The organism is Methanobrevibacter boviskoreani JH1 (assembly GCF_000320505.1).
Classification (GTDB): domain Archaea; phylum Methanobacteriota; class Methanobacteria; order Methanobacteriales; family Methanobacteriaceae; genus Methanarmilla; species Methanarmilla boviskoreani.
Map to the genome: position 1 here is coordinate 1 of NZ_BAGX02000001.1, position 57,671 is coordinate 57,671.

Below are 57,671 nucleotides of genomic sequence, written 5' to 3' on the forward strand. Positions count from 1 at the left end.
TTTCTTCGAATTTAGGTCATTATTTCTATAATTAAAAGTAAATCCATTAATTATATATACAATTTTTTAGAGACCTTATTATGTCGTATCATTTTAATGATTGTGAAAATTTATATTTTCAAATGCTGTATTGATTGTTAAAATGACTGGTGCCTTAGGTCCTTCTATGAGGAAAGTTTTAACTGTCGATGATTAGAAGCAACCCAGCATTAGATAGGCTGCCTGTTTCGAGGGTTACTCGTGGAGGGAAGGGTAAACTACCTGTGAAGCATGAGAGTTAGTATACGGGCAAAATCTTTTTTGATAATAATTTTTTCATTTCTTATTTTCATTAATTATTAGAATTAGTGGTTTAACTTTGAATAATATGATTATTCAAATTGTTATCTTTTTTTTTAAAATGTATATTGATATTTAATATTTGAAAATACTGTTAAAAAAATAGTTTAGGGAATTTAGTCATTTCCCATATATCTTAATATTGTAAATATTCCCATTATAAGACTTATCAGGAATCCAATAAATCCTAAAATCGGCATGTCCAAAATTTTTGGACCAACATTACTTAACATTACTAAAGAGGATCCTATAAGTAATGCGGAAATAATCAGTGATAGGGATAATTTATTTGTGATTCTATCTAATTCATTAAGTTCTAGATTTATTTTTATTTCTCCCTCTTCTATCTTATATAATATTTTATTAACACGATTAGGAAGAATCTTTACCATATGTTCTAGTCCAAAGATATTTGATTTAAATATATCCAATACCTTTGTCGGACTAAATTTTTTACTTATAATTCTTCTTGCTATTGGTTGAAGTACTGGAACCACATCAAACTCTGGATCCAACTTCTGTCCTGTTTCTTCAATCATTGCAATTCCACGTGCCATTAATACAAATTCATTTGGAAGTTTAACATTATACTTCCTCATTAAATTGATTAAATCCTCCATAGCACCCTTAATCTTACCAAGTTCTGCTCCGTAGTATACACTGAATAGATCATTTAGGTCCCTTTTCAGTGATTTCAAATCTGTTTTTTCAGTAAGAATATCCATATAAAGCAACTGATTAATTAAACCTTCAATGTTCTGTTCTGTGAAGAAAATCATTAGCTCAGCAAGGTTTTCCTTAAATTCCTTATCAAGTAAACCCATCATTCCCTCATCAATAAAGCACACTACATTTCCATCCATGATAAATATGTTTCCAGGATGGGGGTCTGCATGGAAAAATCCATTAATGAATATTTGTTGGAAATAAGATTTTACTCCTCTATTTGCAATCAACTTTTTATTATATTTTGGATCATCACTATCAAAGACATTAGATAGTTTTTCACCTTTAATAAATTCCATTGTCAATATTTTTTTAGAACTATATTCGGGATATGATTTAGGAATATGTATTGTTTTATCATTTCTGAAATCATATTCTATTCTTTTCATGTTCATTAGTTCCTGGTTGTAATTGATTTCTTTTTTAATGGATCTTTCAAACTCATCAATTATTCCAGGTAGATTATAAATCTTAAGTATGGATACCTTATCTACTTGCTTTGCAATAAATTTCATGATATTTAAATCGGTTTGAATTAAATCTTCAAGTCCCTCTTTTTGAATCTTTATTGCTACCTCCTCACCGGTAGGTAAAGTTCCTTTATGTACCTGACCAATTGAAGCAGTCGCTATTGGTTTTTTGGAGAAACTTTTGAACAAATTAGGAATAGAATCATGTAACTCATTTTCAATCATATTCTGAATTTCGTCATAACTGACAGAGGGATTATCATCTTGTAGTTTACTTAATTCATTGGCAATATCTTTTCCAACAATATCTGGTCTTGTACTTAATAGTTGACCTAATTTTATATAGGTAGTACCTAAATCTTGAAACATCAATCTTAAACGAGCAGGTACACTATCATCTAAAGCTTGTTCCGGATCTTCTGAGCCTGTTTTTTTAAATGGATTGTATTTACTAAATCTGGATTGGCCTAAAAGATAATCGAAACCATAATGTCTGAAGATAGTAACAATTTCATTAAATCTTGATAATGTTTTTCTATTTGTTCTAGTCCTAATTTTCATTAGATTAACCTTTGTTTTTGATATTATAAATATTAAATGTTTAATTTTTTTTAAAAAATTTATTTTGATTTTTAAACATATTTAAGAATTTCTTCAATTTAGTTTTCTATTAGTAATAATAAAGATTATTTTTTAATTTCATTCATCTAGTTTATTGTTGACTTTAAAAAAAGAGTATTTATCTAGATTTGAACTATCCAGATTTTTAAATCATTTTCATCATCTTAAATTATTCAAAAACTAGATTTTTTAGATTAAATAACATTTAAAATTAAAATATCACATATTTTAACTTGTTATGGGTTTTAAAAAATTTTTATAATCAATTTTAATCAATTAATTGATATTAATTAGTAGTAGGCATTTGATTATTTTTTTTTTATTTTTTTTTTATTTCTATTTTTATATTGAAAATATAAAGTAAATATCGAACTAAAACGTATAACACAATACATATTGCAATTGTAATTTCAATATTATCTAAAATATCCAGCATATAAATCTTTGTTCCTAAATTAATAAAATACTGATTTACTAATGTTGTTGCAGTTGCACTTATAACAAATGGGAAGGTGAAACCTGCATAACTGGGATAAAATGGTAATTTAAGACATCTAATTAGATTTATAAACGCAAATAAATATAAAATACATGCAATTATATATGCAAAAATTATTAGATTAACTGATTTTGGAATATTTAATCTGAAGTATTCTACCAAGATTATACTTGCAGGTGCAGTATAAATACATAGGAGAGGTTTGGTTGAATCCGGTATTGGTAACTTAATATACTGTAGCTGACAATGAAAAACAATATAATAAAGCTTAATAAACCAAATATGAAAGTTCCATAATTTATAAAGTTAAATTGATCAAATTTAAAGCCTGTCATTGCAGCGATGCCTATTCCTATATAAACGATAAAGGAGCTGGTGGTTAAATCTTCTAATTTTCCGTGAATGATATATCTTTTTGTAAATATTATAATTATTAATATGTGTATTATCAATCCAATTAACCAGATAATTAATGCCATATTCTTATTATAATTCAGAAAATATGTACTAAATGCCATAAGCCCCATGGATAATGTTCCAAAGGTACCTAATAATATGGGGCTATCTAAATCATTCTTAAAATCTTCCATATCATTTAATGTTTGAATAAATAAGCTTAAAACTAAAATTACTCCAGTTGTTCCAAGTAAATATTTAACAGTGATATTTGTCTCCCCAAGAAGATTTCCAAGACTAACTAAAGCTAGAAAAACACCGCATATTGGTATTGGTATTTTATTGAATTTATTCATCTCAAACCCCATTTCATCATTTATTTACTATAAAATAAGTTTTAAATCATATTTAATTTTTATAGCCAGCTTTTTAAGATAAGTATAAAAAATAGTTTTTTTAATTTTAATCTATTTTAATAAATCGTCTTTTTTTTTAAGATTTTAATTCATTTTATTAATGTTTATATTTGAACTTGTTAATTGTTCTTTGGTATGTTTTTATTTTATTAAAGTGGTTGGAAAATAGCATAAATCTTTAAAGTTATTTTCTATTAAAAATAGAATCATTTGTAAGTTTATATTAAAAAATAATAAAAATAGATATTTTTTAAAAAAAATAATAATAGATAATTTAAATTAGGTTATTATTCAAATGTTTCAATAGCATTTATTAATCTTTCGGCGTAATCTTTTTTAGTTGATTGATTATATCCTTGGTTTACCTCAAAGATCATTGATTCATAACCTAAATTGCTGATAGGTTCTGTAACATATTGGGGACTTGTACCTGCAGTATATGTGGCATGTTTCTCAACACCTATCAGATTTGCTAATTTTGTTCCATCCTCTTCACCTTTACTATCTTCGGTGATAGGTAATAGGAATGTAGTGCTGTCATAATAAACTTCCATCTCATGAACATCCATTACAAGTTTAGGATTGTACTGTTTTGTATCATTGACAATATAATCATTTGCAAGTAATTCTCCCATACGCCTATTTGTATTATAATCACTTACATTATACTTGGTTTGGTTGTGGTTGATTTTAACGAAATAAACTACATAATTTTTACTAAGGTTATTACTATCATTTCTTTCCTTTAATGTTTCATTAGTCGCATTATGTATTCCACTTTCCAGATCATGAACGCCTAATATAATTATAATTGTTTCATTTGATGATTTATTACCATAATAGTATTTGCTAACTGTACCATTTTCATTTTCCCCAATTATTGATGGATCTTTAGAAGGCTTATTTATAAATAAACTAGAAACGGACTCTGTGAAATTATTAACTCCCACAGTTTCCTTGCTTGTATCATTTGAACTTTCTATGCTACCTGCCACCACTGCAATAACTGCAAATATTAAACAGATAAGTATTATTATAATTATTAGATTATGGCTTTTCTTCATATTATCTCCGTTGGTTAGAAAAGTTTTATAATGATTCTTAATTAAATTCAAATCATTTTTTTTTAAAATAGGATTAATTAATTTTTATTAAATCAAGTTGGTTGGATATATTTAATAAAATTTTTTTTAATTAATCTTTTCAATATCTAATTTTTTAATCTGTTTTTCCTGGATATTGTATAAATTTATTTTATAAAATCCTTTTAAAATTAAATATCTTTCATATAATTAAATTTTTTAATCAAATTGTTTAAATACTTTTTTATGACCTAAAAATATACTATGTACATTTTTGTACAATAAAGATTTAAATAGTACTTTGTAGCAATATTATATATGGAAAGATTACTATTAAATAATTTATTAAGATCTTTCTAAGTCTATATTATGATTCAATGTTTTTTAAAATAGAATATTGTTTCTTAATAGTTAATTTATTGTTTTAATTTGTAAATATTATGTTTTTATTTAAAAATCTTAAAAATTTTAACTAATAATCTTGAAAAATAAGGTGGTACTATTTCAAAAAAAGAAATATATGATAAGATCAAATCTTTTATAGGAGAACCTCAATCATTTGATGTAAATATTGAATCCCCTTTTGTTCTTTTTAAAAATTTATATTATAACTATAATGATGCATTTTTACTTGAATCAATGGAAACTGATAGCGGACTTGCAAGATTTTCAATAGTGGGTTTCAATCCAATTGCAAAAATTAAGGCTCATGATAATTTGGTCACTGTTACAACGGATGATGAGGTTGTTGAATATGAATGTGAAAATCCATTCTTGGATTTAAAACAATTAACCAATTATGATTTTCCTGCTAAAGGATTTTATGGTGGTCTTTTAGGTTATGTCTCCTATGAATCCATAAAATATATTGAAGATGTTCCTACAAACAAAAGTTCCTATCCTGACTTTGAATTTGGTCTATTTTTAGACTGTGTAATCTATGATAGGATTAATAATAAATGTGAATATGTGACTTATAATAAAAACAGGCTTGATTTGATTGACAGAATTTATAATGAAGTTCATACCAATGGAATTCTAGAATATAAAAAATTAAGGGATGATTTTACTAAAGAAGAATATGAAAATATTGTCTCTCAAGCTAAAAAGCAGATTACCGATGGTGAAATCTTTCAGGTTGTACTGTCCAATTCAGAAAATTTCATCCTAAAGGGTAGTAAATTGCCATTATATGAACATCTAAGAAAAATCAATCCCTCCCCTTATATGTATCACATTAAACTAGGGGATAGGGAGATAATAGGTTCCTCTCCTGAAATGTTGATGAGACTTGAAGGAGGCGTTCTTGAATCATATCCTATTGCAGGAACTCGTCCAAGAGGAAAGGATGAGAATGAGGATTTGGAACTTGAAAAATCTTTATTATCTGATGAGAAGGAACTTGCAGAACATTTAATGTTGGTGGATCTTTCACGTAACGATGTGGGAAAGGTTTCTAAAATTGGTACCGTGGATGTTCCAGAATTTGTTGAGATTAGAAAATTTTCACATGTACAACACATTGTATCACATGTTGTAGGTGAAATTCAGGATGATAAGGATGCTATTGAGGCTTTTATGAGTCTTTTCCCTGCAGGCACATTAAGTGGCGCTCCTAAAATAAGGGCAATGAATATTATAAATGAAAAGGAAAACTATGGAAGAGGTCCTTATGGTGGAGCAGTAGGATATTTTGGACTTAATGGTAATGCTGATTTTGCAATAACAATTAGAACATTAACAACTAATAAGGAAAGAGCAGAAATCCAGGCAGGTGCAGGAATTGTATATGATTCAATACCTGAAAATGAATATTTGGAATGTGCCCGTAAAAGACAGGCAATTGTACAGGCTCTAAAAGAAGCTGGAGAAAAAATGGAGGAATAGATATGATATTGATAATTGATAACTATGATTCTTTCACTTACAACCTTTATCAATTAATTGGTAAATTTAATAGTGATATTAAAGTTGTAAGGAATGATAAGATAACTTTAGAAGAGATTGAAGAGTTAAATCCTTCCCATATTATTATATCTCCAGGTCCTGGAAATCCTGCCAATCCCGATGATTTTGGTATCTGTGGGGAGGTAATATTAAAAATGGAGGATACTCCGATTCTTGGAATCTGTCTTGGTCATCAAGGTATCTTTTATACATATGGAGGCAGTATAATTAAATCTAAACCGGTTCATGGTAAAAAGGATACAATTAAACATTCACAGTCAAAACTATTTGAAGGAGTACCTGAGGAATTTGACATTATAAGATATCACTCATTGATATGTGACGATTCAACTGTTCCTTCTAATATTAAAGTCACGGCAAGAAATGGGGATAATATTATTATGGCAATAGAGGATGACGATAAAAAAGTTTATGGTCTTCAATTTCATCCGGAATCTATCGGGGCTCACTATTCTGATTTAATTATCCAAAATTTCTTGAAACTATAAGTTGTGGTATTATGGGTGTAGTTGATGAGATTATCCTAAATAAAAAAGAGATTATTAAGAAAGAAAAGGATAAAAAATCTTTATTTGAAATTAAAAAAGAAGCGGAGGATAAAGTATCCACTATTGATAATAGTTTTAGGTTCCTAGAGGAGTTCAAAAAGAATGATTATACCAAAATCATCGCTGAATTCAAACCTGCTTCTCCATCTAAAGGACATATCAGTTCTGTAAAAGTTGAAGATGTAATGAATGTTTATAATCAGGTTAATGTGGATATGATTTCCTGTTTAACCGAGGAATCATACTTTAAGAGTAATCTTTCAAATCTTAAAAAGGCAGTAGACTCTACCGATAAACCAGTTTTGAGAAAGGATTTTGTAATAGATGAATACATGGTTTATGAGGCGGCTATTGCAGGTGCAAGTTGTATATTGCTTATCAGTGATGTTTGTCCAGATATGGAAAAATATATGGGGATTGCAAATGATCTTGGATTGGATACTTTGGTGGAATGTCATAGCAAGGAAGAAATTGAAGCTGCCAATGATTTAAATGCTCCAATTATTGGTATTAATAATCGTGATCTATCTAATTTTACCATTGATTTCAATAAAACTAAGGATTTAGGGCAATATGTAAAATCCTATCTGGTATCAGAAAGTGGAGTTAATACCGTTGAAGACGGTAGACTTCTACAATCTTATGGTGCCGATGGATTACTTATTGGAACAGCTTTGCTTAGGAATAAATCTATTGATGAAACTAAAGAATTTGTTTATAGTTTAAATAAAGGTTTAAACAGGTGTTAAAATGTCTTTAAAGATTAAAATCTGTGGCATTACTAATAAGGATATTATCGATAAGATTTCCACATTAAATGTTGATCATATTGGTTTTATTAATATCGAAAGATCTAAAAGATATCTTGATTTAGATGAGGTTATTGAACTGTCAAAAGACATGGATGATAAACATTATCCAACCTTGATTTTAGATGATTCGAATCCTTCGGATATCTTGAAAAAAGTTAATAAATCACATATTAAAAGACTTCAATTCCACTCAAATATAAGTATTGATTCAATAGATGAGCTTCACAGTAAATTGGAAGATTTATTTATAGTTAAAGTAATTGGAATAAAAGATGAAATTACAGATGAAACAATAAAAGATTTAAAGTTGTTTTCAAATCATGCAGATGGAATATTATTGGATTATATTAAAGACGGTTTAACTGGTGGAACAAATACTCATATTCCAATTGAAACAGCTTTAAAAGCAAGGGATATGGTAAAAGGAGAAAATCCGAACTGTGAAATTATACTTGCAGGTGGATTAAATTATGGTTATTTAAAATCGATTTATGAAAACTTGGATAGTTTTGATATGATTGATGTAAATAGTGGAGTTGAAGATAAACCTGGAGTTAAGAACGTTGATAAAATTGAAGACATTGTTAATTTAATTAAAACTAATTAATTTTCATTTAATATATTTGATTATAGATGTGATTTAAACATTAGAATTTTATTTTTCAAAAATTGATTTTTATTCGAGTATTATAAAAAAAATTTTTATAGGTGTTATTTATGAAATATGATGGACGATTTGGTAAATATGGTGGAGTATATGCTCCCGAGTTATTAATGCCGGCTATTGAAGAGTTGGAAGAGGGATTTTATAAATTTATGGAAGATGAAAAATTCCAAAAAGAATATCATAAATATTTAAAGGAATTTGCAGGAAGACCTACCGGATTATATTATGCCGAGAATTTATCAAAAAAATTAGGATGTAAAATATATCTTAAAAGGGAGGATATGTTACATACCGGCGCTCATAAGATTAACAATACAATTGGCCAAGGTTTACTTGCTAAATACATGGGCAAGACAAGACTTATTGCAGAAACAGGTGCTGGTCAACATGGTATTGCAACTGCGGTAATTGGTGCAAAATTAGGTATGGATGTAACAGTTTATATGGGATCTAAAGATGTTGAAAGACAAAAAATGAATGTATTTAGAATGGAATTATCTGGTGCTGAGGTTGTTCCTGTAGATGCAGGTTCAAGAACATTAAAAGATGCTATTAATGAAGCATTTAGGGATTGGATTTCCAATGTGGAGAATACTCATTATTTAATTGGTACTACAATGGGTCCCCATCCATATCCTACTATTGTAAAATATTTCCAAAGTGTTATTGGAACTGAAGCCCGTAAACAAATATTGAAATTGGAAGGTAAACTTCCAGATACTGTTATTGCCTGTGTTGGTGGTGGAAGTAATGCAATGGGTATTTTCTCAGGATTTGTGGATGATGAATCCGTTGATTTAATTGGTGTAGAAGGTGGTGGAAAAGGTGCAGATACCGATGAAAACGCTTCCACCATTACCAATGGTACTGATGGTATTTTACATGGTTCATTGTCTAAAGTATTACAAACTGATGATGGTCAAATAATAGAAGCTAGTTGTGTGTCTGCAGGTCTTGATTATCCTGGAGTAGGTCCTGAACATGCATATTTGGATAGTATTGGACGTGCACAATATGTATCAATTAATAATCAAGAGGCATTAGATGGATTTAGGACATTATGTGAAGTTGAAGGTATTATTCCTGCTCTTGAAAGTTCACATGCTGTTGCTTATGCAATTAAATATGCAAAACAGCCTGAAAATAAAGGTAAAACCATCATTGTTAATCTTTCAGGAAGAGGGGATAAAGATATGAATATTGTTGCTAAAGAATTAGGAGTTAAAGTAGATTAGTTTTAGGTGAGACTATGGAAATGAAAAGATTTGATGAGATTTTTAAAGAGGCAAAAGCTAAAAATGAAGGTATATTTATTCCATTTATTGTAGTTGGTGATCCTGATTATGAAACTTCATTGGAAATTGGAAAGACTTTAATTGATAGTGGGGCAGATGCTTTGGAGATAGGTTTTCCATTTACTGATCCTATTGCAGATGGAAAAACGGTTCAAGATGCTGATAACAGATCTTTTAAAGCAGGAACTACAGTGGAAGACTGCTTCAAATTTCTTGAGGAATTAAGGGATTATACTGATAAACCATTTGGACTTTTACTTTACTATAATCTAATTTATAAATATGGTATTGATGAGTTTTATAAAAGGTTGGCGGATATAGGTGTTAATGCAGTTTTATGTGCTGATTTGCCTCCTGAAGAATCATCAGATGCAAGGGAAGCTGCAGATAAATATGGTGTTGAAGAAGTATTTATTGCAGCTCAAACTACAAGTAATGAAAGACTTCAAAAGATCGCAGAATATGCAGGTGGATATATTTATGTAGTTTCTGTAATGGGTACAACCGGTGTAAGGGAAAATGTTGATATGGATACAACTGATATGATTGAGAGGATGAGGCAACATACTGATATGCCATTATGTGTTGGTTTCGGAATTTCAAAACCTGAGCATGTAAAACAGGTAATTGCATCTGGTGCTGATGGAGCTATTGTTGGAAGTGCAATAATTAATAGGATTGCAGATAACCTTGATGATAAAAATAAAATGCTTAAGGAAATAAGTGAATTTGTTAAATCTATGAAAAAAGCAACTAAAAAAGAATAGTGTGATGTTAATATGATTGAAGAGATTTTTGATAGTTTACTTGATGAACAAAGGGATTTAACCGAAGAAGAGGCCTCTAAATGTATGGAGGATATGATTTTAGGTAACTGTAATGATAACATTATAGCGGGATTTTTAATTGCCCTTAGAATTAAAGGGGAATCTATTCCTGAAATTACAGGATTTGCAAAGACCATGGCGTCTTATGGTCGCCATGTTGATTATGTTCCAAAGGGGTATCTCCTAGATGTGTGTGGTACAGGTGGGGACAATTTTAAAACATTTAACGTAAGTACAGCAGCATCAATTATTGCAGCTGCAGGTGGTGCTGAGATATCCAAACATGGTAATAGATCTGTAAGCAGTAAATGTGGTGGTGCTGATGTTTTAGAGGCGTTAGGTGTAAATATAATGCCTGATCCAGAGGTAAATTCTTATTCACTTGAACATTGTAATTATGGATTTCTGTTTGCTCCAAAATACCATCCTGCAACTAAAAATGTAATGGGTATTAGAAAGAGTTTAGGTACCCGTACTGTCTTTAATCTTTTAGGTCCTTTAACCTGTCCATCTAATCTTAATGCACAGTTTACTGGAATATATGATCCGGATTTAATTGAGAATATAGCAGAGGTACTTGTAAATCTTGGAAGAAAAAGGGCAATGGTATTACATGGTTTTGATAATGAGGGTAATCCTGCAATGGATGAAATTTCAATTATAGGCAAGACAAAAGTGGCATTCATAAACCATGGAAAAATTAGGGTTGATTATATTAGCCCTGAAACGTTTGGATGTAATAGTGTAAATCCTGATTATATCAGAGCTCCAGAATCAAAAGATGATCACGTTAAAATAATTAAAAATATTCTTGTAAATAAACAGGATACTGATAAAGATAAAGCAAGATTAGATTTGGCATGTATGAATTCTGCAGGGATTTTATATGTTGCAGATAAGGTTAAATCTTTAGATGAAGGTTTTAATTATTCTAAAGAATTAATTAAAGATAATTCTGCATATGATGAATTAGATAAAATAAAATATTATAGTAATCTTAGTTTAGATGATTTAAACTAATTTTTTATAATAATTTATCCATTTCTATCTTTTTTTTATTTAAAAAAACTTTTTATTAATTGTTGTTTGTATATTTTACATCGGATATCTTGAATAATGGACATATTCTATTTTTTTGTTTTATTGTCTGTAATTTCACCAGAAACTCCTTTTTCTTAATTATTATCATTGGATTTTAATTTAATGGAAATTATTTTTTTGAACTATTTTCATTAAAATATTGTTATTATGGCTATTTTTTTCAATTTGTTTAATTTTTAAATTGTTTTTTAGACAATGCAAAGGTTTATATTTGTGTATGTGATATTCATTATTGTATCACATATCTTGATGATCTGTGATAATATCTTTTATCTTTATAGATAAGTTTGTAGATTTAAAATTTAATAGAAGTGATTATAATGTTAACAACCGAACTTTACATGGAAAATGAAGAATCTCCTATAAAACTTAATAAAGATTTTATTGAAAACAATTCTAAAGATATTTTTAAATTATATGATTATATTCCAGCAGCAATTTTTGATATAATGGTTAAATATGATTCTACATTTGTCTATTATCGTGATAGATTACTTGAAGATCCTAAATGTAGTGTTCTATTCCATATTTACTTAAATCATCAAGATAAATTAGATTATTATAAACATAGTAAATTCATCACCGCCTTAAAGAATCAGGAAGTTAGGGAATTTATTACCAAATATCCTGAATTTAGAAAAGTTATTAAAGAAGATCCGAATTATGAATAAAATGATTTAATTTCTTTTCTAAATTCTTTACTTTTATTATGGTTAAACAAGATTATCTTAATCTTTTTAGCCATATCTCTGTTTTTGGTTATTGTTTTGAGTATTTTAATTATTTTAGGTATCATTCTATCTTGTTTTATCTGTTTTTAGCTACTATTGGTGGTTGTTTTAATTATTTAGTTATTAATCTATTGTTTTAACTGTTTTAATTTAGTGAATACTTCCTGATTTAAATTTTAGGTTATCTAAAAATCTCATTGTTTTTAATTGAATCTCAACTTTCATTATCTTAAAAGAGTTTTAAATATTAAGTTTTTAAATTATCTCAATTTAATTGATAGAACAAAAAGATTTAAGTTAATATTTAATAAAAACTTAAATATGAGTAAATATTCTTTATTTTTATGTGATAATTGCGATTTTCAATATGAACATGTAGATAGAGTTTTCTATTTTAATGAGGATTTAACCGAGATTAATGAGGAAGCTTTAATGATAATGACTTCTAGAGCCAAGACTGCATCTCTAATCTCAGGTTTTATTTTAGTATGGTACTGTCCCCATTGTAAAGAATTTGTAACTGAATATGATTTGACAGATAATAAATCCGATTTAAGTATTAATGAAGTGGAACAATTAATTAGAAAAGTATCTAAACATGAAAACATCATATTCTTCTCGGAAATTGTAGGTGAAGATGGTATACATCAGGGTCCTTACAATGCATATAGGAAATGTGGAAAATGTGGTAATGTTGTAGATTCTATATGGAATTTTGATAAGTGTCCTGCATGTAATAAAGGTAAACTACATTTGGTAGATAAATTTATTTTTGACTAGTTTTAGCTATTTGTTTAATCAAATTTTTTAAGAACCTCTCCATAAACTTCTTTTAGAGTACCTTCGGAGTTTTCATAGATTCTTTTAAGAATCAATTCCGGTGTACTTCTAGCTAAATAATTCATTTTCGGGGTTCTATCTACAATCAAATCATAGTTTTCATCTAATCCCTTAGCTTCAATACCATCCACTCTAACATCGGTATATAGCATTAGTTCCTTTGCCATGTGTGTTACAATAATACCGAAGGAATCTGTTTTCTCAATCATTTCAATAAAGCTTGATATAATTTTGACAGCTGCCTCTAATTCTGTAATTCCTTCAAGTTCATCAAGAAGTACTAATTTCTGGCTGTTTGTAGTAACAATTGGCATAAATATATTCAAAAATGTTTCAAAAGCACCTGCATCAAGTGATCGTTTTTTGGAGAAGTGATATATCTCATCAAGAATGATTACTTCCGCAGACTCCGCACATACCGGAAGTCCCATCTGTGTCATTATTGAAATTTGACTTATGGTTTCAAGTAATGTGGTTTTACCACCACTATTTGCGCCTGTTAAAAGGGCTATGTTCTCTCTGGGACTTAGTTCATAATCAATTCTCTGAATCTTTTCAGGATTCTTTAGTGCAAGATTTAAGTGTAATGCCCCTTTAAATTTAAATCCGTCAGATATTACTGGTGCGTGTAGGTCATATTCATATGCGAAACTTCCAAGTGAAAATTCATAGTCGAACTTAATTACCTCTTCAACCTCTTTTTCTGCCTTGTCTTTTATTGCTTTAAGATGGTTTGTAGCGTTAAGTTTCATGTCATAGATATTATTTTCGCGTTTTGATTCAATATCACATTTTACACGTCTGATTTCATTCTCATCAATTTCAAGAGGATATTTTTTAATAAAAGGATCAAATCTTATTGATGTTTCTTTATAAATCATCTCATCTAATTCGGTTAATGTGTCTTTCAGGATATTTTCAAGTTTTGATGGCATTTCATGATTTAATAGATCTAACACTTCCTCCCCTTCAAGGTCAATATTCTTTATTTCCTCCTTAAGTTTCTTATTACCATATTCTTTAGCATCATGTACTGCCCCATCAATATCAACATTATCCTTTTCAACGATATTTACCTCGTCAAGAATAGGTTCTATATCTTCAAGGACAGTGTCTAAATTAAGTATTTTTCTAATAATTCCAACATTTTTAAACAATTCCTTATTTAAATTAAAATAATTTAACATGATGTCTGGAACGATTTCCTCTTTGGAAGATTCTTTACTTATCATTACAACGTTAGGTGAATCGCTAAAATCAAGAAGTCCCTCGGAATAAACATACAATATTAATTCGTAGTTTCTAATTTCCTCTATAAGGGTAGGTGAGTTCCTAGCAGTAATAATGGAGAAATATTGGTTAAGTCCTAAATCTGTTAAATAAGCATTGTCCTCATCACTTTCTACTAATATGAGTTTACTTGCATCGAACTGTGCTTTTGGTTTAATTGGTTTATGTAAATTTTTCATTAAACCTTTAAGTTTTATGATGGGTAAATTTGACACCTTTTCTTTTGCATCCATTACAAATTGGATATTGGACTTTATTCTTTCTTTATCCTTAGTAGGTGAAAGTAGCAATATTCTATTTTTGGAATACTCCGTATTAGAATAAGCTAATATTTTCTGTATGATGTCATCATAGATTTCTACAGCCCTATCACTTTTTAAAAATTCTTGTTTAGGGTTTCCAAGAAGTTGATTCATTATTTCAATTGCTTTTTTCTGGGATATTCCTTCGATTGACGTAAGTTTTTCAAGTTCCAGGTTATCCACAATTTCATATAGGTTCTCTTCTCCCCCAAGTTCCCGTATAATTTTACCTGAGAGCTTTTCTCCTACTCCTTTAATATCCTCTAATTTGACCCTATCATCTATCATATTACCAAACCCTTATTATATGTTCAAATCAATAGGTTTTTTCATGTTGATTAAAAGACGATTGTTGAATATGTTAGTTTTTTAATCTTTGGATTATTGAAAAAATCATATTGAAATTTAGTATTTCTATTTAAGGATTTAATATATAATATTCTTTAGATAGAGCATATGAAAACTATTTATTGTAGTTGTCTGTTAAAATTTAATTGGGTTGCATTATACCAAAAATTATTAATTAAGTCCTGATTTAAGTCATCTAGATTTTTAAGAGATTCTAGTGCATTTCTAAATATTTCGCTGATTTTATTAACATTTTCTGCACTTTCCCATCTTAAATCAATGGCATAATTGGACATGCCAATGTTATTTAAATAGTCTAGCTCTTTAATTAATGATAATCTTTCATAATATAATATGTATAAATCTTCGGTAATTGTACCTTTAACTGGGTAGTAATGGTTGTTTTTGTCTTTAATTGAGATATTCAAATCGGTGTCTTTGGAAATTTTAATGTTTAATTCTTTTCTAATGTTTTTAATATCTTTTTTAGACATTATTGGCTTTCTTGTAATCATTGCCTCCAGAATACCGCCGATAACAATTTCCAGTTTATCGGTATCTGAGTTTGAACGTAGATCTTTAATATCCTCTTTTGAAAGTTCTGTAGATATTGTAAGTATGTCAAAATTATTTAAGCTATTGGCTGTTTCATGATTGTAAAGATTTAATCCCTGAGAACCATATACGTTAATGTTATAATTCTTTAATATTTCTGCTAATCTATAGTTGGAGGCCATAATGTCTGTATAAATGTCTAGTTTATGTAATATTCCAAGTGTTTTAAATAAACCGTTTATTGTGTCTCTACAACATACTTTGGGCCACATCCATACAAGGTTATAATCCTTATCCAAACTTAACTCATATGCTTTTTTAATGAAATTAACGCAATAGTTTATATTAAATTTCTCTTTATAATTTTCAGATAAAATATTCATTTCATTTGGAGGAATCTCTAGATAAACCCTTTTAAATATTGGGTTTTTATTGATCTCTTTTAATGCATCTAATGAATTAATATAAATGGACAAATTCTTGTTTTCGCAATTTTTCTCTGTTTTACTATATCTATTCTTAAAGTAATTATTTTTATACTCTTTATAGTTTGACTTAACTTTATCTAGGTCTTTTGGAATATATGATTCCTCTATCTCTTCGGTTAATTTCTGGTAAAAATCCCTTCTAAGCTTATTTAAATTACTCATAGGGGTAAAAAGATTGTCCGTATAATTAACATTAACATGTTTTATATAAAATGGTAAATTGTCGGTTTTATTGAAGTTTTCTCTGATTTTTTTAGAATCTACAGGTTTATTTATAGCTTCCTCCCATTGATTTTTGCCCTTGTATTTTAGTTCAACTGTCTTTCCATTTCCTAATTTAAGGTGTCCTTTAATAATTGGATATCTATTTTTATTTACTTTAAAGTCGATATCAAGTACTGATTTTTTATAACTATGGTTTTCACCATTTAATCCTTGTTTGGTCTCATCCTTGATTGCTTTTCTTTTTGAAATATAAACCTTGGAGTTATTATCGATTTTAATATTTATGTTTTTATTTTCTCTGATTGTCTTTAGAACAAGAAAATCGTCTTCAAACTTGGGATCGATTGAAAGTTCAAATCCATATGTATCCCTTTGGCTATTTTCTAAAGGTTTTCCCTCAATTAATATTCCATCACCTTTTTCAGGAATGGTTTTGCTGGACAATTCTACTTTGATTGTATTCTTACCATTAAAATCAACTACATTTCCAATAAAAAGTCCATTATTGGATGGTTTTTTATAGTTCATTATTCTATTTGGATTATCGAGTAAATGGCCACGTGTGAATTTACGATTAAAAACAAGACTTAACTCCTCGTTATGAGGTAAATGTTTATTATGTCTTAATTTATTAAGTGCTTGTCTATATGTATTAACTACAACTGAAACATATTCCTCGTTTCTCATTCTTCCTTCAATTTTCAATGAATCTACAAAAAGAATTCTCTCTAAATCGTCATATAATGAAAGGTCTTTTGGAGATAAATAGTATTTTCTTTTGCTTTCTATGAGGAAATTTTCATCTAAACTATTGCCATTTTCACAACATAAACTATATTTTAATCTACAAGGTTGGGCACATCTTCCTCTATTTCCGCTTCTGCCCCCAATATATGATGATAAAAGACAATGTCCTGAATAGGAATAACATAATGCTCCATGTAGAAACATTTCAACTTCAATACCATTTTGATGAGCATATTTTGTTATTTCTTTAGCCTCTTTAAGTTTTAATTCACGGGGTAATACTATTCTTTTAATTCCCATTTCTTTTGCCCAGTCAACATCCTCAAGATTATGTATATTTAATTGTGTTGATGCATGAATGGGGAGGTTGGGGATTATTTCATGTACGATTCTAATAAGACCTACATCCTGTATAAGAAGTCCGTCTATGCCAATTTCATATAATCTAATAATATAGTCTATTACCTCAGGGATTTCCTTTTCCTTAATAAGAATATTAACAGTTACATAAACCTTGACATTGTAAAGATGTGCAAACTTACTAGCTTCCTCGATCTCCCCCAGACTAAAATTTTCCGCATATTTCCTGGCACCGAATTCTTTACCGCTTAAATAAATAGAACTTGCACCATTGTATACTGCAAGTTTAAGATGATTCATGTTTCCAACTGGAGCAAGTAATTCTGGTATTTTCATAGTATCCTCATAAATTAATTATATTAATAATATTTTATCTTTATTAAATAATAAATCTATAAGATTTTTAATTTCTTAAATAAATATTTTAATCTTTTTTTTAAAAACGAAAGTTTTTATAAATATTTTAAGAATAACTTGAATTTTATTATTAATTTAACTTTAGGAATAATATTTAGTTCTGGAGTAAAAACAGTTTTTAATAAATGTATTTTAATTTAAATCAGTAATCTTAATTAGATCATAAAAAAAGCTTTTATTAAAATAATAAAAAATAGAAAAATTTGTATTAAATAAATTTATAATTGAAATGCAAATCTGTATTCCTGGTTTACAATTTTAAATCCAATAAATTCAGCATTTAGAATCTCAGCTATTTTATTTAAATCTTCTGTTTTAATTGCATTACCTATGTTAATGCTTGAGAATATGTTAATTATATTATCATCAGTAATAAGATAATTTAATTGATAATCCTCTTCTTTATGATAAGGTTTTACAACTTCTAAGATTTTTGCTTCAGTATCTTTATCTAAATCAGTCATGATAACACCTCTTTATAATTATTGTTACCAATAAAATATTTATACTTTTCTTTTTATGAAAATCCGATTTTCTAATAATTCTTATCTTCTAATCTTCTTCCGTCAATGAAATTACCATTATCTAACGGGGACTGGGAAATATTGGAAATGGTTTGCTTAAGAGATTCTCCATCTGTCTCTCCATTAATACCCTGGGTATATAATGAAATAATCTGAGATACATATTTCTCACTTGAAAATCTGCAATCAAGTACAATGTTTGTAACACCAATATTCTTTATGGTGTCTATCTCATCAATTAAACAAAGACAGTTATTATTGAAGAAATGACTAAATCGATTGTAGTCAAATCTAATTTTGATTTTAAGCTTACGTCTTTTATCTTCTAATGTCACATAATCTTTGTTGTCATTCAATTCAAGGTTTTTTCCTTCATTTAATTTGGAAAAATCATCTTTACTTGTCATAAGCTCAAGGTTTCCATGTACAAGTAACTCAAGTGGGAATTCTTTATTTTCCTCTCTTAATGTCAATTCTTTAATTTCATCTTTTGATAATTCATTGGAGATTGTAAGACCGTCAAATCCACTATCAATCAATGTATCAACAGTATAACTATTCCAAACATTGAGATTGTGGTGACCATAAACCTTACAGTCGAATACATCTGCAAGTCCTGGAGCATCACACATTACATTAATAGAAACCCCTTTTCTTTTAAGACTATTGATGATCTTATTGGATTTTTCAATGTCCTTTTCTGAGATGAATGAGGATAAAACCCAAACAAGCTCTACTCCATTGGCTATTTCATATGCCTTTTCCAGTTCTTTTGAAACATTATTGAAGAAGTCTTTCGGATCTTTATAGTTGAAGTTAGCGTCATAATAGACTCTAATGATTGGGTGTTTACAAACCTCCCTTAGAAGATTTAAATTATCCACATAAACATTTAAACCAATGTATTTGTTATAGTTTTTCTCATAATTGGATTCTGTGGCTTCTAGGAATTTACCCCTGTTTTTATACTCTTTTCCATACTTTTTAATTGATTTTTTAATATCCTTAACCTCATCCTTATCAGGTATATAATAATCAAGAAGAAGCTCGGAACCTTTATCTAGGATTTCTCTTCTGATTTGATTTAGTTTACTGGTTGGAATGAATAAACTATCTTTAATTTCTTCAACAGTTATGTCCTTAATATAAAAAGGAGTACCTCCAGTTTTTGACATTTGTTTTATAATCTGTTCCTCATCAATTGGTTTTTTAATAGCATCTTCAAGGGAATACTCTGAGGTATAATCGTATTGGACAGAGTCATCTTTAACTTCAAATGTAATCCTTCCGCTTATATGTCTGTTTTCATCAATTTTTAAATCTAAAGTCATTGGATAGCTTGGTTTGATTTGTTCTTTTGTATATTTCTTAAGTTTATCATGGGCCTCCTTGGAATAACTTAGGTAAACTTCAGTTCCAATGCGAACATCCCTTGTAGTATTCAATTGAATTTCGTTGTCTGTCTGTTTTATTATGTTGTCGATGTAAATACCTTTGATCTTTCCCCTATATTTAAATCCTATTCCGTCACCATTCTGAAGTGTAACTGGATGTTGTTTCTTGCTTGTATCAATGGTGATAAGTTCTCCGTCAATATTGGTAATCACTCCTATATAGATTCCCTGGTGATATGAACTTTCCCTTCCCATCACATCTCCTGGGGAATCATTTGAAATATATCCATTTGTGTAATATCTGTTAAAGGCTAAATCTAAATCATATTTTAATTCCTTTACGATTTCCTCTTCGGTTTTACCATCTATTGTAATTTCTTTATTGATTCCTAATTTCTCATTTTCTTCATGTTTTTTAAGGATATCTAGCATATTACGATATGAATGGACGATTGTACCTACATAATCTGCAGACTTAAGTCTACCTTCAATTTTTACAGAACAAACACCTGCATCGGAAATTTCCTTAAGATTGCTGTAAGTTGCAAGATCATGTGTTGAGATTAAACAGCCATTACTTATTGTATGGTTATGATATCTGAGCCTATATTGATTACGGCAAGGTTGGGTACATGCACCTCGATTGGCACTTCTGCCATTGTTAAATGAAGATATGTAACATTTTCCACTTAAACAGTAACATAAAGAACCATGACCAAAGACTTCAAGTTCCATAGGTATCTTATCTTCTTTTAATCTTTTTGAAATTCTGGATATTTCATTAACACTCATCTCACGAGGTAATATTACACGTGACATACCCTGTTTATAGGCCCATTTAATACTTTCATAATCTCTAATGGTCATCTGGGTGGATGCGTGAATTTCAAGATTTGGAATGAATCCATGGGCTAGATTTACAATTCCCAAATCCTGTATAATAACAGCATCAACACCAATTCTATAAAGATAGTGAAGATATTTTAAAACAGATATAACCTCTGAGTTATTCATTAATGTATTTACAGTAACATGTACTGTGGCACCATTTAAGTGAGCATATCTAACAGCTTGCTCTAATTCCTCAGAGGTAAAGTTTTCGGCAAATGCTCTTGCCCCATAACGATGTCCAGATAAATAAACCGCATCAGCTCCTGCATTTATGGCAATTACGAATATGTCATATGATCCTGCAGGTGCAAGTAATTCTTTAAGATTCATTTCATATCTCCTTAAAATTAATAAAACGATAATGGTAAATTTTTATAATTTGAAATTAAAAAACATTATATAATAATTAATTATTTAATCTTTATTTATTTTAAATTTATTAGAATATTTTAAAATTATTTAATTTATAATAGTGATTCTATGTATATTGTATTTGAGGGAATTGATGGTGCAGGTAAAACTACACAAATAGAACTATTAAAAGATTGGTTAGTTAATAATGGTTTTCAGGTAGAAACTGTAGTGGAACCTACAGATAGTGATATTGGTAAACTTATAAGAAAATTATTACAAGATGAGAATGCCACTTCAGAATATATGCAAAAAACATTGGGTCTACTTTTTGCAGCAGATAGGACATTGCTTATGAATGATATTGAAAGTTTTCAAAAAGAAAATAAGGTGGTCATTAGTGATAGATCTTTTTATTCTAGTTTAGTATATCAGGAACCTGCAGATTGGATTGAAGAGATAAATAAATTTGCTAAAATTCCGGATATGGTGATATTACTTGATTTGGATTTGAAAACCTCAGTATCTAGAACAGAAGGTAAGGATGAATTTGAAAATGAAGAGTTTTTATCATCTGTTAAAGATAAATATCTGGAACTTGCAGATAAACATGATAATTTTACAGTAATCGACGGAAATAGTGGTCCTAAGATGGTTGCACATAATATTAAAATTAAAGTTGCACCATTACTTGGAATATGTAAGGATTGTATAACTGATTAATTTATTCGGTATTTTCATCTAAATTAAAATCAATAATTTCTCCATTTTCTTTTACAATTTTGGATATGGAATCTTTGGCCTCTTTTAACTTTTCATCACAGGATTTAACTAAGGTCATTGCTTTATTGAACTCTTTTATGGCATCATCAAGTGGTATGTCTCCACTTTCTAACCTATTTACAATATCCTCTAATTCTTTAATATTCTCTTCAAAACTATTGTCTTCAATGTTTTTTTGTTTATAATAATCTTCTAAGTTGTTGTTTTCCATTTTATCCCCTTTATATTACTTTGGTATTAATATTTCCATCGTTGAATTCTACTTCTATCGTGTCCCCACTTTTAAGATTCTTTGATGATTTGATATATTTTCCATCGTGTTTTACTAATGTATAACCCCTTTTTAATGTATTTAACGGGTTTAATAATTCTAGTTTCTCGAATAATTCAATATATTTATTAAAATTTTTATCTAGAATATAATTCGGATTCTTAATGGGGTAGGCATTCTTTAATCTATTTAATCGGTTCTCTTTTTTGTTAATAATTGATTCTGATTCAACCTTCAATTTATAGCTTATATTTGAGTATTTGTCATATTTTTTATTCACCATGGAATAGGGGTTTTTTAAAAGATAAGAATTTTTAATGCTGTTTATGTCCTGTTCTTTATATTTTATTAAATTGTTAGCACTGTATTCTAATCTGCTTTTTAAATTATCCAAATCCAATTCCTTAAGTTCGTATATTTCCTCAGGATTTGTAAATAAACCTTTGGATTTAATATTTTCTAATTCTTTTTGATGATTATTTATCTTATTTTCAATATTTTTAAAAGCCCTAGAATGCAGGTAATCAATTTTTGACTTAATGCTTTCTTTATCAGGTACAACTAATTCTCCTGCAGCAGTTGGTGTAGGGGCTCTTAAATCAGAAACGAAATCGGCTATGGTATAATCCCTTTCATGACCTACTGCACTTACTGTGGGGATGTTACAATAGGAAATCGCCCTTGCAACAATCTCCTCATTAAATGGCCATAAATCTTCAATACTTCCTCCACCTCTTCCGATAATTAAAGTATCAAGGTTATATTTCTGGCTTTTCCTTATTTGTTTTACTATGTTTCTACCTGCAAGTTCTCCCTGGACCAATGACGGAAATAATATGATTTCTGTATATGGCCATCTTCTTTTAATGGTGGTAATAATATCTTTAATTGCAGCACCAGTAGGTGAGGTTATAACTCCAATTCTCCTCGGAAACCTTGGTATCGGTTTTTTATTGTCCTCATCAAATAAACCTTCGGAGGATAATTTCCTCTTTAATTGTTCATATGCTACAAGTAAATCTCCCTTTCCATCAACTTGCATTCTTTTAACATATATCTGGTATTTACCACGTTCAGGATATAGGCTAACTGTTCCTCTGATTAATACCTGCATACCATCTTCAACTTTAAATTTAAGAAAATTAGCATAGGACTTAAACATAACCGCATTAATGGAACTTTTTTTATCCTTTAAAGTGAAGTAACAATGTCCACTTGAGTATTGTTTAAAATTAGAGATTTCTCCTCTTAAATATACCTTTTTTAAGTCCTGATCTTCATCAAGTAAATTTTTTACATATTTGTTTAGTTGGGAGACTGTTATGTATTTATCGTCCATAAAAATCAGTTTTATATTAAAAAATAAAAATTAGAAAGATTATTTAGGTCTAGAACCTTCTTCAATCTCTTTAAGTCTTTTTTCAATTTCATCATATAAGAATTTCTGGGCCTTTTCCAACTCTTCTTTGGAACCAATGAGTTTTGGACCATATTCTGATTGTTTTAATTCAACATCGAATTTCTCAAATGCTTCCGCAAGCATTCTTTCTCCAACACCATTGGGAACTCTCATTTCATAATCGTCTTCATTCATTTTACCACCTTGTTTAGCTATTAACTAAAATTAAAAAATTCAGGAAATTTAATTTTTTTCCATAAATTCTCTTGCTGGTCTTAAAAATTCAATCATATAATTACTGATTCCATTTTTTAAGTCCATTGGATGTAAGTTACCTTCACCATATATTTTAATTAACTCTTCTTTAGTTAATTCAAGGTTTCCACCAAATTTCTCAGGTCTTTCAATAAGCAATGTTTCCTGGTAAGGATATACGAAATGCTCAGCTATTTCAATCATTGGATTGCCTTCGACTTCACCTTTTGGACAGTAACTTTTATTGATTTTATCTTTAATTGTTTCCTCGGAATCATCCACTGCAATAAAATTACCTTTACTTGAAGACATCTTATCTGCTCCATCAAGACCATGTAGTAATGGGGTGTGGATACAGACTGGTGGTTTCAAACCTAATTTTGGTAATTCTTCCCTTGCTAACATTTGAATCTTTCTTTGTTCAAGTCCACCTAAGGCAATATCTGTTTTAAGGGAAACCATATCTGCAGTCTGCATTAATGGATAAATTGTACTCGCTACTTTAGGGTTATCATCATCCCTGCTTACCATATCCATACTTCTTCTTGCTCTTTTTAAGGTAGTTAAAGTAGCTAATTGGTAAACAATATTGGTATATTCAGATTCTGTTTCAAAACTGGATCCTAATATATATTCTGTATCCTCATTAAGACCTAAAGCTTGGAAACATTTTTTATTATATTCTGCAGTTTTAGCTATTTCCTCAACGGTTCCCTTACCATTTAAGAATGCATGATAATCTGCAAGTAAAATCTTAATTTTAAATCCAATTGATTGTAATTGTTTTAATTTCATTATGGTAATTGCATGTCCTAAATGAATCTTACCGGAAGGTTCATATCCTGTATAAGCTATTGGGTTTTCTTTAGATAGTATCTCTTTTAATTCTTCTTCTTCAATTACTTCTACAGTTCCTTTTTTTATTAATTCGATCTTTTCTTCGTTATTCATATCATCACATTATGATTTTTATTTTTTGTAATTATGATTAGTTTAATTTTTTTTTAATTGTAAGTAATGGGTAAAATATTTCATCTACCTTGACGACTTCTATTTCATCCCCAATATTAAAATCTCTATATTCTTCAAGCATATCAATATCATATGCAGAGTAATCGTCAGGATTTAATATCTCAAGATTACTTGGGGATTTTGATATTACTGAGGTTTTTTGAATATCTTCTCTCTTTTCAATAACTTTAACATTGTCATATTTCGCCCATGAAAATGAGAATTTTTCACAGGTTTTAATATTGGATGCAAGGGTTTTATCTGCATTAATATCAATAATTTGGCCTATTTTATCTTCAAATTCAATAATGTCACCTATTTGAAATTTAGGAAGTCTTAAAGATACCCAAATTCTATATAATCTCTTTCCAGTAGATTTGTCCTCTGAGATAAGCCGTGGAGATTCCTTACTTGTTCCACCAAAGTGATTTTTAAGACCATTTAACACTTTCTTACCAGATTTATATGATCCAATATAATAATCGATACCCTCTTTTAAAACGGCCCTTTCATGAAGATACGCTAATTTATCTTTTTTAAACTGTTTATTTAAAACGTTATATATTATTTCATCGGCTTTCTGAATTTCTTCCGGTTTAAGTTCTCTTTCATCGGCTCTTAGTTGTATTACTATTTCATAATATCCTGAATTTCTTTTAGAACAGGTGGGACATGTTGAATTTTTGATTTGCACATTAGTATTATAATGTTCTCTTAATTCCCTTCCTTTAAATTCACCTATTGCATCAATGGTACACTCGGCTATTGTTCCTCTCATCTGAACGATTTCAAGATCGATGATTTCATCTTCAATCATGTCATCGATTTCGATGTTATCTTCAAGTGTACGGTAAATTATTTCCTCTTCAGGAATATCCTCATCAATCCATTTTCCTTGATAATATTTAGCATTACAATGTTTACATACTGTAATCTTAATGTTTTCAGGTATTTTTAAGAATTGATAATTTTTTAAAAAACAGTCAATACAAATATTACCAATCATCTCTTTATCAGAACTACCACATTCTGGACAAAACATAACTACACATCAAAAAATTTAATTAAGAAGTTTAAAAATAAATAAGATATTAAAAATAAAAAAATAAAGAATTTATAATGGTTTAACTGGAGCTCTAGCACCACAAGCTAAACATTTAAGTAAGAAGATTCTGTCTTCCCTTACAATAATAGTATCTGGCCTATTACATTCATGGCAGATAACATATTTGTCAACATAATCTTCAATTCTTTCATTAATTAAATAATGAGTGAATTTACCTTGTAGGATTGCTCTTCCTCCTTCAAGGTTTCCCGCAGTACCTAATTCTCTTAATAAATATTTTAATAGATGTTGTGGATCTCTATTTAATTTTTCTGCAACATCTTTAAAGTTTTTAATAAAAGTTCTGTTTCCTTGAATATCAGAGTAAGCTCTTGGTATTTTAAACCTTTTTGTTTCGAATACTTCTGGAGGTAATTCGTCAATTGCTCTATTTAATAATTTTTCATATTCTTTATCTTCCATGAATATCACTCCTTTAGGTTCTTAATGATTAAATAATAATGATAATTAAATTAAAAATATTAATAAAAATATTATTTGATTAAAGTTATTTATAAAATATATTAAATATAATTATAATTTTAATCACTTATTAATATAACTTATATTTTGTTATTTTTTAATAAATTTTTAAAGTTCTTTTAAAAATAGATTTTTATTAAACATGTTAAGTTTATTTTATATTGTTCTAACAGAATATTTTTTTGAATCTTCAATTTTATGCAATAAAATAAAATAAAGTTTTTAAATTTAAAAATAGTTTTAAATAAATTGAATAGTAAATGAATTTATTCTAGTTTTGCATGTCTTGCTTTAAGATCTGCTTCGGTTTTACCCATTTTACCCATAAGTTCTGTTATAAGTCCGTCTAAGAAAACAAGGGATGTTATTTCAAAAGCAGTACCTAATGGTGTAAAGAAAGTATAATTTCCTTCAATCTGTCTATTGGTATAATCTTCACTTTCTGATTCTTTATCAATATCTTCTTTATTTCTTCCTTTAATATAAATATGGGTTTTAGAACATTTTGCTATACTGGAATCTTCATTTGAGGTCAAAGACATTACAAATGCTTTTCTTTCAATTGTCTTCTTTACTGCAGCAACAATTGATTCTGTTTCACCTGAACCTGAAACTGCAATTAAACAATCCCCTTCATTAATTGCAGGGGTAATTGTCTCACCTATAACATATGTACTGATTCCAAGGTGCATCAACCTCATTGCAAATGCCCTTGCAACAAGACCACTTCTTCCAGCACCCATTAAAAAGACGTTATTGGCATTTAAAATTCCATTTAAAAACTCTTCAATTGTATCTTCATCTAAATATTTTGTTGCAGTATTAATGTTAGCTAAAATCGCATTAATTGATTTCTTCATCATTTCCATAATAATTACCTATATCCATCTCATAATCTATATCTTTATATATATTTTTATAATTATATAATGATTATTATTTTTTTTAAAATATTATTATAATTCTAATAGTTTTTTATTTAATTTATGAAAAATTTTTAAAATTCAACATTTCTTATATTTCTATTTAAGAATGTAATGAAGGAAATTGGATTTTATTTATTTAAATTAAATTAAATGATTCTTATAGTATCTAGAAAAATCTAATTTAAAAGATTCAATTTTATTTAAATATTATACTCGTTTTAAATATCCATGACTTGGTTCATAGATAACTCCTTTTTGTTTAAGAGTACGTATAATACGTTCTGCTTTGTCTTCACTAATATTATAATTATCTTCGAGATTGGATATTAAAACATTTAATGGTGCTTGATCACCATATTCCTCTTGTAGGCTACTTATCTCTTCAATTACCTTCTGCATTTTATCTCTGTCTGAACTTGGGGTTCTTCCTTCAACTTTATCAATATCGATTTCTCCAGTTTCAGGATCAACACCAACCTCTTTAAGACAAGCCATTTGAAGTTTAACTGCCTCCTTAGCATCCTCAGCTTCAACTTCATCCTTTAATCTTATTTTTGCACTAGCCTCTGCTAAACGAATAGTAGCCTCTAATTGTCTTGCTGTAATTGGAACTGGTCCTTGTTCTTCAGATGAACTATTCCTGGTTGATACATAAAATTCTTTTAAAACATCCATTGCTTCATTGGTTAATTTTGGATTTGAATTTTTACGTGCATAAGCAATATATTTCCTAAGTAAATCCGGTTCAATTGCATACTCAACAGAGTTTTTCTGGTGGATATCAAGAATATGTTGTGCTAATTCTGAATCGTTTTTAACATCTGGTTTATCTTCAATTACAAATATCAAATCAAAACGAGATAAAATCGGGGATGGTAAATCAATTTGCTCTGCTAATGCTTTATATCTATCAAATCTTCCAAATTTAGGGTTTGCTGCTGCAAGTACTGAACATCTTGAGTTTAAAGTTGCCATGATTCCTGCTTTTGCAATACTTACGGTTTGTTGTTCTAAAGCTTCGTGAAGTGCTGATCTGTCTTCCTCTCTCATTTTATCCAATTCATCAACACATACATTTCCCTGATCTCCAAGTACAAGTGCACCTGCTTCAAGAGACCATCCTCCTAGTTCATCTCTTACTGCAGCTGCAGTTAAACCTGCTCCAGTTGTACCTTTACCACTAGTGTAAATACTTCTAGGAGCTAATTTGGAAACATATTTAAGAATCTGGGATTTACCGATACCTGGGTCTCCTACAATAAGAATATGAATATCTCCCCTTAATCTAGTATCATCCTCTAAGACTTTAGCAGCTCCTCCAAATAATTGTAGTGCAATTGCTTCCTTGACATTACGGTATCCTCTAATGGAAGGTGCTGTAGATTTTATGATCTTATCATAAATGTGGGGGTCCTGTGATAATTCAATGATCTTTTCCTCATCTTCTTCACTAATTTTTAATTCTTCAAATTCTTGTTCTAATGGTTCAATATGGTTAACATATATGTAATTTTTAAATTTACCACTTCTATCTTCCCTGAATGTTTTTAAAACTCCGGTTATCCTAACCTTGTCTCCAGGGTTAAGCTCATCTACAAGATCATCTTCAAGAACCATCAACATTTGTTTAGGTTCAGTACCTCCAGATAAGTTTTCTAAAGGTTCTTGCATACGTGCAGTCTGAGTATCAATATAATGTGATTCCTCTTGAAGTAGCCTAAATGATCTTCCTCCACAGTTTGGACACATTGATGGTTCTACTATGTGATTCTGTGATGTTTGTTCTACCTCGTATTTTTTAGTACATCCTCTACATTCAAAAGTAGCAGTTTCAATTCTAGGTCTGATTTCGTCTGTTTTTCTCACGATTCCGTCTGCTGCTACAAAACTTCCAATATACTTACTTAATAATATATTGAGAGGGATAACATTTGATAAATTAGCTATTCTAACATTAATATCTGCATTTTGAACAAGGGGATCAATATTTCTAATTGCAGATTGCGCTGCACTTAAAACATCATTTGGTGCATCGATTAGATGGTCAGCTAAATCTGGATCAAACATTTCCAAGTCATTATATTGGATAGTTATGGATTTTTCCTCAGGATATTTCTCTAAAACATCAAATACTTCATCTTTGTATTGTGTTGAGAAAAATTCCTCAAATTTTGTAATTGTTGTATTAACTTTTTCACTTGGACTCATAATATACCCTAAATTTTTAGTGTAATTAATGTTTGTAAATTTTTATTATTAAACTATATTATTTAAAAAATTTTTTATAAAAAAAATTTTTATTTAAAGTTGGAAAATCTTAATAAATCTATTTTTTTATTAGTCTGATTTTATTTTAAAAGTTGGAAAATCTTAATAAATCTATCTTTTATTAATTGATTTTACTTTTTATATAAAAGATTAATGTGGTTCTTTTATATTGTTTGTATACTCCAATATGGTGATTCGATTTTGAAAAACATCTATTTTTTGTATAATTATTTTTATAATTTTAAAAAAAAGTTAAATTTATTAATTATTTTTTCAATAAACATATATGTTTAAGTTGTAAACTTAGTATATAATTTATTACTTTATAAAAATACGATTTTTTAAATTTTTTAACAATTTTTTAGAGGATTTTTTATGAAGAAATCAAGATTAAATTTGTTTAAATCTACATCTATGTTAGTATCTATATTAGGTGTCATAATGATAATTGCAACAATTGTTGTTGTAGCTTATATTGGTTTTAACATGGTCTCATCAGGCATTACTACTGGAATATCATCTGGAAATCAGTATGATGAGTTATCCGAATTAAAATCAAATTACTCCAATATAGAAGCTAAATTTAATGAAAGTTCTAGTTCAATGGATTCAGAACAATATGATGATTTGAGATTAGAATTAACACGATCAAGTGGGGATATTGATGATGTAGAAAGTGCTTTAGCCGCAGGTAAGTCTGCTGATGAAGTAAATAATAGGATTACTATTGCAAAACAGGAACTTAATCTTACCCGTGAAATGGTAGATAATGCTACAGGTTCTACATATTAATATTTTTCCTTTTTCTTTTTTTATCTATTTTTGTTAACTATTTTTTTAGTTTTAATTTATTTGTTTTTAAAATGTTTATTAATTGTATTCTATTTTTGTTAACTATTTTTTTTAAATTGACTATTTGATTCATTGTTTTATAGGGCTATCCCTTTTATTTAGGTCTTAAAATGATTTTTTTTATTTTATTTAAGAATTCATTTTGTTATATAAAAATAAGCATCTCTTGTTATTTTTTGCAGATATCTTCTTATTATATTATCACATTAACTTTTGTTTGTTCTATAAAGATAGTGTTTTTTTATTTAATTGTTTAAAATGAGATATTTTATTGTTTTATTTAATTTTTTATTGTTTTATAAAAATAGATGTTTTTAAGTAATTTTTGAAAATTATAATGGTTCCAATTTAAAAAAAAGTAGATTTAAAAGATTTTAATTATTTTTTAAATCCAATACCCACTATGTACATTTCTGAACTTTTTTTACGGGAGGATGGAGGCTTGGTTGTTTTTAAAATTTTAAACTTCTTTTTAATACCATCAATTAGATGTTTATATTCCCCGCCTTGGAATACTTTAATCACAATGTTTCCATGGGGTTCTAAAATATTGTCTGCAATGTCTATTACTACCTGAATCAAATCAATTGATCTTAGATGGTCCAAATCTTTAATGCCTGTTAAGGAGGGTGCGGCATCTGAGACAATTACCTTTGCTTTTCCACCTATGATCTGGGTAATTTTATTTTGAACCTCATCTGTTGTGAAGTCTCCTCTAATTCTATAGAAATTGTCTTCAGGTAGAGGTTTAATCCTATTTAAGTCAACTCCCACTACAATTCCTTCCTCTCCAACTTTTTCAAGTGCCACTTGGGACCATCCTCCTGGAGCTGCACCTAAATCTACAACAGTATCTCCTTTTCTTATTATCCTATATTTTTTGTCTAATTGTTTAAGTTTATATGATGCTCTTGAGCGATAGTCGTTAGCTTTGGCTCTTTTATAGTAAGGGTCATTCTTCCTTTCCATTTCCCATCTACTACCCATTTTATCACAATTCCTTTTTTTAATATAAAAACTAGTTAATTATTATTTACTTTATAATGGCTGTTTAAAATATTTTTACTTTAAAAAGTGATTTAAAGATTATAAATATTTTAATAAAAAAATAGTAATTTTATAATTTATTAATTTAAGAATTTTATTATTTCAATTAAATAAACTATATTGTTGATTTTTTTTGGTTTGATTTTTTAACTAGATAAATTACATTTTAACAATTAAGTAATTTCTATTGTTGATTTTTTTGGTTTGATTTTTTAACTAGATAAATTACATTTAATTTCTAATTTAATTTGATTTATTATTAAATAAATTGGTTTTCTTAGTTTAAGAATTTTATTTCATCAATAAAATAATTAAATAGGTTTTAAAATTATTTATTCATGTTTTGGTGGTTTAAAGTTTAATGCGGCACATACTGGTTTTCCAACTTTTATAACATTAATGTCCACATTTTTATTATTAATTTCCATCACCATAACTGATGGGTCTGATAATCTGGGATTGGTAGGGCTTCCAGGATTTACTAATAGGACATCCCTTATTGTGTTAATTGATGGAACATGGGTATGTCCACTAACAAGTATGTCAACATCTAATTCCCGTGCAATATAGTATAATTGGTCTAAATCTCCTTTAGGATGTACAATACCATGTACTAAACCTATTTTTAAACCCTCCTTTTCAATAATCCTTGAGGAAGGCAATTCCTCCTCTGTAAATGGATCCATATTTCCACGAACAGCCAGGGTAGGCGCTACCTTGTTTAGTTGGTCTATTACATCAAATGAACATATGTCTCCTGAGTGTAATATTAAATCCACATTTTCAAATGTTTCAAAAACTTTTTCAGGTATTTCTGTAGCTCTGTTAGGTAGATGAGTATCAGATATTAATCCAATTAACATTTTTATCACTTTTTTATTTATTATAATATAGTTTATCTAATTAGTATATAAAATATATTGGATTGAATTTTATTTAAGTTTTCATTGAACTATTTTTAATAAAATCCTAAATATTTAAATATTTATATAAAAATTTTAAATTTAATATTATTTTTATTAATTTGGATAATATTGTCATTTAATCGATTTTAAAGGACTTTTTTTCAAATTAGAATTCAAATAATTATTTCTTTCATGTTGGAAATATTAAATAAAAAATTTTATTACTTCTAAAAAACATAAGGTAAATTGTATTTCTAATTTTAGAAAGGAGATTTTAAAAATGGGAAAAGTAGATAAAAAGCATATTTTAGATATTTTAGAGGGATATGATAAAGATAATATAACTATCGCTACATTAGGAAGCCATACTTCTTTACATATACTTCATGGAGCTCAATTAGAAGGTTTTCATACAGCTGTTGTCTGTGAAAAAGGCCGTGAAGTTCCATATCAACGTTTCGGTGTTGCTGATGAGTTTATCATGGTGGACAAATTCAGCGATATTGTAAATGAAGATGTTCAGCAAAGACTTCGGGATATGAATGCAATTGTTATTCCTCATGGTTCTTTTGTGGCATATGCTGGATTAGATAATATTGAGGATAAATTTAATGTTCCTATGTTTGGTAATAGGGATATTTTAAGATGGGAAGCTGAAAGGGATAAAGAAAGAAAAATGTTAGTTAATGGTAATTTAAGAATTCCTCAGAAATTTGATGGTCCTGAATGTATTGACCGTGAAGTAATGGTTAAATTCCCAGGTGCTAGAGGTGGAAGAGGTTACTTTATTTGTTCTTCTCAAGAAGAATTCAATGAAAAGATTGAATCCATGAAGAAACGTGGATGGCTAACCGACGAAGATGTTCCTAATGCACATATTGAGGAATATGTATCCGGATGTAATTACTGTATACACTATTTCTATTCTGCTTTAGATGATGAAGTTGAATTGATGGGTATGGATAGTAGATATGAATCTAATATTGACGGTTTGGTAAGAATACCTGCAAAAGATCAAATGGCTTCAAATCTTTCTCCTTCATATGTTGTAACTGGTAATCATCCTGTTGTAATGAGGGAATCATTACTTACTCAGGCATTTGATTTAGGAGATAAATTGGTAGAAAGTGCTAAGGAATTAGTGGCTCCTGGATTAAACGGTCCATTTTGTTTACAAACTCTTGTAAATGATAATCTTGAACTGGTTGTATTTGAAACTAGTGCAAGAACTGATGGTGGAACTAACACATTTATGGATGGTTCCGCATACACTCACCTTAAATATGGTGAAGGTATGAGTATGGGAAGAAGAATTGCTGTTGAAATTAAAAAGGCAATTGAAACTGACCAATTGGATAAAGTTATCACATAATTAATTTAAATCTTCTTAAAGTTTTTTAAAATGGTCTTGATGACTAAAATATGTTTTTTCTTTAAAATAGTTAGTTAAATAATTTTTTAACTATTTTAATTATCTATTTTTATTATTAAGTTAATCTGTTAGATAATTTTTTTTTAATTATTTTAATTATCTATTTCTATTATTAGGTTGTTTTATAAATTATTTATTTTAAAAAGGACATTTGATATCTAATTCGGATATTAGCTAATGTAAAAATTTAAATTTATCGAAAATTAGTTAGAATCTAATTTTAAAATAATAATTATTAATGTTGAAAATAAGTTTTTTATATTTTAATAAGGAAAGTAAAAAAGAATTCTAATTATCCTTTTTACTTTTTAATGTTTTTGCTGGTTTTTCTGTTGTCTGTATTTTTATCCTTTTTGAATCTGTTTTTAATTCTATTAATTCCAGGTTCTGCAGGATATTTACCTACCTTGACATTTTTACTACCTTTTTTCTCGGCTTCAGCCATTTCTAAAGCTTGATCTCTGTTAACCTTAAAGAGATTACCAACAATTGATATAAATCCACCAATAATAAAACAAGCTATGACAATCATAATGTTCATTATAATTGGTGAAAATATTGGATTTACCATAGGTCCTAATAATCCATATATGGAAGCGATTGCTAGGAATATACCTGATAGACCACCTACAATAAAAGATTGTAAATAGCTTTTAGATTTATATCCTATATATAATGGCCCTATTGCTGAGAAAGGTATGGCCCAATCATAAGCGTATTGATATCCTATTACTGCTAAACCAACAAATATTCCGGTTCCAGCAATAAAGGCAGCAAAATCAAAATCATGTACCTCATCAGTCACACTCATTAAATCACCTTTTCTAATAGTTAATATTTAACTATTGATCCTTCAATAATTAGCTATTTTTAAGAATAAAATTTTTTCAATTCTAATATTAATTACTTAATTCTAATCTATTTAAGATAATATCTTTTTTAAAAATTTAATTCTTCAGTTCTAATTACTTAATAATTAAATTTTGTATTTTAATATTAATAAAATTTTATAATTGATTTTAATGTGGTGATTTTAACTAGTTTTAAATTTTTTTTATTTATTTAATCTTAAAAATAATTAAGGGGAATGAAAAATAATTAAAAATAGATTTTTTTTGAATTTAAAATTTATAATAATTTAATCTCATCTGCAAAATCTTTAATTTTCTTGTTTGGACTTTTCATTTCCTTTTCAGTAATGGAAAGGCTTTTTACAAGGTCTTTACCAGTAAGTTCACTAATTTTCTGGAATGTTTTATCATCACCATTAGCTTTCATGGTACAGAATGCACCAACCTTTTTGAAACGGTTTTTATTATTTTCAATATATGTTATTACAGGGCTTGCAGGTGATGATGCCCATACTGGGGTTCCAATAAGTACCAAATCATAATTTATTGGATCTTTAGTTGTCACAATTATAGATGAGCCTTTACCTATTACGGACTCTATTGCTCCTTTTAAATATCCTCCTGCACCAGTATGACTTTGATTATCCCTAATTTCTTCTATGTCTGCATCTAAATCTCTTCTTAACATTTCTGCAAATCTTTTGGTGTTACCGCTTCTTGAATAATATGCAACTAATATTTTCACATTATCACCTTTTCGGGTTTTTAAATATATTTTAGTAGTAATTAATATGTTATAATTAATAAATGTTAATTATATTGTATAATCAATATAACTTTTAATAATATTTTATTATTATAGTTAAATAATAATATTTTTTAACAATGTTTTTTCTGGTAATATATATGTTTGCAGAACTAGATGATATGATAAAAGGTCAGGACGATTTTAAACAAGATTTAGTTGAAATATTAAAGGATAAATCAAAAACTATTTCTGTCTTTGATCAAATGAATTGTACTAACGAGTTATGGGAAGGATTGAAGTTTGTTCAAGGAAAACATAAGAAAGATTTCTTTGAAACTTATTGTAAATATTTTATTTTAAGAATAAATGACATTAAAGACGATAAGAATGATTATGATAGTGAAACTTTTGACTTTGATGAGTTTGTAAAGTTTGTTGTAATGCTTGAAAACAATTATTATGAGATTGGTGATATGGATGTTATGAGAAGTGAGGCATTCAGATCTATTTATGCAATAATCTCCCTTTATACTACTTTTGTATTAGAAGAGCCAATTCATCCTGTTGGCACTAAATTCCCTGGTGAGTTAGAAGTTGAATACGATGATGGTGTTTATTATTGTCCTGTAAAAGAGAATAATGTAGATAATCCTAAAGCTATTTGTCAATTTTGTATTGCGGAGCAATTAGAATACTAATTTTCCATAATTTCTTTAAGCAAAGGTTTCCAATTTATAATTTTTTTATTATAAATGATTTTAATTTTTACATCTTTTTATTTTTAATTACAATATAAAGATATTAATTTATACAATACCGTTAATCTTTTTAATGCTGTTTAAGTTATTATATAATGTGATTAAATTTGAAAGCAAGAACAAGATTAATTAATTATTTTGTTGGTTTGTTTATAATGACTGTAGGTATCGCTTTTTCCATCAAATCCAATTTAGGTGTATCTCCAGTCAGTACGATACCTTATACAATGACTGTTGTTTGGGGTATTGAAATTGGAATGGCCACTATCATATTCCATTGTAGTCTTGTTGTATTACAAATTTTACTTTTAAGAAAGTCTTTTCAATATAAACAATTATTACAAGTGCCTGTAGGTATTGTATTTGGTTATTTTACTTCATTTTCAGTATATTTATTATCTTTTATTCCAAGTTCATCAAATATCATTATTTCATTAATTTATATTGCAATCAGTATTGTGGCTATTGCTTTTGGAATATTCTTATATTTGCCACCAAAATTAATTCCTCTTGCAGGGGAAGGAGCTATGGCTGCTATAAGTATTGTAAGTGGAATGCCATTTGAAAAGGTTAAGATTTGTTTTGATACTTCAATGGTTGTAATATCTTTAATCATTTGTTTAGCAATGATTAGGTCTTTAGGTAGTGTTGGGATTGGTACTATTATCTCAGCATTCCTTGTTGGTAGTACTTTAAAATTAATCATTTCTATATTTAAACATTTTAAAGGTTATAATCCCATGCTTATTAAACCAAATGATAACTCTTAATTTTTTTTTAATTTTTAACTATTTATTTTAATATTTCAAAACTTTACTTGTTTTCGTCGATTTTTTATAATCTTAAATCTTTATATATTCATGATTTTTAAAAAATGAATAAATATATATAGAATAAAATTTTTATATGTATATATAGGATTAATTAGATTTGTGAATTTTTTTTAAAAATTTTTTATTATTTTAAAATTGTTAATGGTGATAGTATGAGTGAAAAATTAGAGTTAACAAGTAAGTGGGATAAAGTATTTCCAGAAAATGATAAGGTAAATCATAAAAAGGTTACATTTACAAATAGATTCGGCATAACCTTAGCTGCAGATTTATATGAACCTAAAGATTATGAAGGTAAATTGGCAGCCATTGCAATATCTGGACCATTCGGTGCTGTTAAAGAACAATCTTCTGGTTTATATGCTCAGATACTAGCTGAAAGGGGATTTTTAACCATTGCCTTTGATCCATCATTTACTGGAGAAAGTGGAGGTAATCCACGTAATGTGGCATCTATTGATATTAATACTGAGGATTTCCAAGCAGCTGTAGATTTCTTATCCGTTCGGGATAATGTGGATTCTGAAAGAATTGGAATTTTAGGAATTTGTGGCTGGGGTGGAATGGCCCTTAACGCAGCAGCTATTGATACTAGAATTAAAGCCACGGTTACCTCAACAATGTATGATATGCCTAGAGTAACGGCTTATGGTTATTTTGATTCTGTTGATGAAAATGGAAGGTATGAAATGAAAAAAGAGTTAAACAACCAAAGAACCGATGATTTTAAGAATGGTACCTATAAAAGGGCAGGAGGGGTTGTAGATCCTGTACCTGAAGATGCTCCTCTTTTTGTAAAACAATACCATGATTATTATAAAACTGAACGTGGTTATCATAAACGTTCCTTAAATTCCAATGGTGGTTGGAATGTTACATCTTCATTATCATTAATCAACACTCCAATATTGAGATTTGGGGATGAAATTAAAAGTCCAATTTTAATGATACATGGTGAAGATGCACATTCCTGTTACTTTAGTAGGGATTGTTTTGAAAAATTATCTGGGGATAATAAAGAATTATATATTATTCCAGGTGCTGTGCATGTGGATTTATATGATAATCTTGATGTCATCCCATTTGATAAGATTGAAAAATTCTATAAAGATAACCTATAAATATTCTTAATTAATTTTAGGTATCTATCTTTAACTTTCTATCGGATTATAATTTTTTATTTTAATTGAATTTTTAATTATTTTTTATTTTATTTTATTTTATTTTATTTTATTTTATTTTATTTTATTTTATTTTATTTTATTTTATTTTATTTTATTTTATTTTATTTTATTTTATTTTATTTTATTTTATTTTATTTTATTTTATTTTATTTTATTTTATTTTATTTTATTTTATTTTATTTTATTTTATTTTATTTTATTTTATTTGATAAATTATGATGTTTTAATTTAGTTAAACCTAAATTTAATTTATCTTTAATTTATTTTCTAAATTATGGTATTCTGGTTTAGTTAAACCTTAATCATCGAACTCCTTTTCCATAATGATGGTAACCGGCCCATAATTTCTAAGATTGATGTCCATAAACCCTCCAAACTCACCAGTTTCAACGGGAATATGTTCACCACATTTTCTAGTAAAATAATTGAATAATTCCTCTGCTTTTTCACCATTCATGGCTCTTGCAAATGACGGTCTGTTGTTGTGGCTTGTATCTCCATATAATGTGAAATTTGGAATTAAAAGTACTTCACCTTCAATATCTTGTATGGATAAGTTCATTCTACCATTGCCATCTTCAAAGACTCTTAATCTCAATAATTTTCTTACAAGATAATCCGCTTCCTTTTCTGTGTCATTTTCCCCAATACCTATAAGAACCATATAACCTTTGCCGATCTTACCAACTACCTCATCATCAACTTTAACACTTGCTGACTTGACTCTTTGAATTACCAATCTCATTATCTCACCTTTAGTTTAAGAATTTGTCCTGTATTTAATCATATTCATTTTTTAATTTCTCTTTAATTTCCTTTAAAATAGCTTTATGCATTCTTTTTGTAAATTCTACTTTGTCATTTTGATTTAATACATCCAAATAACCTTGTGAAACTAGATTAAATGCAAATGGGCTAGGAATTACTGTGTTGATTGTTTTAATTTCCATGTCTTTGTTTTCAACTGCCTTTATTACTTCTAAAGCATTTTCCATATCCATATAATCCTCTGTAACTTCTCTTCTCGCCTCATTTAATATTGGGAAGTTATTGTCCATTTCCTGAACATATTTAAGTAATATCTTCCCCCTTACTTGCTGGCGACCAACTGATTTATTATTTCCCTTATAATGTCTTAGTGTCATAAGTGATCTTCCAGCACAGTCTCTAAATCTATGTGCCAGTGTTTCGGTTTTGTCAAGGGACTTTATTAAAATTTTTTCAAAATTTTCAGTATTCAATTTCTCAAATGATTCAAGACCACCAATAGTGCCTTTATCGGCACTTAAATAAAATCCATTATCTGAAATTGATATTGTTACATTTGTATTATAGTCTCTTGCTGCAATATAGGCTGTTGCACGTGAAAGTGCATCATTTACTTTTCTACCAAAGAGGGAGTGGAAAACCACAAAGCGTTTTCCTCCAAATCCTTTATAATATTCAATTACTAATTTTTTATAGGAGGAAATCTCCCCATATAGGAATTGTTCATTAAAATATTCGTAGATAGAATTTGCTGCAAAATCATCAACATATAGATATTCATGTATATAATTTAAAACATCTTCTTTTCCCTTGTTATACTGGAGTTTAGTTTCCATATTGGCTCTAAATTTCTGAATATCTAATGCCAGATCATAGGATAGGGGTAATTGTTGGGAAAACCATCGTGGTATGGTTGGAGGTCCTCCTGCAGGTGAAGCATATGCAACTGTTCCTTTCGAATATTTGAATTTGAAGGTTGTACCTCCTAAAACAAATGTATCTCCAGGTTTTAGTCTATCAAGGAAATAGTCCTCAATCCTTCCAACAACTTCACCATCACATTTTACAAGTACGCCTGACCTGTCAGGTATGGTTCCAATATTTGTGGAATATAAGACACGTGCTAGTTTTCCACGTTTTCCAAATGTGTTTTCCTTATAGTCAATCCATATCTTTGGATAGACATATCTTTCCTCAAGTGGCGTATACTCTCCTGCAAGATAGCTTAATACATCTTCATAGTCATCACGTGATAAATCCTTATAGCAATAACTTTTTCTTATAATGTCGTATGCATAATTTATATCCCATGGATTTTCAATGGCCATTCCATAAATGTGTTGTGCCAGGACATCTAAACAGTTAGTGGGGATATTGATTCTATCAATTCTACCTTCTTTCGCATCTTTTAAAAGTACGCTGCACTCTACAAGATCATCCCTATCTGTTACAATTATTCTTCCTTTGGATTTTTCATGTAGTCTATGACCGCTTCTTCCAATTCTTTGAAGTGCACGGGATACAGATTTCGGTGAGTTTATAAGTATTACAAGATCGATGTATCCAATATCAATACCAAGTTCTAGGGATGTTGATGATACCACGGCTTTTAATTTACCATCCTTTAGTTTTTCCTCTGTTTTAAGTCTGATTTCTTTTGAAAGTGATGAGTGGTGGGCCATTATGTTATTGTTATTATAATGATCTGGAAACATTTTCTTAAGGTTATATACAAAACTCTCGGTACCGCTTCTTGTGTTTGTAAAGATGAGTGTTGTTTCATGTTCCTGAATTAAATCATCCACCATTACATACATCCCGACACGGGTATCCTCATTGTCCGCAATGACAATATCACTTACAGGACTCATAACCTCAAGGTCTAATTCTTTAAGGTAGTTTATGTCTATTAGTTTACAGTTTCTTTCAACACCATATTCACATCCAACAAGAAACCTTCCTATTTCTTTAAGGGGGGCGACTGTTGCAGATAAACCTATTCTTACAAATCCTCCAACAAGGGCATTTAATCTTTCAAGAGATAAACTTAAATGTGTTCCTCTTTTGTTATTTGCAAGGGAATGTATCTCGTCAATTATCACATATCTAACATGGGATAATTTCTCTCTGAATTTAGGTGCTACAAGTAAAATGGCCAAGGTTTCCGGTGTTGTAATAAGAATGTGTGGCGGTTTTTTAAGCATTTTTTGTCTTTGATATTGGGTGGTATCTCCTGTTCTTATTGCTTTTCTAATTCCTAATTCCTTTTTGGATATCCTTTCAATCTCCCTTAATGGCTCATCTAGGTTCTTTTCAATATCGTTGTCTAATGCCTTAAGGGGGGAAATATAGATACAGTACACTTTATCCTCAAGTTCCCCTTTATCTGCTAAGGTAGTTAGTTCGGATATAATTGATAAGAATGCTGTTAAAGTTTTTCCAGAACCAGTTGGTGAGGATATAAGAACATTATTCTTCTTATGGATTTCAGGAATGGCACGTTTTTGAGCGGGAGTAAAGTCGTCAAAGTTTTTATCAAACCACTCACGAACCCATGGGTGAAGAATTTCATAAATCTCTTCCTTGGAGTATTCCTTGTTCTGTTTCGTAATCATTTTTATCAAATATTAATTTTTTTCTAAAAAATAGATGAAATTCTATGTAATATTTTAAAAATATTGTTTATATAAATTTTATTTATTCAAATGCTTTAAAATATTTTTTCGAAAAATATTAATAAATTAATTAATAAATTAAATCTAATTAGCATTTATTGAAGTTATATATTATTTAGATAGAATTTAATAGTATATGAGTTAATATGAGATGTATATTATTGATTAAAATTATATTTCTATTATTTTTGATTTTTAATCTATATAACCACTGTTATGAGGTATTGTTATGGGAAAATACACTGTTGAAGAAGCGATTTTAAAACTTAAAGATGATGATGTGGAGATAAGAAAGGATGCTGTTAAAAGTTTAGATGGAGTAACTGATGAGGCAGCTATTGATCCTTTAATTGAAGCAACTACTGATGATAATGCACAAGTAAGATTTAAAGCTGCCCAAACCTTGGGAAACATGGGTGATTTGGCAGTTGATAAATTAATTGCTAAATTTAATAATGCATCTGGTCAGGATAAAAGATTTTTAACCTTTGCACTTAAGGAAACATATAGTGATAAAACGATTGATGCCCTTGTAAGTGCTGTTGATGATGAGGATTTTGGTGTTAGAAAAACAGCTATTAGGGGTTTAGGTTCACTTCAAGCAAGAGATAAGATGGATGATATTGCAAAGGGTCTTGAAGATGAGGACTGGGGTGTAAGACTTTCAGCTATTTATGCACTGGGAGATCTTGCAACACCGGAATCAGTTGCACTTATTAAAAAGGCAAGACGTGCTGAGAAGGATGAAGATTTTAAGAAATCTTGTAAGAAAGCACTTAAAAAAGCAGATAAATTAATGAAATCAGGAGCTAAACCTACAGTATCTAAAGCAAAACCTATGAAAGATATTAAAGCTTTAGAGAAAGAAGATCCCGAGGAAGCTGCAAGGGAATATGAAATACATATTAAGGAAGGTGCTAAAAGTCAGGAACCTTATAAAAGAGCGGCTATTATCTACCGTAAGACAAACAGGTATGACGATGAGGTAAGGGTTTTAAATACAGCTATCGAAAATTTATCTAGATTAAATCCTGGAAAAGAGGAATGGTTCCAGAAAAGATTGGACAAACTTACAAAATAATCTTTTTTTATTTCTATAATTAATCAACTTTTTTGATTTTACTATTTTTTTCGGGTTATGATAATATGGATTCTAAGATTGCAAATTTATTGGGATGTAGTTTTAAACCTATTGTACTTGTTAAAACCAATGAAAAACCTGATGGTGCTATAGGGCCTAAATCAAATAAGGGAAGATCCTGTATAATGAGCTATTTAAATAAAGTTATATTTGATAGGCAAACGGTTGTTTTTGAAAAGAATACTACCTCCTGTAATGGGGGACTTACTGGTTTAGGTTTTGGTAATGGTTTTAAGGAAGGTGAACCAGGTATAGATATTTATGCATCATTCTTATCAACAGGTCTTAAGGATGCAAAAGATAAAAAGAACTATCAAAAATTCTGTAGCGAAAAACCGCCTGCTGTACGTGATATGTTTGAATGTGGTGAGAGAATATATTCCAATTATAATCAGGCATATGAATTTATGGATAAAAAGGTTCCAATATATAATAACCCGGAAAAATATGTTGTATTTAAACCCTTTGAAGATTTAAAAGATGAAGAAATAGCTGATTCGATTATATTTATTGTAAATCCTATGGAACTGTCAGTTCTGCTCCAATTTGATACTTCTTTAAGGGATGAAGTTAATCATGTCATGACTCCTCAAAGTTCTGCATGTCAATCAATTGGAATCTATGTATTTGATGAGGCAGAAAAGGAAGACTCTCATGGAGTCTTAGGTCTACTTGATCTGGCTGGACGACGTGCCATGAAGGAACCTATAAAAAGTCAATACTTTACTTTTGCCATTCCATGGAAATTATACTTAAAATATCTTGATAATATGGAATGTTCTTATTTGGACGGTCCCGTTTGGAAAAGTATGAGGAAATAATTTTTTTTTTTTACTTGGAGACTTATATTGATTGTCAGCTTGAAGTGATATAATTCTATTTTATTAAGCTACTTCCTTTTATTTATTTCATATAGGTCCCTACGTCTATTTTTTAAAACAGGAATCTCTTCTCTTACGGTTTCGATTTTATCTAAATCAATATCCACTATTTTTAACTCCTCTTCATATCCACATTCACTTATTATATCTCCCCAGGGACTTGCTACAAGTGAATGTCCAAAGGAATTATAATTGGCATCTTTGTTTAATGCCGGTGCAACACCAATTGTATAGACCTGATTATCTAATGCCCTTGATTTAAAAAGAGTTTCCCAGTGTGCAGGTCCTGTTGTTAGATTAAATGCTCCAGGATAAATAAGAATGTCTGCCCCCTCAAGGGTAAGTATACGTGCAAGTTCTACAAAACGTATGTCATAGCATATTCCAAGTCCAATTTTTCCAAATGGCGTGTTAACTATATTAAAACTATCTCCCGGACTTAATGTATCTGATTCCTTAAATGATATCTGACCTTTGACATCAATGTCAAATAAATGCATCTTTTTGTGGTTCCCTATAATGTTGCCTGTGTTGTCAAAGAAATAACTGCTATTGTATATTCTATCATTGATCTTTTCAGGAATTGACCCCGCTAAAATGTAGACATCTTCCTCTTTGGCTGTTTTACCAATGGCCCTAAGCGTTTTACTGTCATCCTTTTCCTCAGCATACTCAATAAATTTGCTGTTTTCATATGGACAGTTAAACATCTCTGGCAGTATTGCAAGGTCTACATCCCTCTTACAGGCCTCCTTAATCATGGATATTGCATTTTCAATATTCTTGTCTTTATCATCCACTACATTGATTTGACAAAGTCCGACTTTTAAGTTTACCATCATATCTCCCCACACTATAATATAAGTTAATATTTGTAGATTGATTTAATAAAAGTTTTATTAATGGCTTGATAGAATATATTAATAATTAAAATTCTTAAAGGAATAGTTATTATGGCCGATGAAACTTATACAATTAAATGTAGTAATATAGATTATGCAATTTATAAAGTAGGTAATTGGAAAAATGAGTATAAATTAAATCTTGTTGGAACATCTGATGAAATTCCTGTTACTAATGTTACTAAAAAACATGTGTTGTTTAATATGGAAGAGATTAGAAAATCCGAGTTTGATATGGGCGGTAGGAAAGTCAATGGTATTGTGGCTTTGGGAAGTCAATTGAATCCTGAGCTATCTTCAATGTCTGTTGATGATTTGGTAGCCCTTGAGAGCAAGGAATATGATAACATTATTAAAGAAATCAATGATTTGGAACTTTTAGACGATGATGTGGAGATAGATCTTGCAACCGACCAATATCTGATATATAAATTAGTTAAGGAGCAACACAGTATTACAGCTTCAAAACCTGCAAATCAGTTTACTGTAAACCATCACATGGAAGAGATTAAAAAGTTACAAAAACAAGCTAATCAAGAGTAGTCATACTCTTAGTTATTGGTTTATGGGCTTTTCAGTGTCTGGTTCTTTTCATATTTTATTTATATACATTTTTCAGACATGCTTTTAATTCATATATTATAAACTTGTCCTATTTAATTAGAAACCAATTTTTATTTTCATTAATCTGAAACTAGTAATTTTTATTTTTGCCTGTTTAAAATATATCTTATCTATTAAAGATGAGACTATCTTTAAAATCATATTATCCATATTATTTAAACAGCTATTAGATTCCTTATTTTATTAACTATCTGATTCTAAACATGGATAACATTAAAAGGACGGATATGACAAATCCCACAACACATATAACAAGTTGTATATATCCATGTTTTCTAAGGTTTTTATTAGGTGAATTAATTAAATAAAATGGTAAAAACAATCCGAAGAAACCAAAGACACCAATATTACTTAATGAACTAATTAGGAGTAGTGGAATCCAGCCCCATCCAAATATGATAGCTAAAATATAACTTATTAAAATAAGATTGTGGTGGTCTTCCGGATAAAGGGTATCTGCTTGATTGAAACTATTTTCTTTGTTAAATTCATCTGGATTTTCTTCATTTAATGGGTTTCCACAGTAATTGCAATATCTTGCCCAGTCCTCATTTACTGTACCACAATGCTTACATCTTTTCATATTATCCCTTAATCATTTTTATAAGAAACTATCTAATGTTGTTTTTTTATCCCTTTTTAATTCCTTTGGAGGTTCACATTCTACAAATTCAATACCTTCCTCTTCAATCATTTCCTTTGCATCCTCATCGATTTTAGGTCCTACAAGAAGGCCTCTTATTTTTTTCTTCTCAACTCCAAGTCTAAGGGATCTATTTTCTGTATTGGTTAAATCATCAATATATCTCTTTATCTGTTTTACGGCACTTATTCCAATTTTACGAGATTTTAATTCAAGAATCATTAGATTTCCATCGGAATCTTTTCCAAGAATATCAATAAAACCATGTTCGACATTGTATTCCCTGTCTGTTGGTTTAAATCCTTCCTCAATGATATGGGGATTTTCCATGATCATATCCCCCATGTCCTTCTCATAACCTGCCTGTTCAAGTTCCTCATAATCCTCGACAACCGCATAGGTTCCGATAAATGTTTTTTCAATCAAAACCTCTAATCTTTCCTTAGGGGTTCTACGATTGCTTTCTATTATGACTTTGCCGTCCCGAATAAATACTCTTGTTTTTGATTTAGGTGGCTGCCAATTTACAGGTTCGACCTTTCTATCCTGGTGTACTAGAAATGATCCGTCAGGTTTTATTAGAATCATACGTTCACCATATCCAAGTTGACTAAGTGCCCTTCCCTCATATTCAACTTTACAGTAGGTAAACAAAGTTATCATGGCTTTTTTACGAAGACCTGCCTCAATTAAATCATAGGTTTCTTCTGTATTAGGTTCTTCAATAGTTTTATAATTCATCTATCATATCTTTCTTAATTTTATTTAATAAATTTAGTTATTTTATTGGAATTTGTAAAGTTAAAATATTTATAATTAAATCTTGAAAGATAATATTGATTTATTGCTGTGAGGTTTAAGATTGTTTAAGGATATTGATTTTGATAAGGCAGAATATTTCACGTTGGATAAGTTTCAATTTTTAAATGGTGAAACACTTGAAGATGTTGATGTGGAATATATCACAATAGGCACTCCAATATATGATGGGGAAGGTAATATCACTAATGCGGTAATTTATTGCCATGGCTCCGATGGGGATTATGGTTCAATAAGGCGTATTGAAAATATCACTGGCCCCGGGGAGGTATTTGATACTGATAAACTATTTTTCATATCATTAAGTGCTTTAGGTTCTCCGAGATCTCTTTCACCATCAATGACAGATTTAAAAGGTGACTTTCCCCATTATACGATTTTGGATATGGTTGATTTTCAAAGGGAATTTTTAATGGAAAAATTCAATATTGAACATGTTAAAGGCATAATTGGAAATTCGATGGGCGGTTTTACGGCTTTGACATGGGCATCATATTATCCTGATACGGTGGACTTCGTCATTTCCCTTGTAAGCAGTTACAAGGTAGGGGGCCATAACTATGCCCTTTCACGTATAATGGACGACATTGTAAAGACATGTCCTGATTACAATAATGGAGACTATATTGAAACCGAGGAATTAAATAGGACATTTAGACTTGCAAATGAAATAATGTTTAATTATGGTTTTTCAAGACAGCACTACAGAAACAGAACCAACATGGAAATAGATCAGGACATTGAGGACATGCTTGCCGATGAGAGTCTTGATGATATTAATGACATTGTTTATAGAAATGAGGCTACCTTGGATTATGATATTGGAGATAGATTAAAGGATATTGCGGCTAGGGTTTTAATTATTGCGATTAATCAGGATCAATATTTCCCACCGGAATTAGATGCAATACCTATGGATAAAATGATTAGGGATTCAAAACTTGTAATTTTTGATTCAATCAATGGCCATATCGGATCCCGTGAACTGGATAAAGTTGAGGATGACATTAAAGAATTCATGTCTCAGTTCTATTAATTGGAAATTTAATGATATTTGATTTTAAGTGTTTATTATGATGGCTGTAAATATTACAAACTATGGTACTTTAGAAAAAAATAGGAACTTTATAGTTTATACGGTATCCAATCTTGATGATAGGTCTTTAAAATATTTGTCTGAAAATCTGGAAGATGAACATACTGTTGAAGATGGTAAATTGGTTATCACCATGTATTTTACAGATAAGTACTATCCTTTTATTTCTGATTTGGCTCACTATCGTTTCGATGATTTTAAAGCCCGTGAAGAAATAGAGATGCTTGTATATCTTTCAGGATTTCTTGAGGATATCCTATAAAAATAGCTATTTTGATTTTTCCATAAGAAACTTATATCTTTTTAAAAATTCTTATTGCTAAAATTAGTATCTTGATTAAAGAAATATTATCAATTATTGTTTCTATCATATTGTATAAATATTTAGAAATAGTAGAGTATTAGAAAAGGGGGTGAATATCTAATTATTTAAAAAAAGTTTAAATATGCACTCTACTATTTTCAATAAATATTGGGCTAGTTAATATAAGCCCTTTATTAATATATCTTTTTTACTATTTAAAACTAGTATCTGAAATTTTATTTTGAAACTAAATAAAAAGATGTAAAAATAATCTTTAAATGGGATTATTTGGAAGCTTCTAACATCCTTTCAACAGATTTTCTACATTTTTCGGCTAATTCGTCACTTAACTTAATTTCAGGTTCCTCATTTTCAAGACACTCTTTAATCAATTTAAGTGTGTGTAATTTCATAGTTCCACATACGGCATCCTCACGTAAAGGATAATATTCCTTATCCGGAACTTCAAGTTCAAGTCTTGATATCATGTCTACTTCTGTACCAAGTACAAATACACCGTCATTTTCTTTAACGTGTTTCATCATTCCACCGGTACTTAATACATAATCTGCGGCATCTTGAACCTCTTTATTACATTCCGGATGAACAATAATCTGTGCATCAGGGTATTTTTCTCTTGCCTTTTCAATGTCTTCTATTGTAAACATCTTATGGACAAAACAGTGTCCGTCTCCTGGAATAGGTATGATCTTTTTGTCGGTAAACTGTTCTGTATATTTTGCAAGATTTGTATCTGGTCCAAATAGTACGGTGTCCTCATCAATTGTGTTTATAACCTTCTTAGCATTTCCGGATGTTACAAGAATATCACTTTCAGCTTTTGCATCTGCTGTACTGTTTACATATAATGCTACAGCAGCATCGGGATATTGTTTTTTAGCTTCCCTTATCTGATCTGCAGATAACATATTTGCCATTGGACAGTCTGCCTCGGCATTTGGAATTAAAATCTTTTTATTGGGATTTAATATATGGGCTGTTTCTGCCATAAAGTCCACACCACAGAAAACGACAATATCCTTGTCTTCAATCTGGCTTGCTTTTTGACACAACTCTAAGGAGTCTCCAATAAAATCTGCAATTTCCTGAACTTTCTTTTTTTGATAGTTGTGTGCAAGTATTATTGCATTTTTCTCTTCTTTTAATTCTATTATCTCTTTTTGTAAGTCATTTAACATTCTTCATCACTTGAATTTTTTTGATTTTTACATCTCTTTATTAAAAAATAATATTTTTTTAAACTATTAATTTTTATTGTATTTAGTGGTTTATATACTTAATTGATTTATAGTATAGTATAAAATTTTGAAAATTTTTAAAAACAGCTAAAAATCTTTTATTTTAGATTTAAAGTAAAAATAGGAATTTTCAAAAATTTTGAAAATTCAGATTATAAAAAAATTTTAATTTTATTGTATTTTGTCTGGTTTCGGATTATCTTTGTTGGCCATTTCATTTAACACTTTTCTTGCAGTGTTTGCAATAATCAATCGATATTTTTCCATATTTTCCTTATCGGTAATTTCAATTGATAATTTTCCATTAACCCCAAATTCATTAATATCTAAAACGACCAGCTTATTATTTTTTTTATTCAATACAAAATCAAACTTCTCACATTCCCTGATAACTTTCCTCTCAAAGTCCTCAGTATCAATGGAATGATTTATTAGAATTGGTAATGTGAGCTTTACAGTATGTTCATTAGTATTGTTTTTATATACCTTTGAACTTAACAGGGAGTTTGGAACAGTTACCACCACATTATCGGCAGTTAGAAGCGTAAGTTTTCTAAAGGTAATGTCTGTTACAACACCTTTAACATTTTCAACCACAATCTCATCTCCAACCTTAATGGTTTTATCCGTTACAAGGAACATACCGCTCATAAAGTTAGAAATGATATCCTTTGCCGCAAAACCTATTATAATACCTACAATTCCAATACTTACTAATATTCCTTGAACGTTAATCCCATAAATATCTAAGATAAGTATTATCGCCACAAAGTAAATAATGTACTGTAATAAATCCCTTATGAGATAAGGTAAAGTCATGTCGATTTCGGTTTTTCTTTTAAGATGTTTTAATGTATAAGTAATTAATCTTAAAAGAACTGTGGAGAATATGATTATTATGATAACAAAAAACACTTTTTCATATGCATTTTGGGGATTTGTTATCATTGTAATTATATTCAACATTGTAGCACCTTTATCGATTTTTATAAAAATAATATACTATTAAGTTTATTGAAACTCTTAATATTTAACTTATTTTCCTATTATCTAATTTCAATATTTAATCTCTAATTTAGATTTCAGGTCCTGGGCTATTTCAGTATCAGTTTCTAGTTTCTAATTTAAATTTCAATGGTCATAAAGTCATGGGCTATTTCAGTATTTTTAAAAACTTCCTGGGCCTCTTTTAGATGTGGCTTTAAATTCGTATAGCGATTACTAAAGTGGGTTATAATCAATTTTTCCACATTTGCCTCTTTTGCAATCTTTGCAGCTTCAAGTGCTGTTGAATGACCATTTTCAATAGCTTTATCTTTATCTGTTTCAATAAACGTTCCTTCATGAATAAGAAGTGAGCTGTCTTTGGCTAGCTTAACCATGTTTTTACAGGGTCTTGTATCACCGGAGTAAGTTAATTTCTTACCTTTACGTGGCGGACCTAAAACTTGTTCGGGTTTTATGATCTTTCCATTAACCTCTATGGTTTCTCCATTGTGTAGGCGTCCGAAATCAGGTCCGACCTCAACTCCAAGTTCAATGGCCTTTTCCCTTAAAAATCTAGGTTTTTTCTTCTCTTCAATGGAATAGGAATAATTCACTTGGTTATGCTTTGTTTTTATTGTTTTGATTATGTACTCCTCTGTTTCGATTAATGTTCCTTCCTCAACCTCAATAATATTAACCTCATAATTTACAGGATTAATGCCATTGTTAAACAGACAATTTTTAATTTTTAGAAGTCCCTTAGGTCCATAGATATATAATGGTTTTTCCCTTCCCCTGAATCCCATGGATTGTATAAGTCCCGGAAGACCTAAAATATGATCTCCATGGAGATGGCTTATAAAAATCTTATCTATTTTCATAGGTGAGATGTTTGTAAAGTTTAATTGTCTTTGAGTTCCTTCACCACAATCGAATAGGAATGTTTCACCGAATCCTTTAACAGCTATTGATGTATGGTTTCTATTTTTTGAAGGAATTGCAGAAGCTGTTCCTAAAAACGTTATTTCCATTTTATCCCTTTTAAAAAATCTGAAATTTTATAAAGATATTGTGTTCTTAAATTTTAGAAGGTTCTATACATCTTAAAATAGTTTATTTTATTAGTAAACCTTTAAATTCTAAAATCTATACTCTTGTTTATAAAATTATTAGTATATGTTAGTATAATATATATTTGTATAAAATAATATTTTTTTCTAATATTGATGGATTTTTATAAATTAAAATCGTGATTATATGGATAGATTTATTGAAGATATGTTAAAAGAGGATAAAGGTTTTGGAGATATTACCTCTGAAGCATTAATACCAAAAGATCAAGAAATTTATGCAATTATTGTATCTAAAGATGTAGGTGTAGCTGCAGGAATGGATATTGTTGAGGAGATGTTTCTTGAGGAAGGAATCAAAACAGTTAAATTAGTTGAAGACGGAAATCTAATTGAAAAGGGAGATATATTATTTAAATTAAAAGGTAATGCCCGTAAAATACTGCTTCTTGAGAGAACAGCATTGAATATTACAATGAGGATGTCTGGTGTTGCAACAGCTACTAATGACATTTGTAGAAAGGTACATGATGTGAATCCTAATCTCCGTATTGCAGGAACACGTAAGACATCTCCGGGTTTTTCGGTATTTGATAAGGAGGCTATAACTATTGGTGGGGGAGATTCCCATCGTTATGGCCTGGACGATATGGTTTTAATTAAGGATAACCATATTGCAGCTGTTGGATCTGTTGAGGAGGCTTTAAAAAGAGCATTAGATAATGTCAGTTTCTCTAAAAAAATAGAGATTGAAGTCGAAACTATTGAGGATGCAATAAATGTTGCTGGTTTGGGTGCGGATATTATAATGCTCGATAACTTCTATCCAGATAAGGCTCAGGAGTGTATCGAAAAATTAGAAGAACTCGATTTAAGGGACAATGTTTTAATTGAAATCTCCGGTGGAATTACATCAGATAATATTATGGATTATGCAAAGCTCAATATAGATATTATATCATTAGGTGCATTAACCCACTCTACACGAAGCTTGGATTATAGTTTAAAGGTTGTAAAATCTTTAGATTAATTTTAATTGAGGTATATTATGAATCCATGGATCTACTTATGTATAGCGGGAATTTTTGAAATGTTGTGGGCTGTTTCATTAAAGCTTTCAGATAGTTTTACTAAGATTGTTCCCACAATCGGATTTATCATTGCATTGATTCTAAGCATGCTGTTTTTATCATTTTCTTACAGGTCTATTCCAATGGGTACAGCATATGCATGTTGGACCGCAATTGGTGCTGTAAGTATATGTATTGTTGGAATGATTTTCTTTAATGAACCTAGGGATCTGATTAGAATATTCTTTTTATCTCTTGTAATAGTTGGAATTGTAGGTTTAAAACTTACTACTCCCTCTTAAAACATTTTCTGCTATTTCTATACATATTTTTTAATCACTATTTTTTTTATTAAAACTGTAATTGTTTCTCATTTTTCAATGATTTTATAAAAGTTAAATATCAAAATTCTATACTTTTCATTATATTAATTTCGGCTATAATAATTTTAATATGTGATAATATATCTATAAAAATAATGATATTTTCTTTTAAATAAACATTATATTTATATATTATTTTAAACATAATTTAATAGTAGATATTGGTAAGATTAACTTTTACTTGAATTTTTTAGTGAAGTTTTCTTATTTTCAATATAGTATTTTTTATTTTAAAAAATTTTTAGGAGTCTAAATATGGCTGAAGATTTTGATGAAAATGAATTTAATGGTGAAGAAAACATTGAAACTGAGGAAGTTAATGAAACAGTTGTGGATGCAGGAGTTGATTCTGAAGAAGAAGAGGATGAATCTTTACCATTTGCTAAAGCTGAAGTTGTTCGTTTAATGAAAGAAAACCTTGATGATGACAAAATGATTAAGGAAAGGGTTAAAGTAGAAATGAACAAATTTTTAGGCGACATTCTTAAAAATGTATGTGTACAATTAAATGAATATCCATATACCACTATTCAATATGAAATGTTAAAAGAATGTATTTACCCATACACTAATGTCAAAAGAATTAATCAAGAAAAACAAAGAATTCTATTACATCTCGATGCAATCAAAGCAGATTGTGATGCATTATCCATGGATGTAAAAAGAACCTTTAAAATAAAAGATACTCCTGAGGAAGAGGAAAACTTAAGTGTCTTTGGGGAAGATGACAGTGAATTTAATGAAGAATAATTAAATTCATTTTATCTTTTTTTATTTTAAACCAACTATTAATTTTTAAACGATTAATTCTATTTTTTATTAATTTATTATTATTTAAATAATTTTTTTTATTTTAAACCAACTATCATTCGATATTAATCTTATTTTTATATTTTAATTCTTGTTTTTGAATTGATAAATCAATTGGAATCTATTTTTACCGTTGTTTTTTTTAATCCTATTGAATCTAGCTGATTATTAATTTTAAAAGAAGTATTGTATTTAAAAGTCAATTAATAGCATTGGTTTTTCGGTATATATAAAAAAATACTTTGAAAATCAGTTAAAAGGAATTTAATTTGCTGTTTAATATTGGTATTAAAAAAAGTAATTTAAATAGTCAAAGGGAATTTAACTATTTACTATTATATTGAAAAAAATTTTAATTGGAATTGGTAGGAACGATAAGGAAGATTAATCCTCCTTATCTATGTCATCTTTATCTAATATTGTAAAACCTGTTGTAAGGTTTTCAAGCTCCTCTTCAGTTAAGGGAACTGTTTCGGCTTTAAGATCAGCTATTTTACTTTGACCATATGGGTCTTGTATAATCAAAGTACCCTCAACCTCACCTTCTAAAATATTGTCTAAGAAATTTCTGGTTGTTTCAATATTTTTAATTGATTCCTCATCATCGTAAAGTGCTTTTGCTCTTTGTGTTGCACTTATAAATCGTGTAATAACTCCTTCAACATTGGATACATATCCTTGTGATTTTGGGCCGGGTTCTACTTTTATTCCTGCCTCAGGTATTGAAACAGTGGAAGTTTGTGATCTTACTACCCTGGAATCCAGGTTGTCTTTACTTATCTTTAGTATGTGTTTTGCAGGATCATTTTTCTCAACAGACATTACATCGCTATGTTTAAATCCACAGTGTTCGCATTGAATTGAGCTTTCTACAACTTCTCCAAAGTAGGGGATGTTTGTAGTATCAATCTTGGATATGGCTCCATTTTTCACACCACAAACTGGACAATCAATTCTCATTTCAGCCATGTAATCACCTCATTAAAATTTGAATTTAATTTTTTTTAAGATTAATTTTTGTTTATTTTTTAGATAATGTATTTGCTAATATATAAACATATGATTATATAATAATATTTAATAATAATAAAATAAATAAATTTACTCAGTAAGAATTATAATCTAATTTTATACATATTTTGTATATAAATTTATTTTTATTGTAATTATCTTAGATTTTATAAAATATTTTAGGAGTGGTACATTGTTTTCTATAGCTTCAGTTAAAGAAATTCAAAACTTAAATCCATTTATAGTTGTTGGATGTGGAGGGGGAGGTGAAAAATTCTCCAATCTTGAAGGTGTTGAAACAGTAGGATTTATTGATGATGATGTAAATAAACAAGGTACAGAATTTATGGGCTTTACAGTGGCAGATTCTTTAGATGCTGCATTGAAACAAGATAATTCAGCTAAAAGTATAGCTATCATGTTACCTATTGGTGCTGAAGGTTCTGCACTTAAATATGCAGTACAGGCTATTGATGCAGGCTTGAATGTTATCTGTTCATTTAGATCATTATCTGTTCAAGATAATATTTCATTAGTTAAATTTGCAAATTCTAAAGGGGTAGTAATTAAGGAAATTAATTCCAGATTGGATGTTGTTAAAAAAATAATGGGGGTAGCTCCTGAGAGAGCTACTGAAGTTTTACCTAAAATCTCTTATGCTCCTAAGGCTAAAGTCGTACTGGTTGGAGGAACTTCCCAGGAATGTGGTAAAAGAACCACTACCAGACTTTTAGGTCAGGAAGCTAGAAATAGGGGTATGAAGGTAGGAATTATTTCAACAGATGAAATGGGATTAGAACCACCTACAGATTTTAATTTTAGAGCAGGTAGTCTATCTGTTATGGATGTTCCTGCTGCTGTATTAGGTGCAATTAAATATATTGATGAGAGGGATAATCCTGAGATTATTTTTGTGGAAAGTCAATCTAGTTTAACTGAAGACGGAAACCCACACCCAAGAGGTCTATCTGCTTCAATCTTGGTTGGTGCTCATCCGGATGCAGTCATTGTCGGTCACAGACCAAACCATCCATACCGTGAGCCTAGAGGCATTGAAAATGAAATAAGAGCTATTGAAGCTGTTGAACCTACAAAAGTTGTTGGTCTTTCAATCAACCTTAGAAATGCAGACGATTTAAAACTGGAAGATTTTGAAGAGAAGTATAATTTACCTGCTGTAGATATGCGTAATGGTGGCGCTCCTAAATTATTAGATGCAATTTTAGATTATTTTGAGGAATAGAAAATGAGTTTTGTAGATGATTTGAAAAGGAGTTTGGGATTTGAAGGTTCTCAAAATCAGCAAAACAATGTAAGAACCAATCCTAATGATCTTTCTTATGGTGCTAGATCCTCACCACAATATAATTCCGGTAGCAATGGGGTTAATCAATTCTATAATTATACTAACTATAATTCATATGATGATGACTTCTCAATTACACCGGAACAAAGTTTATATGAAATTATTTTAATTAAACCTGAGGATACCGATGATATGGATTATGTTTTCGATCAGGTATGTGAAGAAAATAATCCTGTAATTATTGATCTGTCCAGATTAATTAAAAATAATCGTGGAGACTTTAGAATAGCTGGTGAAATGCTTAAATCACTTAGAAAAGATTATAATGCTCAAGCTATTTTACTTAATAAAAGTTCAGATAAAACTTTAATCCTTATAACTCCGGAAAAAGTTAATGTTGTTAAAAAATAGTTTTTAAAACTTTTTTTAATATTTTAAATTATTTTAAGGATTTTTAATTAATTACCATTCTATTTTTTTCTGTTTTACTTTTTTTATATTCTTTATAAAAACTATTATTTTGTAGAGTTAATTCTCTGTGTTTGTTTTAATGTTTAATTTTTTTAGATATTGTATTTTTAAAATTATTTTATGGTGCTTTTTTTTTTAAAGATTGGCAATATGATTTTACTGACTATACTAAAATATAAAAATAAGTTTTTTTTATGGAATTATTTATTCTACTTGTGCAAGTTTTTTAAAAAAGAGAGTTTTATCTAAAAAGAAAAAAGAAAGATTAAATTTTAAAGAATTTCTCAGCATTCTTATGTGAAACCTTCTTGATATCCTTTTTAGGATATCCTAGTTTTTTAAGTGTTCTGACGGTAAGTGGAACAGATAATGGATTGGAAGGTTTATTACTAATGTCACTATTTAACAAGAATTTTTTAAAGCCATGTTCGTCCAGAATATCAACAGCTTCAGATACTTCCATTTTCTGAGGCTGTACTGTAAGGCCTAATGTAAAATCCTCATCAATCACATCATTAACCACATCTTTATTAACATGATCTATTACAACAAGTTTAGGGTCTATTGTATCTAGAACAATACTTTTGATTTCTTTTAATACCTCTTTTTTATGTTTTCTAGGTGTATGTATGATAACTTTAGTATTTGTCTCATCAGCTATTTTTAATTGATCTATAAAAACCTTGATTTCTTGATCTGTCAAATCCTCAAGACCAATTTCTCCAATTGCGACTATCTGTTTTTTCTCAATATACTTGTATAAATTTTCATAAATTAAATCAGGTTTAATATTTGCATTTGCAGGATGAATACCTAATGCTACCTTAAGATCAAGACCATATTCTGCCGCACGTTTAGTATCATATTTTAAGATTCTTTCAAGATGGTTTAAGTATACCGTTTCATTCATTAATTTATATGGATAGAATGCACAGGTAATTGCTGTATCAATTCCGCTTACATACATCTTTTCAAAATCTTCACTACTTCTTGAATCACAATGTGTGTGAGTATCAATCATATTTACCACTTCAGATAATGATATGTATTTTATAAACTTAAAGCTTTATTTTTTTATATAATTCTTTTAAATTTACTTGTTAGAAAATA

General features: G+C 29.1%; 54 protein-coding genes. 25 read left to right on the forward strand and 29 right to left on the reverse strand.

Going from position 1 to position 57,671, the window contains the following annotated elements:
- Positions 1 to 455: 455 nt before the first annotated feature.
- The 3 genes from ON24_RS00005 to ON24_RS00015 form a co-directional block, all read right to left on the reverse strand.
- Positions 456 to 2,096 carry an ABC1 kinase family protein gene (locus ON24_RS00005; protein ID WP_040681513.1) on the reverse strand — a complete coding sequence of 547 codons (1,641 nt, stop codon included), beginning with the start codon at positions 2,094 to 2,096 and terminating at the stop codon, positions 456 to 458.
- 723 nt (positions 2,097 to 2,819) lie between these two features.
- Positions 2,820 to 3,419: an SLAC1 family transporter gene (locus ON24_RS00010; RefSeq protein ID WP_081585213.1), complete on the reverse strand. Its 600-nt coding sequence runs from the start codon at positions 3,417 to 3,419 to the stop codon at positions 2,820 to 2,822.
- 335 nt (positions 3,420 to 3,754) lie between these two features.
- Positions 3,755 to 4,531 carry a hypothetical protein gene (locus ON24_RS00015; protein ID WP_040681515.1) on the reverse strand — a complete coding sequence of 259 codons (777 nt, stop codon included), beginning with the start codon at positions 4,529 to 4,531 and terminating at the stop codon, positions 3,755 to 3,757.
- Between the two features lie 588 nt (positions 4,532 to 5,119).
- Between ON24_RS00015 and ON24_RS00020 the strand changes: the two genes are divergently transcribed.
- The 9 genes from ON24_RS00020 (at position 5,120) to ON24_RS00060 (ending at position 13,278) form a co-directional block, all read left to right on the forward strand.
- Entirely contained in the window at positions 5,120 to 6,436 is a 1,317-nt protein-coding gene (locus ON24_RS00020) for an anthranilate synthase component I family protein (protein ID WP_338093115.1), read from the forward strand.
- A 2-nt stretch (positions 6,437 to 6,438) separates the two neighbouring features.
- Positions 6,439 to 7,005 (forward strand): anthranilate synthase component II, encoded by a 567-nt coding sequence (locus tag ON24_RS00025; protein ID WP_040681517.1) that lies wholly within the window; start codon positions 6,439 to 6,441, stop codon positions 7,003 to 7,005.
- 11 nt (positions 7,006 to 7,016) lie between these two features.
- Positions 7,017 to 7,814 (forward strand): indole-3-glycerol-phosphate synthase, encoded by a 798-nt coding sequence (locus tag ON24_RS00030; protein WP_040681518.1) that lies wholly within the window; start codon positions 7,017 to 7,019, stop codon positions 7,812 to 7,814.
- A gap of 1 nt (position 7,815) precedes the next feature.
- Positions 7,816 to 8,484, forward strand: coding sequence for a phosphoribosylanthranilate isomerase (locus ON24_RS00035; protein WP_040681519.1), 669 nt, complete (start codon positions 7,816 to 7,818; stop codon positions 8,482 to 8,484).
- A 110-nt stretch (positions 8,485 to 8,594) separates the two neighbouring features.
- A complete protein-coding gene (gene trpB, locus ON24_RS00040) occupies positions 8,595 to 9,779 on the forward strand; it encodes a tryptophan synthase subunit beta (protein ID WP_040681520.1) in 1,185 nt (394 codons plus the stop codon).
- Positions 9,780 to 9,793: 14 nt separating this feature from the next.
- On the forward strand, positions 9,794 to 10,606 hold the full coding sequence (trpA, locus tag ON24_RS00045) for a tryptophan synthase subunit alpha (RefSeq protein ID WP_016358980.1): 813 nt from the start codon (positions 9,794 to 9,796) through the stop codon (positions 10,604 to 10,606).
- 12 nt (positions 10,607 to 10,618) lie between these two features.
- Entirely contained in the window at positions 10,619 to 11,686 is a 1,068-nt protein-coding gene (gene trpD, locus ON24_RS00050) for an anthranilate phosphoribosyltransferase (RefSeq protein ID WP_040681521.1), read from the forward strand.
- Between the two features lie 401 nt (positions 11,687 to 12,087).
- Positions 12,088 to 12,438 carry a hypothetical protein gene (locus ON24_RS00055; protein ID WP_016358978.1) on the forward strand — a complete coding sequence of 117 codons (351 nt, stop codon included), beginning with the start codon at positions 12,088 to 12,090 and terminating at the stop codon, positions 12,436 to 12,438.
- Between the two features lie 381 nt (positions 12,439 to 12,819).
- Entirely contained in the window at positions 12,820 to 13,278 is a 459-nt protein-coding gene (locus ON24_RS00060) for a hypothetical protein (protein WP_040681522.1), read from the forward strand.
- Positions 13,279 to 13,292: 14 nt separating this feature from the next.
- Here ON24_RS00060 and ON24_RS00065 read toward each other — a convergent pair whose 3' ends face one another.
- The 4 genes from ON24_RS00065 to ON24_RS00080 form a co-directional block, all read right to left on the reverse strand.
- The gene (locus ON24_RS00065; protein WP_040681523.1) at positions 13,293 to 15,218 is read right to left on the reverse strand and encodes a MutS-related protein; all 1,926 of its coding nucleotides are present in this window, start codon (positions 15,216 to 15,218) and stop codon (positions 13,293 to 13,295) included.
- Between the two features lie 179 nt (positions 15,219 to 15,397).
- Positions 15,398 to 17,989, reverse strand: coding sequence for a U32 family peptidase (locus ON24_RS00070; protein WP_050553500.1), 2,592 nt, complete (start codon positions 17,987 to 17,989; stop codon positions 15,398 to 15,400).
- Between the two features lie 299 nt (positions 17,990 to 18,288).
- Positions 18,289 to 18,534, reverse strand: coding sequence for a hypothetical protein (locus ON24_RS00075; RefSeq protein ID WP_016358974.1), 246 nt, complete (start codon positions 18,532 to 18,534; stop codon positions 18,289 to 18,291).
- A 71-nt stretch (positions 18,535 to 18,605) separates the two neighbouring features.
- The gene (locus ON24_RS00080) at positions 18,606 to 21,209 is read right to left on the reverse strand and encodes a U32 family peptidase (RefSeq protein ID WP_040681524.1); all 2,604 of its coding nucleotides are present in this window, start codon (positions 21,207 to 21,209) and stop codon (positions 18,606 to 18,608) included.
- A 150-nt stretch (positions 21,210 to 21,359) separates the two neighbouring features.
- On the opposite strand from ON24_RS00080, the gene tmk reads away from it, so the two are divergent.
- Positions 21,360 to 21,953, forward strand: coding sequence for a dTMP kinase (tmk, locus tag ON24_RS00085; RefSeq protein WP_040681525.1), 594 nt, complete (start codon positions 21,360 to 21,362; stop codon positions 21,951 to 21,953).
- 1 nt (position 21,954) lies between these two features.
- Here the strand turns inward: tmk and xseB are convergent, their stop codons facing one another.
- The 8 genes from xseB to mcm form a co-directional block, all read right to left on the reverse strand.
- Positions 21,955 to 22,224: an exodeoxyribonuclease VII small subunit gene (gene xseB, locus ON24_RS00090; RefSeq protein WP_050553501.1), complete on the reverse strand. Its 270-nt coding sequence runs from the start codon at positions 22,222 to 22,224 to the stop codon at positions 21,955 to 21,957.
- 10 nt (positions 22,225 to 22,234) lie between these two features.
- Positions 22,235 to 23,623, reverse strand: a complete 1,389-nt coding sequence (xseA, locus tag ON24_RS00095; RefSeq protein ID WP_040681526.1) for an exodeoxyribonuclease VII large subunit — start codon at positions 23,621 to 23,623, stop codon at positions 22,235 to 22,237.
- Positions 23,624 to 23,662: 39 nt separating this feature from the next.
- Positions 23,663 to 23,878, reverse strand: coding sequence for a hypothetical protein (locus ON24_RS00100; protein ID WP_040681527.1), 216 nt, complete (start codon positions 23,876 to 23,878; stop codon positions 23,663 to 23,665).
- Between the two features lie 48 nt (positions 23,879 to 23,926).
- Entirely contained in the window at positions 23,927 to 24,889 is a 963-nt protein-coding gene (locus tag ON24_RS00105) for a tyrosine--tRNA ligase (protein WP_016358968.1), read from the reverse strand.
- 37 nt (positions 24,890 to 24,926) lie between these two features.
- Positions 24,927 to 25,991, reverse strand: a complete 1,065-nt coding sequence (locus ON24_RS00110; protein WP_040681528.1) for a 60S ribosomal export protein NMD3 — start codon at positions 25,989 to 25,991, stop codon at positions 24,927 to 24,929.
- Positions 25,992 to 26,063: 72 nt separating this feature from the next.
- On the reverse strand, positions 26,064 to 26,477 hold the full coding sequence (locus tag ON24_RS00115; RefSeq protein ID WP_016358966.1) for a translation initiation factor IF-2 subunit beta: 414 nt from the start codon (positions 26,475 to 26,477) through the stop codon (positions 26,064 to 26,066).
- Positions 26,478 to 26,803: 326 nt separating this feature from the next.
- Complete coding sequence (gene hxlB, locus ON24_RS00120; protein ID WP_016358965.1) at positions 26,804 to 27,406, reverse strand: 6-phospho-3-hexuloisomerase; 603 nt, start codon at positions 27,404 to 27,406, stop codon at positions 26,804 to 26,806.
- 264 nt (positions 27,407 to 27,670) lie between these two features.
- Complete coding sequence (mcm, locus tag ON24_RS00125; RefSeq protein WP_016358964.1) at positions 27,671 to 29,671, reverse strand: minichromosome maintenance protein MCM; 2,001 nt, start codon at positions 29,669 to 29,671, stop codon at positions 27,671 to 27,673.
- Positions 29,672 to 30,172: 501 nt separating this feature from the next.
- Between mcm and ON24_RS00130 the strand changes: the two genes are divergently transcribed.
- Positions 30,173 to 30,523: a hypothetical protein gene (locus tag ON24_RS00130; RefSeq protein WP_232216516.1), complete on the forward strand. Its 351-nt coding sequence runs from the start codon at positions 30,173 to 30,175 to the stop codon at positions 30,521 to 30,523.
- A gap of 438 nt (positions 30,524 to 30,961) precedes the next feature.
- On the opposite strand, the gene ON24_RS00135 is transcribed toward ON24_RS00130, so the two are convergent.
- Positions 30,962 to 31,570, reverse strand: coding sequence for an RlmE family RNA methyltransferase (locus ON24_RS00135; RefSeq protein WP_016358962.1), 609 nt, complete (start codon positions 31,568 to 31,570; stop codon positions 30,962 to 30,964).
- 392 nt (positions 31,571 to 31,962) lie between these two features.
- Entirely contained in the window at positions 31,963 to 32,493 is a 531-nt protein-coding gene (locus tag ON24_RS00140; protein ID WP_040681529.1) for a metallophosphoesterase, read from the reverse strand.
- 322 nt (positions 32,494 to 32,815) lie between these two features.
- Between ON24_RS00140 and ON24_RS00145 the strand changes: the two genes are divergently transcribed.
- A complete protein-coding gene (locus ON24_RS00145; protein WP_016358960.1) occupies positions 32,816 to 33,907 on the forward strand; it encodes a formate--phosphoribosylaminoimidazolecarboxamide ligase in 1,092 nt (363 codons plus the stop codon).
- A gap of 361 nt (positions 33,908 to 34,268) precedes the next feature.
- Here the strand turns inward: ON24_RS00145 and ON24_RS00150 are convergent, their stop codons facing one another.
- Together ON24_RS00150 and ON24_RS00155 are read right to left on the reverse strand one after the other, a co-directional pair.
- A complete protein-coding gene (locus tag ON24_RS00150; RefSeq protein WP_016358959.1) occupies positions 34,269 to 34,778 on the reverse strand; it encodes a hypothetical protein in 510 nt (169 codons plus the stop codon).
- 317 nt (positions 34,779 to 35,095) lie between these two features.
- Positions 35,096 to 35,563, reverse strand: coding sequence for a flavodoxin family protein (locus tag ON24_RS00155; protein WP_040681530.1), 468 nt, complete (start codon positions 35,561 to 35,563; stop codon positions 35,096 to 35,098).
- Between the two features lie 161 nt (positions 35,564 to 35,724).
- Here ON24_RS00155 and ON24_RS00160 point away from each other — a divergent pair, with 161 nt between their 5' ends.
- The 3 genes from ON24_RS00160 (at position 35,725) to ON24_RS00170 (ending at position 38,278) form a co-directional block, all read left to right on the forward strand.
- Positions 35,725 to 36,264, forward strand: coding sequence for a DUF2115 domain-containing protein (locus ON24_RS00160; protein WP_040681531.1), 540 nt, complete (start codon positions 35,725 to 35,727; stop codon positions 36,262 to 36,264).
- A 167-nt stretch (positions 36,265 to 36,431) separates the two neighbouring features.
- Positions 36,432 to 37,094 (forward strand): YczE/YyaS/YitT family protein, encoded by a 663-nt coding sequence (locus tag ON24_RS00165; RefSeq protein WP_016358956.1) that lies wholly within the window; start codon positions 36,432 to 36,434, stop codon positions 37,092 to 37,094.
- A 215-nt stretch (positions 37,095 to 37,309) separates the two neighbouring features.
- Entirely contained in the window at positions 37,310 to 38,278 is a 969-nt protein-coding gene (locus ON24_RS00170; protein WP_016358955.1) for an alpha/beta hydrolase, read from the forward strand.
- A 361-nt stretch (positions 38,279 to 38,639) separates the two neighbouring features.
- Here the strand turns inward: ON24_RS00170 and dtd are convergent, their stop codons facing one another.
- Complete coding sequence (gene dtd, locus ON24_RS00175; protein ID WP_040681532.1) at positions 38,640 to 39,086, reverse strand: D-aminoacyl-tRNA deacylase; 447 nt, start codon at positions 39,084 to 39,086, stop codon at positions 38,640 to 38,642.
- A 34-nt stretch (positions 39,087 to 39,120) separates the two neighbouring features.
- Entirely contained in the window at positions 39,121 to 41,724 is a 2,604-nt protein-coding gene (locus ON24_RS00180; RefSeq protein WP_040681533.1) for an ATP-dependent helicase, read from the reverse strand.
- 289 nt (positions 41,725 to 42,013) lie between these two features.
- Between ON24_RS00180 and ON24_RS00185 the strand changes: the two genes are divergently transcribed.
- Together ON24_RS00185 and ON24_RS00190 are read left to right on the forward strand one after the other, a co-directional pair.
- Complete coding sequence (locus ON24_RS00185; protein ID WP_040681534.1) at positions 42,014 to 42,865, forward strand: HEAT repeat domain-containing protein; 852 nt, start codon at positions 42,014 to 42,016, stop codon at positions 42,863 to 42,865.
- Positions 42,866 to 42,930: 65 nt separating this feature from the next.
- The gene (locus tag ON24_RS00190; protein WP_040681535.1) at positions 42,931 to 43,746 is read left to right on the forward strand and encodes a DUF169 domain-containing protein; all 816 of its coding nucleotides are present in this window, start codon (positions 42,931 to 42,933) and stop codon (positions 43,744 to 43,746) included.
- Between the two features lie 68 nt (positions 43,747 to 43,814).
- Here the strand turns inward: ON24_RS00190 and ON24_RS00195 are convergent, their stop codons facing one another.
- Complete coding sequence (locus ON24_RS00195) at positions 43,815 to 44,645, reverse strand: carbon-nitrogen hydrolase family protein (protein ID WP_040681536.1); 831 nt, start codon at positions 44,643 to 44,645, stop codon at positions 43,815 to 43,817.
- A 114-nt stretch (positions 44,646 to 44,759) separates the two neighbouring features.
- Here ON24_RS00195 and ON24_RS00200 point away from each other — a divergent pair, with 114 nt between their 5' ends.
- A complete protein-coding gene (locus ON24_RS00200; protein WP_016358949.1) occupies positions 44,760 to 45,251 on the forward strand; it encodes a hypothetical protein in 492 nt (163 codons plus the stop codon).
- A 268-nt stretch (positions 45,252 to 45,519) separates the two neighbouring features.
- Here ON24_RS00200 and ON24_RS00205 read toward each other — a convergent pair whose 3' ends face one another.
- The gene (locus ON24_RS00205; protein ID WP_016358948.1) at positions 45,520 to 45,915 is read right to left on the reverse strand and encodes a zinc-ribbon domain-containing protein; all 396 of its coding nucleotides are present in this window, start codon (positions 45,913 to 45,915) and stop codon (positions 45,520 to 45,522) included.
- An 18-nt stretch (positions 45,916 to 45,933) separates the two neighbouring features.
- Entirely contained in the window at positions 45,934 to 46,716 is a 783-nt protein-coding gene (gene nucS / locus ON24_RS00210; RefSeq protein ID WP_016358947.1) for an endonuclease NucS, read from the reverse strand.
- A gap of 121 nt (positions 46,717 to 46,837) precedes the next feature.
- Here nucS and ON24_RS00215 point away from each other — a divergent pair, with 121 nt between their 5' ends.
- Positions 46,838 to 47,830, forward strand: a complete 993-nt coding sequence (locus ON24_RS00215; RefSeq protein WP_016358946.1) for an alpha/beta fold hydrolase — start codon at positions 46,838 to 46,840, stop codon at positions 47,828 to 47,830.
- Between the two features lie 40 nt (positions 47,831 to 47,870).
- Positions 47,871 to 48,152, forward strand: coding sequence for a DUF5750 family protein (locus tag ON24_RS00220; protein WP_040681553.1), 282 nt, complete (start codon positions 47,871 to 47,873; stop codon positions 48,150 to 48,152).
- A gap of 326 nt (positions 48,153 to 48,478) precedes the next feature.
- Here ON24_RS00220 and nadA read toward each other — a convergent pair whose 3' ends face one another.
- The 3 genes from nadA to rnz form a co-directional block, all read right to left on the reverse strand.
- Entirely contained in the window at positions 48,479 to 49,393 is a 915-nt protein-coding gene (gene nadA / locus ON24_RS00225; protein ID WP_040681537.1) for a quinolinate synthase NadA, read from the reverse strand.
- A 231-nt stretch (positions 49,394 to 49,624) separates the two neighbouring features.
- Complete coding sequence (locus ON24_RS00230; RefSeq protein ID WP_016358943.1) at positions 49,625 to 50,419, reverse strand: mechanosensitive ion channel family protein; 795 nt, start codon at positions 50,417 to 50,419, stop codon at positions 49,625 to 49,627.
- Between the two features lie 158 nt (positions 50,420 to 50,577).
- Positions 50,578 to 51,471, reverse strand: a complete 894-nt coding sequence (rnz, locus tag ON24_RS00235) for a ribonuclease Z (protein ID WP_016358942.1) — start codon at positions 51,469 to 51,471, stop codon at positions 50,578 to 50,580.
- Positions 51,472 to 51,697: 226 nt separating this feature from the next.
- On the opposite strand from rnz, the gene nadC reads away from it, so the two are divergent.
- From nadC to ON24_RS00250, 3 genes are all read left to right on the forward strand, one after another.
- Positions 51,698 to 52,540 (forward strand): carboxylating nicotinate-nucleotide diphosphorylase, encoded by an 843-nt coding sequence (gene nadC, locus ON24_RS00240; protein ID WP_040681538.1) that lies wholly within the window; start codon positions 51,698 to 51,700, stop codon positions 52,538 to 52,540.
- An 18-nt stretch (positions 52,541 to 52,558) separates the two neighbouring features.
- Complete coding sequence (locus ON24_RS00245) at positions 52,559 to 52,882, forward strand: DMT family transporter (RefSeq protein ID WP_040681539.1); 324 nt, start codon at positions 52,559 to 52,561, stop codon at positions 52,880 to 52,882.
- A gap of 336 nt (positions 52,883 to 53,218) precedes the next feature.
- Entirely contained in the window at positions 53,219 to 53,713 is a 495-nt protein-coding gene (locus tag ON24_RS00250) for a hypothetical protein (protein WP_016358939.1), read from the forward strand.
- 444 nt (positions 53,714 to 54,157) lie between these two features.
- On the opposite strand, the gene ON24_RS00255 is transcribed toward ON24_RS00250, so the two are convergent.
- Positions 54,158 to 54,742, reverse strand: a complete 585-nt coding sequence (locus tag ON24_RS00255) for a ZPR1 zinc finger domain-containing protein (protein ID WP_040681540.1) — start codon at positions 54,740 to 54,742, stop codon at positions 54,158 to 54,160.
- Positions 54,743 to 54,977: 235 nt separating this feature from the next.
- Here ON24_RS00255 and ON24_RS00260 point away from each other — a divergent pair, with 235 nt between their 5' ends.
- Positions 54,978 to 56,027 (forward strand): DUF1611 domain-containing protein, encoded by a 1,050-nt coding sequence (locus tag ON24_RS00260; RefSeq protein WP_040681541.1) that lies wholly within the window; start codon positions 54,978 to 54,980, stop codon positions 56,025 to 56,027.
- Positions 56,028 to 56,030: 3 nt separating this feature from the next.
- Complete coding sequence (locus ON24_RS09060; RefSeq protein ID WP_016358936.1) at positions 56,031 to 56,501, forward strand: cell division protein SepF; 471 nt, start codon at positions 56,031 to 56,033, stop codon at positions 56,499 to 56,501.
- 325 nt (positions 56,502 to 56,826) lie between these two features.
- Here ON24_RS09060 and ON24_RS00270 read toward each other — a convergent pair whose 3' ends face one another.
- A complete protein-coding gene (locus ON24_RS00270; RefSeq protein ID WP_016358935.1) occupies positions 56,827 to 57,582 on the reverse strand; it encodes a TatD family hydrolase in 756 nt (251 codons plus the stop codon).
- Between the last annotated feature and the right edge of the window lie 89 nt (positions 57,583 to 57,671).

Excerpts from the sequence above, each read along its gene's own strand:
- ON24_RS00255 (WP_040681540.1), bottom strand. The coding sequence starts at position 54,742 with ATGGCTGAAATGAGAATTGATTGTCCAGTTTGTGGTGTGAAAAATGGA.
- ON24_RS00130 (WP_232216516.1), top strand. The coding sequence starts at position 30,173 with ATGATAATTGCAACAATTGTTGTTGTAGCTTATATTGGTTTTAACATG.
- ON24_RS00195 (WP_040681536.1), bottom strand. The coding sequence starts at position 44,645 with ATGGTAAACTTAAAAGTCGGACTTTGTCAAATCAATGTAGTGGATGAT.
- ON24_RS00110 (WP_040681528.1), bottom strand. The coding sequence starts at position 25,991 with ATGTTTTGTCCAGAATGTGGTAGTTCTGATAAAGAGATGATTGGTAAT.
- nadA (WP_040681537.1), bottom strand. The coding sequence starts at position 49,393 with ATGTTAAATGACTTACAAAAAGAGATAATAGAATTAAAAGAAGAGAAA.
- ON24_RS00270 (WP_016358935.1), bottom strand. The coding sequence starts at position 57,582 with ATGATTGATACTCACACACATTGTGATTCAAGAAGTAGTGAAGATTTT.
- ON24_RS00135 (WP_016358962.1), bottom strand. The coding sequence starts at position 31,570 with ATGGGTAGTAGATGGGAAATGGAAAGGAAGAATGACCCTTACTATAAA.
- ON24_RS00170 (WP_016358955.1), top strand. The coding sequence starts at position 37,310 with ATGAGTGAAAAATTAGAGTTAACAAGTAAGTGGGATAAAGTATTTCCA.
- ON24_RS09060 (WP_016358936.1), top strand. The coding sequence starts at position 56,031 with ATGAGTTTTGTAGATGATTTGAAAAGGAGTTTGGGATTTGAAGGTTCT.
- ON24_RS00190 (WP_040681535.1), top strand. The coding sequence starts at position 42,931 with ATGGATTCTAAGATTGCAAATTTATTGGGATGTAGTTTTAAACCTATT.
- trpA (WP_016358980.1), top strand. The coding sequence starts at position 9,794 with ATGGAAATGAAAAGATTTGATGAGATTTTTAAAGAGGCAAAAGCTAAA.
- hxlB (WP_016358965.1), bottom strand. The coding sequence starts at position 27,406 with ATGGAAATGATGAAGAAATCAATTAATGCGATTTTAGCTAACATTAAT.
- ON24_RS00030 (WP_040681518.1), top strand. The coding sequence starts at position 7,017 with ATGGGTGTAGTTGATGAGATTATCCTAAATAAAAAAGAGATTATTAAG.
- rnz (WP_016358942.1), bottom strand. The coding sequence starts at position 51,471 with ATGGAAATAACGTTTTTAGGAACAGCTTCTGCAATTCCTTCAAAAAAT.
- ON24_RS00140 (WP_040681529.1), bottom strand. The coding sequence starts at position 32,493 with ATGTTAATTGGATTAATATCTGATACTCATCTACCTAACAGAGCTACA.
- ON24_RS00075 (WP_016358974.1), bottom strand. The coding sequence starts at position 18,534 with ATGACTGATTTAGATAAAGATACTGAAGCAAAAATCTTAGAAGTTGTA.
- ON24_RS00005 (WP_040681513.1), bottom strand. The coding sequence starts at position 2,096 with ATGAAAATTAGGACTAGAACAAATAGAAAAACATTATCAAGATTTAAT.
- ON24_RS00035 (WP_040681519.1), top strand. The coding sequence starts at position 7,816 with ATGTCTTTAAAGATTAAAATCTGTGGCATTACTAATAAGGATATTATC.
- xseA (WP_040681526.1), bottom strand. The coding sequence starts at position 23,623 with ATGGACGATAAATACATAACAGTCTCCCAACTAAACAAATATGTAAAA.
- ON24_RS00150 (WP_016358959.1), bottom strand. The coding sequence starts at position 34,778 with ATGAGTGTGACTGATGAGGTACATGATTTTGATTTTGCTGCCTTTATT.
- ON24_RS00080 (WP_040681524.1), bottom strand. The coding sequence starts at position 21,209 with ATGAATCTTAAAGAATTACTTGCACCTGCAGGATCATATGACATATTC.
- ON24_RS00250 (WP_016358939.1), top strand. The coding sequence starts at position 53,219 with ATGGCTGAAGATTTTGATGAAAATGAATTTAATGGTGAAGAAAACATT.
- trpB (WP_040681520.1), top strand. The coding sequence starts at position 8,595 with ATGAAATATGATGGACGATTTGGTAAATATGGTGGAGTATATGCTCCC.
- ON24_RS00205 (WP_016358948.1), bottom strand. The coding sequence starts at position 45,915 with ATGAAAAGATGTAAGCATTGTGGTACAGTAAATGAGGACTGGGCAAGA.
- ON24_RS00015 (WP_040681515.1), bottom strand. The coding sequence starts at position 4,531 with ATGAAGAAAAGCCATAATCTAATAATTATAATAATACTTATCTGTTTA.
- ON24_RS00180 (WP_040681533.1), bottom strand. The coding sequence starts at position 41,724 with ATGATTACGAAACAGAACAAGGAATACTCCAAGGAAGAGATTTATGAA.
- mcm (WP_016358964.1), bottom strand. The coding sequence starts at position 29,671 with ATGAGTCCAAGTGAAAAAGTTAATACAACAATTACAAAATTTGAGGAA.
- ON24_RS00060 (WP_040681522.1), top strand. The coding sequence starts at position 12,820 with ATGAGTAAATATTCTTTATTTTTATGTGATAATTGCGATTTTCAATAT.
- ON24_RS00230 (WP_016358943.1), bottom strand. The coding sequence starts at position 50,419 with ATGTTGAATATAATTACAATGATAACAAATCCCCAAAATGCATATGAA.
- ON24_RS00200 (WP_016358949.1), top strand. The coding sequence starts at position 44,760 with ATGGCCGATGAAACTTATACAATTAAATGTAGTAATATAGATTATGCA.
- tmk (WP_040681525.1), top strand. The coding sequence starts at position 21,360 with ATGTATATTGTATTTGAGGGAATTGATGGTGCAGGTAAAACTACACAA.
- ON24_RS00010 (WP_081585213.1), bottom strand. The coding sequence starts at position 3,419 with ATGGGGTTTGAGATGAATAAATTCAATAAAATACCAATACCAATATGC.
- ON24_RS00055 (WP_016358978.1), top strand. The coding sequence starts at position 12,088 with ATGTTAACAACCGAACTTTACATGGAAAATGAAGAATCTCCTATAAAA.
- ON24_RS00070 (WP_050553500.1), bottom strand. The coding sequence starts at position 17,989 with ATGAAAATACCAGAATTACTTGCTCCAGTTGGAAACATGAATCATCTT.
- trpD (WP_040681521.1), top strand. The coding sequence starts at position 10,619 with ATGATTGAAGAGATTTTTGATAGTTTACTTGATGAACAAAGGGATTTA.
- ON24_RS00185 (WP_040681534.1), top strand. The coding sequence starts at position 42,014 with ATGGGAAAATACACTGTTGAAGAAGCGATTTTAAAACTTAAAGATGAT.
- dtd (WP_040681532.1), bottom strand. The coding sequence starts at position 39,086 with ATGAGATTGGTAATTCAAAGAGTCAAGTCAGCAAGTGTTAAAGTTGAT.
- ON24_RS00115 (WP_016358966.1), bottom strand. The coding sequence starts at position 26,477 with ATGGAAGATAAAGAATATGAAAAATTATTAAATAGAGCAATTGACGAA.
- ON24_RS00160 (WP_040681531.1), top strand. The coding sequence starts at position 35,725 with ATGTTTGCAGAACTAGATGATATGATAAAAGGTCAGGACGATTTTAAA.
- nadC (WP_040681538.1), top strand. The coding sequence starts at position 51,698 with ATGGATAGATTTATTGAAGATATGTTAAAAGAGGATAAAGGTTTTGGA.
- ON24_RS00105 (WP_016358968.1), bottom strand. The coding sequence starts at position 24,889 with ATGAATAACGAAGAAAAGATCGAATTAATAAAAAAAGGAACTGTAGAA.
- ON24_RS00065 (WP_040681523.1), bottom strand. The coding sequence starts at position 15,218 with ATGATAGATGATAGGGTCAAATTAGAGGATATTAAAGGAGTAGGAGAA.
- xseB (WP_050553501.1), bottom strand. The coding sequence starts at position 22,224 with ATGGAAAACAACAACTTAGAAGATTATTATAAACAAAAAAACATTGAA.
- ON24_RS00245 (WP_040681539.1), top strand. The coding sequence starts at position 52,559 with ATGAATCCATGGATCTACTTATGTATAGCGGGAATTTTTGAAATGTTG.
- nucS (WP_016358947.1), bottom strand. The coding sequence starts at position 46,716 with ATGAATTATAAAACTATTGAAGAACCTAATACAGAAGAAACCTATGAT.
- ON24_RS00025 (WP_040681517.1), top strand. The coding sequence starts at position 6,439 with ATGATATTGATAATTGATAACTATGATTCTTTCACTTACAACCTTTAT.
- ON24_RS00220 (WP_040681553.1), top strand. The coding sequence starts at position 47,871 with ATGGCTGTAAATATTACAAACTATGGTACTTTAGAAAAAAATAGGAAC.
- ON24_RS00145 (WP_016358960.1), top strand. The coding sequence starts at position 32,816 with ATGGGAAAAGTAGATAAAAAGCATATTTTAGATATTTTAGAGGGATAT.
- ON24_RS00100 (WP_040681527.1), bottom strand. The coding sequence starts at position 23,878 with ATGAATGAAGACGATTATGAAATGAGAGTTCCCAATGGTGTTGGAGAA.